Consider the following 57,062-nt stretch of genomic DNA (forward strand, 5'->3'; position numbering starts at 1 on the left):
CGATGGCCGCCTCCGTCACGTCGCTCGGGTGGACCGTCCGGAGTTCGTCGTCGAAGTCGTCGAGCCAGACCTCGTACAGCTCGTGGAACGCGTCGCCCGCCTCCCGCGAGACGTACGGGTTCGCGGTCACGTACACCGTGTCCCCGTACTCGCCGCCGGTGAAGTTCTGCCGAACCCACTCTCGGGTGGTGCTTCCGGCGCTCGTCACGTGTCGGTACTCGTCGTACGCCGACGTGTCGACGCGTTCTTCGAAGAGGTCGACGCGGCAGGCGTCGAGGAGAACGAGCGTGTCCCAGTCCTCGTCCATCACGCGCACGCTGTCGCTCCGGGTGGGAGAGACGTTCGTGTGGAACGGCCCGACGACGTATTCGAAGAACCGCTCGCGCCACCAGAACGTATCGGTGAAATTGCGACGAAGCCCGTCGAGGACGTAGCGGGCTTTATCGAGCACAGCCATGGCTGTGTGCTCTCTGGGGAGAGTATTTATAATCTCTACCTCCGGTCCCGAATCGAGGACGTGACCGCCTCGAAATCACATCTGATAATTTGAGGAGAACAGTTATTACCGGAATGGCGCACCCACCGGTATGCACTCCGTCAACTACATCTACAACAACACGATACGGGAGGCGCTCCCGCGGAAGGTAAGCGAGTTCTCCGGCGTGAAGGTGAAAAAAGAGCGGCTCTTCGACCTGCGAGCCGACCGCCCGAACTACAAGCCGCGGCAGGTGAGCGCGCTGACCGAGCGCGTGGGGGAGACCGACAGCGTCGGAATCATCGGCGGTGGATGGGGCGTCTCGGCGGTCATCGCGGCGGAACACGGTGAGCGCGTGACCGTCTACGAGGCGAGCGACGAGCAGGTCGAACACGTGAAGACGACGCTCGCGCTCAACGGCGCGGACACGAACACGGACGTGGTCCACGGACTCGTCGCAGAGGGACGGAACGTCTACGGCGATAGCTCGGCTGCGGTCGTCTCGCCGGGAGACCTCCCAGCGTTCGACGTGTTGGAGATGGACTGCGAGGGTGCCGAGGTGCCGATTCTCCGCGGTCTGACGTGTCGCCCGCGGGTGTTAATCGTCGAGACTCACCCGAAGTTCGACGCGCCCGACGAGACCGTCTGCGAACTCGTCGAGTCGCTGGGCTACGATATCGCATCCGTGAGGCCCAAAAAAGAGGCGTCCGAGGGAAGCGTCGTCGTCGCGGAGCACTCGCGAGACTGACCGGCGTTCCCGCCCGTGTTCTCAGATGTAGCCGAGCTTCGAGAGCTGGCTCTTCGTCGAATCGGCGAGTTCGCGGTCGGCGCGGGGCGTCCCGACGGTCGCCGAGTCACGGGCGTGTGCGTCGAGTCGCGACCGAGGGTCGACGCCGCCGGGGTCGGCGTACTCGACGAACCCGCTCACGTCCTCGTGACCGTAGTACCCGGCGAACGCGATACCCCGAAGCTTCTCGTCGTACCGCTCGATGTCTTGGGCCGGGAATCCGTTCTCCCGGAGCTGGTCGAACGTGAGCGGGCGGAGCCCGTGGAACTCGGTCATCGCCTCGCGGTCTGACGGGAGGGCGCGCAGGTCGTGGCCCGCCGTCTCCGCGGGGGCGTCCACGTCACAGAGCCCGAGCACGGTCTGGAACACGTCCACGAGACTCGCGGTCTCGCGGACGGTCTCTCGTCCGCCGCGACCGTCCGAGACGACGAGCGGGACGTGGGTCAGCTCGTCGTAGAGCCCGTAGCGGTGGCCGGCGAGGTCGTGTTCGCCGAACAGCTCACCGTGGTCGCTCAGCGTGACGACGACGTCGAACTCGTCGGTGAGTTCGTCGAAGATGTCGCGGTACACCTCCGAGAGGTACCGCGCGCAGTCGTTATACGCCCGCCAGAAGAGCTCGCTGTCGAAGTCGCCGGCGAGCACCTTCTCCGAGTCGGCGTACATGTCCACGCTGCGCGCGTCGGTCGTCGCGTACTCGGGCGGTGCCCAGTACGGCGAGTGGACCTCCATCAGGTTGGCGAAGAGGAACTCGGACTCGCCGAAAGACCACGAGCGGAGCTTCCGCAGGAAGTGCGCCGCGCCGTCGTCCTCGGCGCGGAACATCTCGTACCCGGCTTTCAGCGACTGCAGGGTTCGACTGTCGCCGTCCAGCACCGCGCGAACTACCGACTCTGGGTACCGAAGCGGCCCCGAGAAGAACCCGTCTTTGCTCCAGTTGTACGTCTCCGGAAGCGCGTTCAGGATGTGCCAGCCGTACTCTGTCTCGTCGAAGCCGCGCGTGAACTCGAACAGGTGTGATATCAGCGGGTTCGCGCTGAAACACCGCGTCCTGTAGCCGGCGTCGGAGAGCAGCCCCGCCAGCGTCGGTCGGTCGTCCGGGAGGTACTCGTGCTGCGAGTGAGCACCGACCTCGCTCGGGTACGCGCCCGTGAACAGCGAACCGTGGGCCGGAACCGTGTAGCTCCCGGTCGAGTACGCCTCCTCGTACCGGACGCCGGGAAGCCAGTCGAAGTGCTCGTCGAACACGTCCTTTCGCATCGTGTCGAGGACGATGACTGCAACGTTCATCAGCCTCACAGCGACGGTTATCCGGCATAAGACCGAGGGCCTAGTTATCAGAACTGGTACTCTGGTGTCATCCCGACGAGTGGTCCCGGCGTGACCCGGGTGGGTGTCACTCCCAGTCGCCGGTGATTTCCGCCCGTTCCACCGCGTCGTCGACCACGCGTCGCATGTTCCGCCGGAACGCCTCGACACCGAACCGGTCGGCGAACGCGGATATCTCCTCGGGAGTCCACGAGACGCCCCGCTCCGAGAACTCGGCCACCGCGGCCTTGATGTGCTCGACGCCTCGCTCGTAGACGTACCCGTTGTCGCCCGGCGATATCTGAACTCGCGTGAACCCGTCGTCGACGCCGAGAACGGGCGTCCCGGCGGCCATCGCCTCGATGGGGACGATACCGAAGTTCTCGGACCGCGTGTTCATGAGGAGCGCCCGCGCGTGGCTCATGAGCGCGCGCTTGTCGGACTCCGAAACGCGCCCGGCGAAGACGACGTTCGACGACCCGGCCGCGAGTCGTTCCAGTCGCTCCCTGTCCGGGCCGTCGCCGGCCACCACGAGCGTCTCGTCGAGGTCGGTGAACGCCTCGACGACCTCGTCGATGCGCTTGAGATGGTGGAGCCGCGAGAGGACGAGGTAGAACTCCTCCTCGGGGACGACGGCCGTCCGGTCGGTCTCCGGGGAGAACTCGTCGACCGCGACCGGTGGGTAGACGACGCTGATTCGGTCCGAGTCGACGCCCCAGTGGACGTTCAGTCGGCGCTCCGTGAGTTCCGAGTTGACGACGTAGCGGTCCGGAGTCGGTCGCTGTGTGTAGAGCACCCGGCCGCCGAGCGCGTACGCGAGTCCGGCCGTCGAGTCGATCTCCTCTTGGAACCGGTCGGTCTGCGCCCGCGGCGTCGCGTGGATGTACTGAATCGACACCTGTCGGTCCATCGGGATGTACCACCCGGGCGCGAGGCCGCTGCCGATGATGACGTCGGCGTCGTGGAGCGCCTCGACCCGAGACCAGACGAACGCGTCCGTCACCTCGCTCGGAATCGGCGTTCGCGCGAGCGCCCGAGAGAGGAGCGAGTCGGTGGTGCGAACCGTGTCGATGTCCGAGGGGACGGCGGCGTCCCGGTCGATGTCGGTGACGATGGGCGCGTCGAAACACCGCGCGAGCGCGGTCGTCACGCGGTCCGCACCGCCGCTGTTTCGATACTCGGTCTGGGCGATACGAACGTTCATCTATCGACCGACGGGTCGGCGAAAAAGCGGGAGACGGTCATCATACGTTGGGTGTTACTTCTTCGGTCGATTTATTATAGTTCACCGTTTTCATCGCGCAAATGCGAAGCGTAGTCCTCATCTGTCTCGACACCGTCCGAAAGGACTATTTCGACAGATACGCTCGACGAATTCCCCAGCGGGCAGACGTCTCGTTCGAGGAGTGTCGAGCGGCGAGTTCGTGGTCGGTTCCCAGTCACGCCAGCATCATGCTGGAATCACTCCCCCACCGACACGGGGTCCACGACTACAACCGCGGCTACGACGGCATCGATCCCGACGACACCTTCCTCAGCCGACTACCGGACCACGAGTCGCTCGGGGCCAGCGCGAACGTCTACGCCTCGTCCGCGTTCGGGTTCAACGAGCTCTTCGACGAGTTTCTGGAGGTTTCGCCCGACCGTCGGTACCCGAAGGGGATTCACGTCGGGCGGTTCGGCTACGACTTCGACGGCGACGGGATACGGAAGTACCTCGGTTTCATCCCCGCGGCACTCACGCACGACTACCCGGTACAGAGCTTCCTGAACGGCGCGTCGGTAGGCATCGAGCGGATGGTCGAGAAGCTCCCCGTCCCGACGCCGTTCGACGACGGTGCGAAGATAATCTCCAAGGTCGGAGCCGACGCCGTCGAGCGAACCGACGGTCCGTTCTTCCTGTTTACGAACTTCATGGAGGCGCACGCGCCGCACCGCGCCGCCGCCCACTACGACTCGGAGCTGTACTCCGCGCCGAACACGTGGGACTCCAGCGCGTTCGACAAGTGGGACATCAACCTCGGCGGTGAGGCCGGCCTCGAAGCCAACGAGAAGCACGTCACCTACTACCGCGAGCTGTACGGCGCGGCCATCGAGTACCTCGACCGTCAGGTGTCGGCGTTCATGGACCGGGTCCAGGCGGCCGCCGACCACGAAGTGACGTTCATCGTCACCGGCGACCACGGCGAGAACCTCGGAAAGGAGGAAGACGGCTACCTCCTCGGTCACGACAGCAGCCTCTCCGAAGGGCTCGTCCACGTCCCGTGTTACATCGTGAACCCGCCGGAGGGGTACGACGAATTCGAAGACGAGCTGTTTTCTCATCTCGGTCTCGGCGAACTCATCGTCGGTCTCGCGAACGACGAGACACCCGACGTGTTCGAAGACCGCATCAGCGCCGAGCTGGTCGGCAGCACGAACGCGAGTCCGCCCGAAGACGCCGAGTACTGGACGCGGATGCTCCGAAGCGTCTACCTCGCCCCCGACGAGAAAATCGTCTGGGACTCGCTCGGAACCGGCCTGCGATACGAGCGGCGGGCCGACGGTGACGGCTGGCGTGAGGTCGGCGAAACCGACGAGTTCGAGGCGTTGGACGAGGCGCTGTTCGACGTGCCGATAGCCGAGTACCAGCAATCCGCGGCCGCCGGCGAGCAGTCCGCCGACGTCCATCAGGCCACCCGTGACCGCCTCGAGGAACTCGGTTACCTCTGAATGTCCATCGGAATCGTCACCGAACCGGACTGGGGTCTCGGCGGAATCGGCGTGTTCGGCGAGGAGGTGTGTCCCCGACTCTTGCGCCGCGAGGAGACGGTTCGCATCGAGGTCGACCGAAACGGGGTCCGCTCGCTCCCGTTCCCCTCGGTGCTGACGTACGGGAAGCGCTGGCTGGTCGGCTCGAAGCTCCGCGACCGAATCGCGGCGTCGGATGCGGCGGTCGTCTTCCTGCCGGACCACCGGTACCTGACGTTCGACCCGGGGTCGGTCCCGCAGACGGTGGTCCCGTACGTCCACGACATCCTCCCGGTGACGACGCTGTTTTCCGACGTCCCGTCGACGCTCTTCGCGCGGCTCTACACCCGCCGACTGTCCGCGCTCGACGCCGCGATTTGCGCGAGTCGGTTCACGGCGTCCGACCTCCGACTGCGGACGCCGTTCGACGGCGAGACTCCCGTCGTCTACCAGGGCGTCGACCAGCTCCCGTCGAACCCCGAAGAGACGTTCGAGTACGACCTCGTGTACGTCGGCTCGACCATCGACCGGAAGAACCCCGCGTTCCTGTCCGACTGCTTCGCCGCCGCGGAGGAGGCGGGGTTCAGTTGCGCGGCCGTCACCGACCGCGACGCAGAGCTTCCCGGAGACCGCTTCTCGGAGGTCTCGGCGGAGTCGCTCGGCGCGCTGCTCGCCGGCGCGAGGTTCTACCTGCACCCGTCGAAACAGGAGGGGTTCGGCCGTCCGCCGGTCGAGGCCCAACAGCTCGGGACGCCCGTCGTCGGGCTCCGAACGCCGATAAACGAGGAGGTGCTGGGCGAACCGTCCGAGGCGTGGCTCCCGATAGAGACGCCGACGGACCTCGTCGAAGTGCTGCGCGGCGACGGCGTCGACTACGAGGCGCTGGAAGCGCGCTCGGCCGAGAACGCGGCCCGCTTTTCGTGGGAGACGACCGCGGACGAAATATTCGACGTGCTGAGACGTTACAGATAGTCGTCGAGATCGAAAATCCAACCTATCTGGTGTTCGTTTTATTTCGATTCGAAACGTCTATTGAACAAGTGCGGAAATGACACGCCATGGCCGAGAACGCGCGGGGACTCTCCGTACTCATCCCCACCAAGAACGTCGGGGGGACGCTGCGTCGGTGTCTGGAGAGCGTCGCGGACATCGCCGACGAAATCGTCGTCTTGGACTCCTACAGCGACGACGAGACGCTCGATATCTGCGCCGAGTTCGACACCCGGGTCATCCAAGCCGAGTTCCGCGGGTTCGGTGAGCTTCGAAAGCGCCTCATCGACGAGGCCGAACACGAGTGGATATTCTTCATCGACGCGGACGAGGAGGTCTCCGACGAGTTGGCGCGCGACATCGAGCGCGTGCTTCGAGACGGGCGAGACGGCCTCTACCGCGTCGGCCGGACGAACAAGATGTTCGGGTCGTGGATGAAAGACATCGGCGGCGACCCGCTTCGGCTGGGGCCGAAAGCCGCGTTCGCGGTGCCCGACGACGTCGTCCACGAGGTCGTCGAGCCCGCGCCGGGGTACGAGGTCGTCGAGTGTCTCGGCGTGTTGCGGCACTACACCTACGAGTCGATAAGCGAGTTCTTCCAGAAGTTCGACCAGTACACCTCGCTGGAGGCCCTCGAAATCGTCACCGAGGGGAAGTCACCGTCGCTGTGGCGCTACGCGGCCAAAGGGTTCGCGACCGCCGGCCGGCACCTGATTCTGGAGAAGGGTATCCTTGAGGGCTACGCCGCCATCCTGTTCGCCTCCTTCTCGTTTCAGTACCGGCTCGTCACCTACGGCAAGGTCCGCGAGTTAGAGGCCTTCCGGCGAGAGCACCCGGACGACTGGGAGCAGGCGTGGTTCGAAACGAGATGTAGCCGTTGAACGCCCAGAGATGAGCAAGAGCAAATCACTCAAGATGGGCCGAGAGGTGATTCTCAGCCTCGGCTCGGACGTGGTGATGAGCCTCATCGGGTTCGTCGGTATCGTCGCGTTCGCTCGGCTGCTCGGCGACGTCGGCCTCGGCGAGTACCGTACGGTCGTCGCCGTGGCGATGGTTCTGGGACAGGTGGCCAACGGCACCGGCTGGGCGATTCGCAAGCGCGTCAGCGAAGTCGGCGTCGACCCACGGGACTACCTGAGTACGGGGCTCATCTTCCACGCGGCGTTCACGCTCTGTCTGCTCGTCGCGTTCGCCCTCTTGAACCCGTTCGTCGTCGACTACTTCGGGAGCGTGGAACTCGCCTACGCCGTCGTCCTCCTCGTTGCCGCGCTCGGCGTCTTCGAGATACTCACCCACCTCTACGCCGGCCTCGGCTACCCCGCGAACGCGTCGTGGATAGACGCGGTGCGGAGCGTCCTGACGCTCGGGTTCCAGATACTGTTCATCGTCTGGGGGCTCGGCTCCTTCGGCGTCGTCGCGGGGCTGGCGGTGGCGACGTTCGCGAGCGCGGGGATCACCGCCGTCGTCGCGAGCGTCTACCCGCGGATTCCGACTTGGAGCAGCGTGAGCCGACTGTACGAGTTCGGTAAGTGGAACGTTCCGACCCAGCTACTCCGGTCGTTCGACTCCCAACTCGACGTGCTCATCCTCCGGCTCGCGGTCGGCGCGGGACCGGTCGGCATCTACACCGCGGCCGCGACCGCATCCATGCCGGGCACGATGCTGGGCGGGTCGATAAAAGACGCGCTGTCCGTGAAGTCGAGCGGCGTCTCGTCCAGCGGCGAGCCGATACGGGCGGACCTCGTGAACTCGGTCTCGTACGCGGGGCTGCTCTCGATTCCGATTTTCTTCGGCGCGGCCGCCATCCCGCGGGAGTTGATGGTCACCGTCTTCGGCGGCGACTTCTCGGCCGCCGGGCCGGCGCTCGTCGGCCTCACGTTAGCGCCGGTCGCCGGGGTGTACATCGGGGCGTTCGAGGCGGCGGTCGAGGGAATCGACAGGCCGGAAGTCGCCCTGCGAATCAGGCTCGTCTCCACGGCCGTTCACCTCATCCTGTCGTTCGCGCTCGTCTGGCAGTTCGAACTCCTGGGCGTCATCGCGGCGATGGTGCTGACAAACTGGCTCGTCCTCGCGGCGTACCAGTTTTTCGCCCACCGGCACCTCGGCGGCGTCGCGGTCACCAGACCGATGCTCGCGCAGTTCGCGAGCGGAGCCGTCATGTTCGCCGCCGTCGAGCTCACCACGAGATACGTCGTGACCATCACCAGTTGGGTCTGGCTGTCGGTGGTGCTGGCGGTCGGCGTCGTCACGTACTTCGGGTCGCTGATCGTCGTGAGCCGCCACTTCAGAGAGACGGTCTACGGCTCGCTACAGGACGTGCTGGAGGGGTGAACTACCGGCGTCCGGTCGCGTCGATCCCGCGTTTCGTCCCTGCCTCTCCGGCGCGGGTCGCCGCTCGTTCGGCCGCGAAACCGCGACTAGACGACCGTGAGAACCCACGAACTGTTGGTCTCACCGGGAGATAGCCCGTCTCGGCGATGAAACCGAGTCATAAGGCTTATGCGGGTTTTCCCAGTCCATCGAAGCGATGAGCGCAGACACAGAGCGCATCGAGGACCCCGACTCGAAATCGGTCCTCGACCTCGCTAAGGACTGGTATCACGTCCCCGCCCTCCTCGTGATACTGGTCGCCATGTTGGCCGTCCGTCTTCGGTCGTATAGCAATTTCATCAGGGACGGTGACGTCCTCTTTTCGGGGAACGACGCCTGGTACCACCTCCGTGAGGTGACGTACACCGTCCAAAACTGGCCGTCGACGATGCCGTTCGACCCGTGGACGTACTTCCCGTTCGGGACGAGCGTCGGCCAGTTCGGGACGATTTACGACCAGATTATCGCGACGGTCGCCCTCGTCGTCGGCCTCGGCAGTCCGTCGGCCGACCTCGTCGCCAAGACGCTGCTCGTCGCCCCGGCGGTCTTCGGGGCGCTCGTCGCCATCCCGACGTTCCTCATCGGCCGCCGTCTCGGCGGTCGCCTCGGCGGCATCTTCGGGGTCGTCATCCTCGCGTTGCTCCCCGGGACGTTCCTCCAGCGCGGCCTCGTCGGCTTCGCCGACCACAACGTCGCCGAGCCGTTCTTCCAGGGCTTCGCGGTCGTCGCGGTCATGATCGCCCTCACGGTGGCGAACCGCGAGAAACCCGTCTGGGAACTCGTTGCCGCCCGCGACTTCGACGCCCTCCGTTCCACGCTTATCTGGTCCGCGCTCGCGGGCGTGGGCATGGCGCTCTACATGTGGGCGTGGCCGCCGGGCGTCCTTCTGGTCGGCATCTTCGGCCTGTATCTGGTCCTCCAGATGGTCGCCGACTACGTCGGCGGGCAGTCCCCGGAACACGTCGCGTTCGTCGGTGCGGTCTCGATGCTCGTCACCGGCCTCCTGATGTTCGTCCCGCTGACCGACTTCTCGTTCAGCGTGACGAACTTCAGTCTCCTCCACCCGGTCATCTCCTTCGGCGTCGGCGCGGGCGCGGTCGTCCTCGCCGGTCTGGCCCGCTGGTGGGAGTCCGCCGACGTCGACGACCGCGGCTACCCCGCCGCAGTCGCCGTCCTCGGCCTCGTCGCAATCGGTGCCATTTCGGTCGCTCTCCCGGCTGTGTTCGACAGCCTCGCGGTGAACTTCCTCCGCACCGTCGGCTTCAGCGCCGGTGCGGCGACGCGCACCATCGGTGAGGCACAGCCCTTCATCGCCGCGAACGTCCTCCAGAACACCGGCATGACCGCGACGGAGCGCATCATGTCCGAGTACGGCTTCACGTTCTTCACCGGCCTCGTCGGCGCCATCTGGCTCGTCGGCAAGCCGCTCGTCCGCGACGGTGACACCCGGAAAATCGGCTACGTTGCCGGCAGCCTCGCCGCCTTCGGCGTCATCTTCCTGATTCCGGCCATCCCGGCCGGCGTCGGCGGGCTCCTCGGCCTCGAATCCTCGCTTGTCAGCCTCGCCATCGTGACCGCCCTCATCGTCGGCGCGGTGCTGCAGGCCGACTACGAGAGCGAACACCTGTTCGTCCTCGTCTGGGCGGCCATCATCACCTCGGCCGCCTTCACGCAGGTCCGCTTCAACTACTACCTCGCAGTCGTGGTCGCGGTGATGAACGCGTACCTCCTCCGCGAGGTGCTCTCGCTCGGCATCATCGACCTCGCCGACACCGACCGCCTCGACGACGTGTCGCTCGGAACCGTCGCGGTCGTCGCTATCGCCCTGCTTCTCGTTCTCACGCCGGTGCTCGTGGTACCGATTCAGCTCGGCAACGCCGGCACCAGCAACAACGCCATCGAGTCCGCCCGGACCGGCCCGGGCACGGTGACGCAGTGGCAGGACAGCTTCGAGTGGATGCAGACCAACACGCCCGAAGAGGGAGAGTTCGGTGGCGCATCCAACGGGATGGAGTACTACGGAACCTACGAACGGACGAGCGACTTCGACTACGCCGAGGGAAGCTACGGCGTCATGTCGTGGTGGGACTACGGTCACTGGATAACCGTTCTCGGCGAGCGCATCCCGAACGCTAACCCGTTCCAGCAGGGCGCGACCGAGGCGGCGAACTTCCTCCTCGCACCGAACGAAGCGCAGGCCTCCGACGTCCTCGCCGACATGAGCGAGGAGGGTAACGAGACCCGCTACGTCATGGTCGACTGGCAGATGGCCTCGACCGACTCCAAGTTCGGTGCCCCGACCGTCTTCTACGACGAGTCGAACGTGTCGTCGTCCGACTTCTACGGCCCGATGTACCGACTGCAGGAACAGGACGGACAGACGAGAATCGCCGCCGTGTCGAACCTCAAGGACCAGCGGTACTACGAGAGCCTGATGATTCGGCTCTACGCGTACCACGGCAGCGCCCGTGAGGCGTCGCCCATCGTCGTCGACTGGGAAGAACGAACGTCCGCCGACGGCGAGACCACGTTCAAGGTGACGCCCTCCGACGGACAGCCGGTCAGAGTGTTCGACAACATGACCGCCGCCGAGGAGTACGTCGCGAACGACCCGACCTCGCAGATCGGCGGCATCGGAACGTTCCCCGAAGAGCGCGTCGCCGCCCTCGAACACTACCGCCTCGTGAAGTCCTCGAACAGTTCGGCGCTCCGCTCGGGGTCGTACCAGAACTCGCTCGTCCGCGAGGGGAACACCTACGGCATCCAGCCGCAGGCGCTCGTCCCCGACAACCCGTCGTGGGTGAAGACGTTCGAGCGCGTCCCCGGCGCGACGGTCGAAGGCAGCGGTGCCCCGGCCAACGCGACGGTGACCGCGCGCGTCCAGATGCGCGACCTGACCACGGGAACGAACTTCACCTACACGCAGCAGGCGCAGACCGACGCCGACGGTGAGTTCACGATGACGCTCCCGTACTCCACGACCGGCTACGGCGAGTACGGCCCGGACAACGGCTACACGAACGTTAGCGTCCGCGCGACGAGCGGCTACACGTTCACCGGCCCGACGACGTTCGCCGGGAACAACACCGTCGTCAGCTACCAGGCGCAGAACGTCGCCGTCGAGGAGGGCCTCGTCAACGGTGCCGAAGACGGTGCCGTGGCGGTCACCCTCGAACGGAACGAACAGGAGTTCGACCTGACGGAGAACTCCGCTTCGAACGACTCGCAGACGAACGAGTCGGCGTCGACCTCGTCGTCGGTCGACGCGAGCGCGGTCTCGGTCGCCGCGTAGATTCGGACCGGAACCGGTCCGCGCGCCGTCCGCAGTTTCCACGCACTTTTTTCGCGCGACGGTCCGCAGAGCGGTGGACTGATATCCTTCCCGAGAGAGCATCCGACAACGAAATGTCGAGGAACTCAGACGGGGCGACACCCCGTTTCTCGTTGCTTCTCATCTACCTGAAGGGCATCTGTATGGGTGCCGCCGACGCCGTTCCGGGCGTCTCGGGCGGCACTATCGCACTCATCACGGGCATCTACGAACGGCTCATCAGCGCGGTGACGGCCATCACGCCCGGTCGAATCAAGCGCGCCCTCGGCGTCGTCGTCCCGGGACGCCGGGCCGACGCCGTCGCGGCGATGCGCGAGGTCGACATCGGCTTCCTGTTGGCGCTCGGTGCGGGTATCGCCACCGCCATCGTGACCGTGATGCGCGTACTCCACATCGCGCTCAACGAGGCACCGGTCCCTACCTACGGCTTCTTCTTCGGGCTCATCGCCGCGTCGGCGGTCGTCCTGTACGCGCAGGTCTCGCTCGACGGCCCGCGACAAATCGCGGCCGCCGTCGCCGGGTTCGTCATCGCCTTCGTCGCCTCGGGCGGGGGTGCCGGGGTCGCCGGACACTCGCTTCCCGCGATTGCGTTCGCCGGCGGCATCGCCGTCAGCGCGATGATTCTTCCCGGCGTCTCGGGGTCGCTCCTCCTGTTGATTCTCGGTCAGTACAGGTACATGACCGCGACGCTCAACGCGTTCGTCGACAGCCTCGTCGACGTCGTCGGCGGCGCGCCGCTGTCGGTCGTCATCGAACCGGGGACGGTCGTCATCACGTTCATGCTCGGGGCCGTCGTCGGCCTGTTCAGCATCGCACACGTCGTCCGCTGGGCGCTCGAACACCACCGCCGAGCGACGCTGGCGTTCCTCGTGAGCCTCATCGTCGGGGCGCTCCGCGCGCCGGTCGTAAAGAGCACCGAGGAACTGGTCGACGCGGGGCTGTCGTGGACGACAGAGCTCTACGCCGCGTTCGCCGTGGCCGCGGTCGTCGGCGCAGCGGTTGTCCTACTCGTCGACCGGTACACGGGAATCATCGAGTCCTGAGCGGGGCCGTCGCGGCGGACGGCCGCGGGGTGAGAAGGAAGTCGATTGGCTGTTCGGACGCGATACGCTCACGGACTCGCGCGGGCGATGGCGGCCCTCACTCGCGGGCGACGGCGATGTTCCGAACCGACCCGCCGCAGTCGGGACACTCGGACAGGTGAGACCCACTGACCGTCCGCGTGCGACAGGAGCGACACTCGTAGTACCCCTCTGTCGGGTGATAGTCGTCGATGACTGAGTTATGTAATGCCATGTTATTAGTTGGCACGGTTCTCGTGGTAAGCGTTGTCCTGATATTCAACAAATTACTCTAGTATGTTAATGTTTACAACCGCATTAGTTCGGGAGGTGTAACTATATTCACCACATAGCACCTCAGATTACAATTCTTGTGAGAAAATATCCCATCTGCCCTGTCGGTCGCGTCAGCGCCGGGCGACGCAGACGAACGTCTCGCGGCGCGTCTCACCGTGGGAAACGGTGAAGCCGACCGATTCGAGCGCGTCGGTCGCGTCGCCAAGACCGAAGCGCTCGTCGAGCGGCGGCCCGTCCTCCCCCGACCCGGATGTGGACCAATCGACCACGACCACGGTACCGCCGGGACGGACGACGCGGGCGAGTTCTGCGAGCGCGTCGTCGGTGGCGAACTCGTGGTAGGTCATCGTTGAGAACGCGGCGTCGAGGTGGTCGTCGTCGAACGGAAGCGATGCCACGTCGGCCGTGACGAACTCGACGTTGTCGGGTGCTCCCTTCTCGCGGTAGTAGTCATGCATGACCGCCTGTACGTCCACCGCGTAGAGCGTGCCGACGTATGGGGCGACTTCGTCGGTGTAAAAACCGGTGCCGCTGCCGAGGTCGGCGACGACCCGGTCGGGAGCGACGCCGAGGTGCGAGAGCAGTTCCTCTCGGGAGGCGAATCGGAACCGCGCGGAGTCGTCGAGTTTCGCCGCCCTGTCGGCGTCGAAGGTGTGAAAGCCCATGGATGCATTCCGCGCCCCGGCCCGTAAGTCCCATCGGTTCCGGAAGATGCGTGTTCGGCGCGTACACAACTGTCCCGGTGGGTTCGCTCCGGCGGCGAGCGTCGGGTGCCGAGCGGGCCGACCGCGAAACTGCCGACGGCGATGGGCTTTTTTGCCCGGCAGTCAGTCTCACACGTATGGAACCCCAACTTCGACGACCGACGCGACGCGTCTGCGAGCGCTGCGGTCGGGTGGAACGCTGGGACGACGACGCCGCGACGTGGGTCGTCGCCGAAGAAGACGGCGAGAAACGGGTCGGAAGCCCCTATTGTATCCACGAGTGGGACATCAACGGCCGCTTCGCTCCCTTCGAAGAGCCGGCCTGAGACGCCGACGAACTGCGCGCGCGGTCGTCGTGCTACGCCGCTACGCCGCGTCTTCTTCCCGGAGCGATTCGAGCACCGAGAGCGTGCCGTCCATGTACGACTGTTCGAGCACCGTGTCGGCGGCCTCCCTGGCCACGTCGTCCGCGTTGGCGACGGCGAACGAGCGACCGGCGACGCGGAACGTCGAAGCGTCGTTGACGCTGTCGCCGACGGCGACGAACGCCGCCGGGTCGTAGCCCATCGTCTCGCAGACGCGTTCGAGGCCGACGCCCTTCTCCACCCCCGGAGTCTTGATGTGGTACGCGTAGCCGGTGTCGATGACTTCGAGGTCGAACTCGTCAGCGACCTCTCGGAGGAGCGCCTCGTCGGCGTCGAGGCGGGCGATAATCTCGGTCTCGCGCCAGCGGTTCGCGGTGTCTGCGGCGTCCCACCCGAGGTCGCCGCCGCGCGCGACGAACTCGTCAGCGGCGGCCTGCGCGGCCTCGCGGTCGCCGGTGAACGTCACCTCGCCGTCGGCGAGGACGACCCCACCGTTCTCCGCGATGACCGTCTGCGGGAGGCCGAGGTAGTGACACAGCGAGACCGGATAGGGAAACGCCTTGCCGGTGGCGAGGATGACGGGCGCGTCCCACGTCGGGAGCACCTCGAACGCGCGCGGGTCGAGGCGGCCCTGCGCGTCGGTGAGCGTCCCGTCGATGTCGAGTACGAGCGGCGGAACCATACCCGGAGTTGGGAGACGGGGGAAAAAGATTCAGCGGTCGGGGAGAAGCGCGCCGCAGGACGGCCCGAGCGGGTCGTCGCTCTCGCAGGTCGCGGGGGGCGCGCAGGTCGCCACCTCCCACGGCTCAGCGCTCGGCGTCGTCCAGCCCGCGGAACGCCAGCGTCGAGAAGTTCGGGACGGGGCGCGTCGCCGGCCGGCCCGGCCCGTCGGTGGAGTCGCCGTCGGAGACGCGGCGGACGATGCCGAGGTCCGAAAGTTCGTAGAGGACGCGTCGGATGGTCGCGGGCGACAGCGACACGCGCGGCGACGCGGCGACGTTCTCGGTCGCCGTCGAGACGGAGGCCGTCTCTTCGTCGTCGAGCGCGACGAACGCCCGGAGGACGCGACGGCGGCTCTCGGGGAGCGCGAACACGCGCCCGAGCGAACAGCCGTCGTCGGGGACGGCGTCGATGCCGGCGCAGACGTACTCGGTGTCGAGGGCGTCCGCGCCGTCGGCGGCGGCCAGCGTCGCCGCCCCGTAGAGCGCCGAGAGCGCGTCGTGGGCGTCGCCGTCGGCCCACTCGGCCACCTCGCGCGTCGCCTCGTGCGAGAGCGCGTTTCGGGTGACGCCGTCCGAGGCGCGCGCGACGAGGATATCTACGAGGCTGTGGCGCTCGTAGGCCGGCACCGCGATGGACGCCGCGTCGGTGGCGTCGATGGCGTCAGTCGTTCCGTCCCCGTCGTCGCGCTCGCTCGCGTCGCTTCGAGGGTCGCGGCCGACGGTGAGCACCGAGAGGTGCGGCGACACCGACGAGAGCGTCTCGACCGCCGTCGCCGCGGGGTAGGTCTCCGGTTCGTCGACGTGGTCGACGGCGACGACCGCGTGTTCGTCGTGGGCGACCCGGTCTGTGAGCCGCTCGCGGAGTGCCTCGACCCCGACGCCCTGCGACGGCACCGGTTCCTCGCAGAGCGCGTCGAGCGCCGCGTGGAGGAGCGCGAACTCGGTCGAGGCGTCGCGGGAGTCGACGTAGGCGAAAGAGGTCGTCGGCGTGGCGGCGGTGCGCGTGGCGGTGTGGATGACCGACCGCTGGGAGGGGAGCGCGCTGGAGAGGTGCTCGAAAAGCGTCTCGACGACCGCCGACTTCCCGGCTCCTTTCGGCCCGTGGACGTGGGCGTCGAGCGGCAGATCGCCGTCGAACACCGGGTCGAGGTGGTCGAGGATGCGTTCGAGCGTCGGCCCGCGGCCGGTCGGCTCGTCGGGGTGGGCCGTCGGGTCGAGCGCGTTCAGGTCCCGGACGAGCCGCCGTCCCGTCCCGCCGCGGCGGCGTCGTCTGGTGATTCTGTCTTCGAGGCGCATAGCGTGGAACGTTCCGTGCTGACGGTATCCAGCGCACGCGTAAAAATCGACCACTACCGACATCTTCCCTGTCAAGTGAGAACATGAAACATGGAAATCGGCCGTTCGGAGCGCTTCAAAGCCAGTTGAGAGGTTCGTTGTCGGCGAGGTTTCCATACCGGACGTAACTAATAAGAACAATAATTTTGAATTATTGTCGTCGTTTCGAATAGGCGTAGAAACGCCGAGCTACGGTATTCTACGGGCAGTACGATGGCAATCGGGTCGCCGAAGTGGTTCGTTCCGTGAGACGAACGGGGCGTGAGACGAGTGAAGGTAAAATAAAGTGCCGTCGGTCCTACCTCACGAAAGACAGATGAAAAAATCGCCGAGCGTCCTCGTCATTGGCGGGGGGTCGACCGGCACGGGCATCGCGCGCGACCTCGCGATGCGCGGGCTGGACGTGACCCTCGTCGAGAAGGGGAACCTCACACACGGGACGACGGGGCGGATGCACGGACTCCTCCACAGCGGGGGCCGGTACGCGGTGTCGGACCAGCCGTCCGCCAAGGAGTGTATCGAGGAAAACCGGGTCCTGCGGCGAATCGCGGGCCACTGCGTCGAGATGACGGGCGGGCTGTTCGTCCAGCGCCCCGAGGACTCCGACGAGTACTTCGAGAAGAAGCTGGAGGGCTGTCGCGAGTGCGGCATCCCCGCCGAAGTGCTGTCCGCCGAGGAAGCGCGCGAGATAGAGCCGTACCTCGCGAAGGACATCAAGCGCGCCATCAAGGTTCCGGACGGCGCGGTCGACCCGTTCCGCCTCTGCGTGGCGAACGCCGCGAGCGCCGTCGAACACGGCGCGCGCATCGAGACGCACTCAGAGGTCACCGACGTACTCGTCGAGAGCGGCGAGGTCGTCGGCGTCGAAGTCACTCACCAGACCGGGACCGGCCCATACGTCCACGGTGAACCCGGGGAAGTCGAGGAAATCCGCGCCGACTACGTCGTCAACGCGACGGGCGCGTGGGCCGGCCAAATCGGCGACCTCGCCGGCGTCGACGTGGAAGTCCGCCCGTCGAAGGGCGTCATGACCATCATGAACACCCGTCAGGTCGACACGGTCGTCAACCGCTGTCGGCCGAAGGGCGACGCCGACATCATCGTCCCGCACGAGACGACGTGCATCCTCGGGACGACCGACGAGGAAGTCGAGGACCCGGAGGACTACCCCGAAGAGGGCTGGGAAGTCGACCTGATGATAGAGACGCTGTCGGAGCTCGTTCCCATGCTGGCCGAGGCGCGGACGATTCGCTCCTTCTGGGGCGTCCGCCCGCTGTACGAGCCGCCAGGAACCGGCACGGAAGACCCGACGGACATCACCCGCGAGTTCTTCCTGCTCGACCACGACGACCGCGACGACCTGCCGGGCATGACGAGTATCGTCGGCGGCAAGCTCACGACCTATCGGATGATGGCCGAGCAGATTTCGGACCACGTCTGCGAGAAGCTCGACGTGGAAGCCGAGTGCCGCACCGCCGACGTGCCGCTCCCGGGCAGCGAGGACTTCACCGTCCTCCGCGACTACATGGACGACTTCGGCCTGCGGTCGCCCATCGGCCGCCGGTCGGCCCAGCGGCTCGGCTCGCGCACCGACGAGGTGCTCAACAGCGTCGACCCCAACCCGGTCGTCTGCGAGTGCGAGGCCGTCACCCGCGCCGAGATTCAGGACTCTCTCGACACCGCGGGCACGGAGCTCAACTCCGTGCGCATCCAGACGCGCGCCTCGATGGGCAACTGTCAGGGCGCGATCTGCTGTCACCGGATGGCGAACGAACTCGCGCCCGAGTACGACGAGGAGACCATTCGCGCGTCCCTCGACGACCTCTATCAGGAGCGCTGGAAGGGCGAGCGCCACGCCATGTGGGGCACACAGCTCTCACAGACCGCGCTGAAGCACATGCTCCACGCGACGACGATGAACCGCGACGAGGACCCCGCCGCGGCCGACGCCGACATCGACTTCGCCGCCTTCGACGACGGCGGTGCCTCGGAGGACGACGCCTCGGGTGTCGCGTCCGGCGGCGCGGTCGCGGACGGCGGTCGACTCGACGACCGCACGAGTGACGACGCGCTCGGAGGTGCCGATGGCGATAACTGACGACGTGCTCGTCATCGGCGGCGGTATCGCCGCCTGCACGGCGGCTCTCTCGGCCGCGGAGACGGGCGCTCGCGTGCGCCTGCTCGCCCACAAGAAGAGCACGCTCCGGCAGGCCAGCGGCCTCGTCGACGTGCTCGGCTACGCCGGCGGCGACGGTCCCCTCTCGGACCCCTACGCCGGTCTCGACGCGCTCCCGGAGGGCCACCCCTACCACATCGTCGGCGAGGACGGCGTTCGCGCCGGCCTCCGCATCTTCGAAGAGGCGGTCGGCGACGCCTACCGAGGCGGTCACACGGACTCGAACGCGCTCGTGACGACCCACGGCGGCGCGGTGAAACCGACCGCTCGGTACCCCGAGTCGGTCGCGCCCGGTCTCGTCAGCACCTCAGGCGACATGCTTTTGGTCGGCCTCGCGGGCCTCACGGACTTCGACGCGCCCGTCGCGGCCGACCACCTGGCGGCCGCCGGCGTGCCGTTTTCGGCCCGCGGCGTCACCGTCGAGTTCCCCAAGCGATTCCGCGCCGATGCGAAGGTGACGCGGTTCGCCAAGGCGCTCGACCGCGACGAGGACGTCGACGGCGGCACGGTCCGTTCCGTCCTCGCCGACACCGTCGCCGAGGAACTGGACGGCGAGTCGCGCGTCGGTTTCCCGGCGATGCTCGGCGACGACCACGACGAGGAGGTCCGCGCGGAGCTTTCGGACCGCCTCGGCGTCCCCGTCTTCGAGGTGCCGACCGGCCCGCCGAGCCTGCTCGGACTCAAGCTCGAAGACATGCTGTTCGACGCGCTCGACGAGGCGGGCGTCCGCATCTCGGCGGGCAACCCGGCGGTTGACTTCGAGGCCGACGACGGCCGCGTCGAGACCGTCATCGTCGACCAGAAGAGCCGACCGACGCCCTACTCGGCCGACCAAGTCGTCCTCGCGACGGGCGGCCTCGTTGGCAAGGGCCTCGACTCCGACCGAGAATCGGTCACAGAGCCCGTCTTCGGCTGTCACGTCCCGCATCCCGAGGACCGCTACGACTGGTCCGAGCCCGAGGCGTTCGGCGACCACGCGTTCGCGCGCTTCGGCGTCGTCCCCGACGACGAACTCCGGCCGACCGACGAAGACGGCGAACCGCACTTCGAGAACCTGCGCGCCGCGGGCGGCGTTGTCGGCGGTGCCGACGTGGCGCGCGAGAAATCCGCGAGCGGCGTCTCCTTGGCGACGGGTGCCGTCGCCGGCCGACTCGCGGGCGAGGAGGCAACCAGATGAGTGACGCAGAATCCCCAGGCAACCCGACTTTGACCCCCGACGCACAGACAGACGACTTCGAGGCCGTCGAGGTGTTCCCCGACAGCACCGACATGGACCTCCGTCCCGGTGCGGACAACTGTTACAAGTGCACCGCCTGCGACGTGTCCTGCCCGGTCGCGGAAGTCGACGACGAGTTCCCCGGGCCGAAGTTCCAAGGGCCGGAGCAGTGGCGGCTCAAGCGCAAGGAAGACGAGGCCGTCGACGACTCAATCATGTCGTGTTCGAACTGCATGCGCTGTGACGACGCCTGTCCCTCGGGCGTCCCGCTCAGCCAGATGCACAACACGGCCCGCGGCGAGTACGTCGACGAGGAGATGGACAAGCTCTCACGGGAGTACATCCGCAACCGCATCCTCGCCAACTACGGCACGCTCGCGCAGTTGGGCAGCATGTTCCCGCGGCTGGCGAACGCCGTCATGGGCAACTCGGTCGTCCAGCGGATAAACGAGAAGGTGCTCGGCATCACGGCCGAGCGCGACTTCCCCGAGTTCGCCACGCAGACGTTCCGCGAGTGGTGGAACGAACGCGGCGGCCCGCAGGTCCGCTCCGAGGAGAAACGCGTCGCGTACTTCCACGGCTGTTACTCCAACTACAACACGCCCGAGGTGGGCAAGGCGATGGTCCGCCTCTTCGAGTCGTTCGGCTACGAGGTCGTCGTCCCCAAACAGCGCTGTTCGGGGACGCCGATGTTCGCAAACGGCATGCTCGACGACGCAAAGCGCGCCGCCGGCATCAACGTCGAGAACTTCGCGGGGCTCATCCCCGAGGGCTACGACATCATCGCGTCGTGTACCTCCTGTTCGATGTCGCTCCGTCAGGAGTACCCCGAACTGTTCGATATCGACGGCATCGAGGACCTCTCGGCGCACACCTACGAGGCGCTGGAGTACCTCCGCATCCACGAGGACCTCGAAAGCGCGGTTCGCGAGGCCTCGGTCGAGGACCAATCGTTCGCGTACCACGCGCCGTGCCACGGTCGCAATCAGGGGCTCGACCGACAGGCGGTCGAGCTGTTCCGCCAGCTCGACGGCGTCGAAATCGAGGACGTTGGCGATTCTTGTTCCGGTATCTCCGGCACCTACGGCTGGAAAGAAGAGAAGTACGACAAGTCGATGCAGATCGGCGCGGACATGTTCGACCACATGGAGCACGCCCAGGGGAACGTCGGCATGACCGAGTGTCCAACCTGCTCGATGCAGATGGAACACGGTACTGGGTACGACATCAAACACCCGCTCCAGCTCCTCGAAGAGGCGCTGGTCTGACGCGCGCACGGCTGACGAACGCCATCATTCGAGCGCCGGACCACTCGAACGGCGTCGCGCTCGGCGCGCGCGCCGATTCGACGGCGACTTCCCGGTGATTGTTTCTCATTAATCGCCGTATTTTGCCGCTATCGGACCGATCGAGATGTTATATCCGACAGTATCTGTCCTTGATTAAAAGTGCCGAAAGAGTGTCCGTGTGAAATAAGAGACCGAGTATTTCGGCATTAGAAGCGCCATAATCCGTAATTGGCTCTCACAATATACGAGGCAGTAGTAAAGAAACATTTATCATATAATTTGTACACGTTTGTAGTGGTAGGACTCTCACACCGAGGGTTCGTATCGAGGTTGGTTAGAAATGTCAGGAGAAACTTACGTCGGTGCCATCGACCAAGGTACCACAGGCACGCGGTTCATGGTGTTCGACCACGACGGCAAGGTGGTCGCCAACGCCTACGAGAAGCACGAACAGATCTACCCAGAGCCCGGTTGGGTCGAACACGACGCAAACGAGATTTGGGAGAACACGAAGGAGGTCATCGACGCGGCGCTCTCGAGCGCCGGCCTCGACGCCGAACAGTTGGAAGCCATCGGTATCACGAACCAGCGCGAGACGACGCTCATCTGGGACCGTGAGACCGGACAGCCGATTCACAACGCAATCGTCTGGCAGGACCGTCGGACGACCGACCGCATCGAGACGCTCGAGGCGGACGGCAAGACCGACGACGTGCGCGCGAAGACGGGCCTCGAACCCGACGCGTACTTCTCCGCGACGAAAGCCGAGTGGCTGCTGGACAACTCCGACCCCATCAAGCTCCAGCGCTCCCGGCCCGAAGACATCCGAGACCGCGCCGCCGACGGCGAACTCGCCTTCGGGACCATCGACACGTGGCTCATCTACAATCTGACGGGGAACCACATCACGGACGTGACGAACGCGTCGCGGACCATGCTGTTCAACATCCACGACATGGAGTGGGACGACGAACTCCTCGACGAGTTCAACGTCCCGCGCGAACTCCTCCCCGAGGTCCGCCCGTCGTCCGACGACGACCACTACGGCGAGACCGACGCGGACGGCTTCCTCGGCGCGGAAGTCCCCGTCGCCGGCGCGCTCGGCGACCAGCAGGCCGCGCTGTTCGGCCAGACCTGTTTCGACGCCGGCGACGCCAAGAACACCTACGGCACCGGCTCGTTCATGCTGATGAACACCGGCGACGAGGCCGTCATGTCCGAACACGGCCTCCTCACCACCGTCGGCTTCCAGCGCACCGGTGAGCCGGTCCAGTACGCCCTCGAAGGCTCCATCTTCATCACCGGCGCGGCAATCGAGTGGCTCGAAGACATGACGCTCATCGACAACGCCGGCGAGTCCGAGAAGCTCGCTCGGTCGGTCGAGTCCACCGACGGCGTCTACTTCGTCCCCGCGTTCACGGGCCTCGGTGCGCCCCACTGGGACCAGCGCGCCCGCGGTACCATCGTCGGCATGACCCGCGGCACCCGCCGCGAGCACATCGTCCGCGCGACGCTCGAATCCATCGCGTTCCAGACGCGCGACGTCGCCGAAGCGATGCAGTCCGACAGCGACATCGACCTCTCCAGTCTCCGCGTCGACGGCGGCGCGGTCAAGAACAACTTCCTCTGTCAGCTCCAGTCGAACATCCTCGACACGGAAATCGTCCGCCCGCAGGTCGACGAGACGACCGCGCTGGGCGCGGCCTACGCCGCCGGCCTCGCCGTCGGCTACTGGGAGACGCTCGACGAACTCCGCGAGAACTGGCAGGTCGACCGCGAGTTCGCCCCGAAAGACCCACAGAACGTCGAAGCACGCTACGGCCGCTGGAAGGAGGCCGTCGACCGTTCGCTCGACTGGGCACGGGAGGAGTAACTCGTGTTCGAAGCATTCGCACTCCAGATTCCGGTCATCGGCGTCAGCGCCGAACGGTTCGTCGTCCTCCTGCTCGCGGCGTTCGCGGGCGGGATGTTCGGTGCGGCCATCGGCGCGCTGCCGTCGTTCATCTTCACCGGCTTCGTCGTGCTGCTCGGCGAGACGGCTGGCATCGTCATCCGACAGTTCGAAGGAGCGGACCTCATCACCGCCGGCGAACTCGGCACGGGCATCACCGGTAGTATCGGGTTCGGCCCCTTCGTCGGCCCGCACATCGCCTTCGCCGGCGGTGTCGCCGCCAGCGCCTACGCGGGCAAGCGGTACGCCGACATGAACCCCAGCGAGGGCGGCTACCACTTCGGTAAGGACATCACGTACGCCTTCGGTACGCAGCCCGATATCCTTGCCGTCGGTGGCCTGTTCGGCGTCCTCGGGCTCCTCATCTCCCGCGTCGCGGGGGGTATCGGCCTCCCGCTCGACAGCGTCGCTCTGTCCGTCATGACGACGGCGTTCATCGCGCGCATCGCCTTCGGCTACCCGCTCATCGGCTCGCCCGCCGGCAGCGGCCTCCTCGACATGTCGCCGTTCGAGAAGGGAACGATGCGCGGCGACGGGAGCGGACGGCCCGCGACCGAACCGTGGCTCCCCCACCAGTACAAGTGGGTCAACATCGTTGTCATCGGCCTCGGAGCCGGTATCCTCGGCGGCTGGACGTGGCTCATTACGGAGAGCTTCTTCCTCGCCTACGGTATCTCCGCGGCCAGCCTGCTGTTCTTGAACCTCGGCGTCGAGAAGATACCCGTCACCCACCACATCACCCTCGGTGGGTCGGCGTTCGGAGCCGTCGCCGCGCCGATGGTCGGCGGGAGCGAACCGCTCATCATCGTCGCCGCCGCGTTCGGTGGACTCATCGGAGCGCTTCTCGGTGAAGTCACCCAGCGTATCGCCTACGCACACTCCGGGACCCACGTGGACCCGCCGGCGATGTCGATTACCATCTACTCGCTGCTCATCGGCGTGCTGTTCCTGCTCGGGGCGATCCCCAACGCGGCGTACCTCGGGCTCTAACCGCCCGAACGCCTCCGGCCCCGCACACGTCGTTCACGATTTTTCTGCGCCGCGTTCCGCAACCGGTAGCGATAACGCTCCGCAGTCGATATCCGACGTATGGAACGCATCGTCGCCGTCGTCCCGAAAGACGGCCTGCACGCTCGTCCCGCCTCCCAGTTCGTCGAGACCGCGAACTCCTTCGACGCCGACATCCAACTCGGCCGCGCCGACGAGGACGACCTCGTCCCCGCCGCCAGCATGCTCGCCGTCACCGGCCTCGGCGTCGGCCACGGCGAGGAGATTCGCCTCGTCGCCGAGGGCGACGACGCGGAGGCCGCGCTCGACGCGCTCGAAGCAGTGCTCTCGACGCCCGAAGCCGACGACGAAGAGTAAAACGAAACAGAACAAAGCAGGAACTGCGGGCCGCCGTGTCGCGCGGCGATCTCTTTTCTGGTCGGATCGATGGCTCGGAAACCGGGTCGACCGCCGACCGGTCAGTTCAGCTTCCGGTAGTCGCGGGCGTCCTCGGCGCGCTCGACGACCGAGTCGAGCGTCGCCTTCTTGCTCGTCGTCTCGACGGCCGCGTTGAGCGTGCCCTCCAGAATCGGTGCGTCCGCGATGACGGCCTCGGAGTCCATCGCCATCTCGATGGCGAGTTCCGCGTTCATCACGGCGCTGCCGAGGTCGACGAGGACGACGACGCCGTCGCCGTCGTCCGCCTCCTCGATGCCCTCTCGGATGCGGTCCGGCGAGGTGCCGATGCCGTCTTCGTCGCCGCCGGCGGGAACGATGCGGGCGTTGCCGCCGCCCATCTGCGCGGCGACCTCAGCGATTCCCTCTGCCGCCTTCGCGCTGTGCGAGACGACGACGAGGCCGATCATTCGTCTCTCCCGACGGCGTCTTCGGCCCGCGCGTCGCGGTCGATCTCACCGTCGAGGTATTCTTCGGCCGTTTCCAGTAGTTCTTCGAGGATGAACAGCGTGCTCGTCGCGCCGGGGTCCTGATGGCCGACAGAGCGCCAGTCGAGGAACGACGCGCGACCCTTCATCGCCTTGATGGGGACGGTGAATGCGACACCCCGCTCGGCCGCGTCGACGGCCTTGGCGAGGGCTTCGAGCGGCGGGAGGTCGTCCTGCTCGACTGACTTCTTGTAGGTGTGGACGGCAGGGACGAGCGCGTCGACCATCGTCTTCGCGCCGACCTGCGCACCGCCGCGGTCCTTGACCTTGTTGAGGTACGCCTCCGCGAACGCCACCGAAGTCTCGGCGGTGATGCCGTCTTCGAGTTCCTGACTGGCGAACATGATAGAGCCGCCGTAGAGGGGCCCGGAAGCCCCGCCGACGTTCGAGATGAGCGTCGTCCCGACGTTCTTGACGACCTCGTTCGGCTCCATCTCGGCGAACTCCTCGCGCTTGTCGGCGGCCTTGCCGAAGCCGCGTTCCATGTTCGCGCCGTGGTCGGCGTCGCCGATGGCGGAGTCGAGGTCCGTGAGATACTCCTTCTCCTCGGCGAGGCGCTCGGCGACGTTGTCGAGCGCGTCCAGCACCGCTTCGCGTTGTGTCTCTGCGTCAGCCATGGCTGTCCTTCGTCGGCCTGTCGTTAATCCCTTGTCCCGCGGGACTGTTCTGCCGCGAAAAATCGGTGGACACGTCGGGAGCCGACCCGAGAGCGCTCGGTGGGCGTCGCCGCTTACTCGGTGACGGTCAGGCCGGGCGTCTCCGCGGGCGCGCCGAGCAGTTCCTTCAGTTCGTCGTCGACGCGGAGCACGGAGACCGAACAGCCCATCATGTCGAGCGAGGTCATGTAGTCGCCGACCCACGCGTCCCACGTCTCGATGCCCCGGTCGCCGAGGATGGACTGGAGCTTGCGGTTGACGATGTACAGCTCCGAAAGCGGCGTGCCGCCCATGCCGTTGACCATCGTCACGACCTCCTCGCCCTCGTCGAGTTCGAGGTCGTCGAGGACGTTCTCGGTCAGGTGTTCGGTTATCTCGTCGGCGCTCATGACGTCGGCGCGCTCGGTGCCCGGCTCGCCGTGGATGCCGATGCCGAGTTCGATTTCGTCCTCGCCGAGGTCGAACGTCGGTTCGCCCTTCTCCGGGGTGACACAGGAGGTGAGCGCCATCCCCATCGTCCGCACGTTGTCGACGACCTTCTCTGCGACCGCTGTGACCTCGCCGAGGTCCCCGCCCGCGGCGGCCTTCGCGCCGGCGCACTTGTGGACGAAGATGGTGCCCGCGACGCCGCGACGGCCCGACGTGTACAGCGAGTCCTCGACGGCCACGTCGTCGTTGACGACGACCTGCTCGACCTCGACGCCTTCCATGGCGGCCATCTCGGCGGCGGTGTCGAAGTTCATCACGTCGCCCTCGTAGTTCTTGACGACGCAGAGGACGCCCTCGCCCGCGTCCGTGGCCTGAATCATCTCGTTCAACTGGTCGGCAGTCGGCGAGGTGAACACCTCACCCGCCGCCGCGCCGTCGAGCATCCCCTCGCCGAGATAGCCCGCGTGCGTCGGCTCGTGACCCGACCCGCCGCCGGAGACAACCGCGACCTTCCCCTCGACCGGCGCGTCGTCGCGGACGAGGACGTTCGTGCCGTCGAGCCGGCGCAGTTCGGGGTGCGCCGCGACCATCCCGTCGAGCATCTCGTCTACGACCGCTCCGGGTTCGTTGATGAGTTTCTTCATGACTCACCGTCCATCACGTTCGATAAGGTCAAAAGTGTTGGTCAGCCGGAAGTCGAAGCCGGCGTCGTCTGCGAAAAATCGGGTCACGTCACCCCCGATTTCACGGGGGTCGATGGCGGCCGAGTATCGGTCGGCGTGCCAACCGACGCGCCGACCAGCGGTTGGGGGGCGCGAGCCGTCTCAGTCGAGTTGCGTGACCGCGATGGTCACCGACACGTCCTCGACGTCCCACGTCTCGACCGTCTCGCCCTCGGCGCTTCCGAGGTCGAACTCGCGGGCGCGGACCTCCTCGGCGATGAGGTCGCTGTTCTCCTCGACGAAGCCGGCGACGCGCTCGTCGTCGACCGCGAGCGACACGTCGATTTCGGCCTCGACGTCGAGGTCGAGTTGTTTGCGCATCTCTTGGATGCGGCGGATGACGTCGCGGGCGTAGCCCTCGGATTCGATGTCGTCGGTGAGTTCGGTGTCGACGTAAACCGTGCCGCCCTCGAAGTCGGCTCCGGTGACGTGTTCCGGCGGTTCCGCACGGTACGAGACCATCTCGTCGGTGAGGTCGTACGTCTCGCCGTCGACTTCGACGCCGGACTCGACTTCGGCGCGCGAGAGGCCTTCGACGGCCTCCATGATTTTCTGGGCGTCAGCGCCGAACTCCGGCCCGATGACGCTCATCTGCGGCTCTGCGGTCTCGACGAGTTCGTCGAAGACCTCGACGACCTGCACGTCGCGGGTGTTCACGCGCTCCGCGAGGAGGTCCGAGAGGGCTTCGACCGCGTCGGCGACCTCGGCGTCTTCGGACTCGACAACGATGCGCGAGACGGGCCAGCGGAGCTTGCGGCCGCCGAGTTGGCGGGCGTGCGCCGCGGCCTCCTCCACGTCGCGGAGGACGGCCATGTTGGCCTCCAGTTCCTCGTCGCGGCGGTCCTCGTCGGCCTCGGGGTACGACAGCATGTGGACGGACGTCTCCGAGCCGTCGAGTCGCTGGTACATCCGCTCGGCCATGTAGGGCGCGTAGGGTGCGATGAGCCGGATGGACTCCGAGAGCACCGTCGAGAGCGTGGCGTACGCGCCGAGCTTCGACGCCGAGTCCTCCTCGTCCCACATGCGCTCGCGGATGGCCTTCACGTAGAAGCGCGACACGTCCTTCGTGATGAAGTCGAGAAGGGTGTTGAGCGCGGTGGAGACCTCGTAGTCGTCCCACGCGTCGGCCATCTCGGCCTCGACGGTCTGGAGCCGCGAGAGCACCCACTCGTCGACGACGGTGAGTTCGCCTTCCGAGAGGTCTGCCTCGGCGGGGTCGTAGCCGTCGAGGTCCATGTACGGAAGCGGGAAGCGGAAGACGTTCCAGAAGATGTTGAGCGTCGACTGGGTGTCGGCGAGGCCGTCCCACTCGAACGAGAGGTCGACGCCCTGCTGGTCGTGGCTGAGGAGGTAGGCGCGAAGCGGGTCGCGGCCGGCGCGGTCGATAGCCTCCTCGGGCGTCACGATGTTGCCGACGGACTTCGACATCTTGCGGCCGTCCTTGTCGTTGGCGAAGCCGTGCATGATGACCTCCTTGTACGGCGACTCGCCGGTCGCGGCGGTGCCCATGCCGAGTTGCGACCAGAACCAGCCGCGGGTCTGGTCGTGCGCCTCGATGATGAGGTCGGCGGGCCACAGCTCGTCGTACGCCTCCGTCTCGCCGGGGAAGTCGAGGGTGCCCCACGTGGCGACGGAAGAGTCGATCCACACGTCGAACACGTCGGGGACGCGCTCGTAGGTCACGCCGTCTTCGGTGATGGTGATGGGGTCCACCGAGGGCCGGTGGAGGTCCACCGTCTCGGGGTCGATGTCCTGGTCGGCGCGCTCGGCGAGTTCCTCGCGAGTGCCGACGACAATCATCTCCTGTGCGCCCTCGGCGTCGGCGTCCTGCGGGACCCAGATGGGAAGCGGGATGCCCCAGTAGCGCTGGCGGGAGACGTTCCAGTCGGGCGCGTCGCTCACGAAGTCGCGGAAGCGGTTGTCGCGGGCCCACTGCGGGTGCCACTCGGACTCCTCGATGTTGTCGAGGAGCTGTTCTTTCACGTCAGTAACCGTGATGAACCACTGGTCGGTGGCGAGGAAGATGATGTCCGTATCACAGCGCCAACAGTGGCCGTAGCGGTGGTCGTGTTCGCCGGCGTGGAGCAGGTGGCCGAGTTCGTCGAGGTCCTCGATGACTTCCGGGTTGGCGTCGCGGACGAAGGTCCCCGCGTAGTCGCCGCCCTGCTCAGTGAACTCGCCTTTGTCGTCGACGGGGACGAACACGTCTAAGCCGAGTTCCTGCCCGCGGGCGAAGTCTTCCTGACCGTGACCGGGCGCGGAGTGGACGAGGCCCGTGCGGTCGGCCTCGACGTAGTCGGCGGTGTACACCTGTCCCGCGCCCTCGAAGTCGGCGTACTCGGCGACGACGCCGTCGAGCGGGTGGTCGTACTCCCAGCCGACCATCTCCTCGCCCGTGACCTCCGAGAGGACCTCGTAGTCCTCGTAGCGGCCCTTCTTCAGAACCTCCTCGACGCAGGGTTCGGCGAGGTACAGCACTTCGCTCTCGCCGTCCTTCTCGGCGCGGACCTCCTGATACGTCATCTCGCCGTCGACGGCGACGAACGTGTTGGCGGGGATGGTCCACGGCGTCGTCGTCCAGATGACGAGATTGCCCTCGCGTCCCTTCAGCGGGAACTTGACGTAGATAGAGGGCGAGGTGATTTCGTCGTACTCGACCTCGTTGGCCGCGATGGCGGTCTGACAGCGCGGGCAGTAGTTGACGCTCCGCTTGCCCTGTTCGACGAGTCCGTTTTCGGCGACCTTCGAGAAGGCCCACCACGCAGACTCCATGTACTCGGGCGACAGCGTCTGGTAGGGGTTGTCCCAGTCCATCCACGCGCCGATGGACTGGAAGTCCTCGTCCATCGCCTCGCGGTTGCGGACGGCGAACTCCTTGCACTTCTGGATGAACTGCTCCATGCCGAACTCCTCGATGTCGCGCTTCGAGGTGAAGCCGAGTTCCTCCTCGACTTTGACCTCGATGGGGAGACCGTGCATGTCGTAGCCGGGGCGGTCCGTGACCTGATGCCCCGTCATGCGCTTGTGCCGGATGACGGCGTCTTTCAGGGTCTTGTTCCACGCCGTGCCGAGGTGCATCTGGCCGGACGTGTACGGCGGGCCGTCGACGAAGAAGAACGACGGGTCGTCGGCGTGTGCCTCCTTCGTCGCCTCGTACGCGTCGTTCTCGTCCCAGTACTCGCCGACGACGGACTCCACGTCCGACGGCGTGTACTGGTCTGCGATGTCTTCCATACCCCGTCCTTCTCGTGGATATATATCAAAACGGCGGGTCTGGTCCGCGTCGGCGGGACGTGCCGCCGGGTCAGACTCAGACACGGCAGACCCTCCGCTGTCGATTGGCTACTGGTCGCTGTCGATACGCCTGTCGGGTGTGGGTCGTGTGTCGCTCCATGTTGGATTCCGGTGGTCGTGGTCACACCGGACGGGAGACCGCTGTCGCTCGGAAGTCGATACGGGAGGGAGTCGAGGATGAGTGAGATGCGAGGCTACTGCCCCGCAATAATGGGCGACGGGGCGACGACCGAGCGCCGTGACTGGCCGACCGCGGGCGGGCGGCGCGGAGTCCGGTGTCGTCGCATGCTGTTCGAACGAAGTCTCGGAAGCGACATAACGCTTACTCCGACGCCGACTCGCGGCCCGACGCCACCGGCGCCACCGCTGCCGCCGACGCTACCGGTCCGACCAGCGACCGACGCGATGTGTTGCAACGACCGACTCGGAGTCCGACCCGTGCGTGGTCCCGGACTCGTCGTCGCGCTCGAACATCCGGAGCGTGGCGTTCGTCGGCGCGGCGCCTCTCGCCACGTCGAACTTCGAGAGGTGGGTGCAGACGAGCGTGTCGGTCTCGAACGGTTCGAGGTCGGCGGGTGGCGACCGGCGAATCGGGAGCTCGGCGTCGCGCCAGCCGGTCCACGACGGGGACTGCGCGACGTTGTAGAACGCGGCGTCTTCGCGGGGCATCCGGACCTCGAACAGGAGGACGAACGAGTCGCCCTCGGCCCACAGCAGGTCGTTCGAGTACTGGCCCTGCATCGCGCGGTCGGTGAACACGTCCGTCTGGTCGTCCGGCGGGTCGGCGAACAGCCACCCGCGGAAGTCGGCGTCGTCGGGGAACGACCCGTTCACGTACTGCTCGTCTGCCGGGTGGAGTTTCGAGTGGCCGGTGTCGGCGCGGATTCGACCGCTCGCGGTCCGTCGGGCGTCGGCGAGACAGCCCGAGAGACCCGCCAGCGAGAGCACGGCAGCGCTCGAAAGGAGGGCTCGGCGGTGCATACTGTCGTGTGACGTGGGGACGACATAAACGTCCGCCGCCGTGACACGCGTCCCGGCGGATCAGCCGAAGTCGGGCAGGTCGTCGGGCGCTTCGTACTCGGACTCCCAGTCGATGTAGTCGTCTTTGAGCACGTCGCACACGTCCTGTCCGAGTTCGGTGAGGCCGGCGTTGATAGACGACACCTCGCCCCACGAGGTCAGTTCGGGGTGGAGTTGTCGTTCTTTCCAGTCCTCGGGGATGCCCGGCGCGTGGTAGCCGACGCGGTCGGCGAAGTCGTCCCAGAAGAAGTCGAAGTGAGAAAGGAGGTCGAGGTCGAGGACGATTTCCCACTGCGCCTCGGTGACGGGCGTCTCCGCGGCCCACGACTCGAAGGCGTCAGCCCACGCGCCGGCTTCGAGGAACTCCTCCAACTCGGCGCGCTTGAAGTCGGCGTCGGCCGCCACTTGGGCGTCGTCGTACTGATTCGGGTCGACGGTCGGGAGCGACGGCGGGTCCGGGATGGGAACGTCGAGCATGGTCGCCAGTCGGTCGCCGTCCGGGAAAAGGGTTCGGCGCTGGTGCTGGCTCCCTCAGTTCTCCATGCGCTCGATGACGGATTCGAGCTGGTCGGCGCGGGCGGCGACCGCCTCGGCGCGAAGCTCCTCTTCCTCGTCGGTCTCGCAGACGAGTCGGGGGACTGGCGTCGGCTTCCCGTCGTCGTCGAGGGCGACGAACGTCAGGAACGAGGTGGTCGTCTTCCGTAGTTCGTCGGTCTTCGGGTTCTCGGCGTGCACGTCGACTTTCACGTCCACGCTGGTCCGGCCGACGTTGAACACGTACGCCTCCATCACGGCGACTTCGCCGAGGTCGATGGGGCTGATGAAGTCGACGTGGTCCATCGACGCGGTGACGCACTGGCGGTTCGAAAAGCGCATCGCCGCGATGGCCCCGCAGATGTCCATCCAGTGGAGGACCGCGCCACCGAGGGCTCGCCCGAGGTTGTTGGTGTCGTTCGGCAGGAGGAGTTCGGTCATCTCGGTGCGCGACTCGTCGAGCGTCGCGGTGGATTCGCTCATGCGAGCAGGGTCACGCCGAAGGGGCTTGAAATCGTGGGGCGCGGCGGCGACGCCCCCGGTTCACTCGTCGAAGTCGGCGTCGAACGCCTCGGGCGACTGCCCGGCGGCGTCGAGCACCTCGTCGGAGATGAGAATCGGACAGTCAACGCGGATGGCGAGGGCGATGGCGTCGCTCGGACGAGCGTCGAAGACGAACGTCCGCGCCTCACCGTCGTGGTACCGCTCGGCGTCGACCTTGGCGAGGAACGTGCCGTTCGAGAGGTCGTCGATGCGGATGCTGTCGATGGCCCCGCCGAACTCGGTCACCATCTCGACCAGGAGGTCGTGGGTTAGCGGGCGCTCGAACTGCTCGCCGGAGAGGCCGAGTTGGATGGCCTGAGCCTGGTCCGACGTGATGACGATGGGCAGGAACTCGTCGCGGGCTTCGAGGACCACTGCCGGGACGTTCGAGCCGTCTTCGCCGACGCCGACCCCGATACCGCGGACCACGGCACGGTGTTTCATGGTATGCTGTAGTTGGCCGGAGTACGAATAGTTACCCCAGGGGAGTCGCCGACCCGGTCGCCGTCCGCTCCCGCGGAGCCTCAGCGTCGGGCGAACTGAACGGCCGCGATGACGAGCAAGATGACGAGGCCGCCGGCGAAGAAGGCGAGTCCCGGCGGGATTCCCTGCGCCGCCGCGGGCGCGGCCTCCACAGCCATCGTGGAGACCGTCCCGGCGTCGGCGGACTCCGCGGCACCGCCGGCACCGCCGAGGACGCCGAGACCGCGGGACGCGACCCACTGGACGAACGCCGAGAGCAGGGCCAACACGGCGACGCCGCCGAGCAGACTCGACAGCATGGACGCGAGGCCCGTCCGCGTCTCCTCGCCGGCGGCGACGACGACCAGCGGCCTGTCGGCGGGCGCGTACACCTTCATCTCGCGGCCCTTCTCGGAGTAGACGGTGTCGACCACCTCGACGAGGCCCGCGTCGTCGAGCTTTCGGAGATGGTACTGGACGTTCTGGAGCGACGTGTCGACGCGCTCTGCGAGGTCCGCGGCGTTCGTCGGCGTTTCGTGGAGCGCGGCGAGCACGCGGCGGGCCGTCTCCGACGAGAGCGCCGATAGGAGGTCCGACGCCTCGTCGTCGTCGAGTCCGATAACCCGCGGGGAAGATTCGTCCGCGGCGGAGGTGTCGGGAGTGGAGGGCAACAAACCGGCCATAGGGGTGAGTACTCCGCCGGAGGATACAAACCTGTTGTCCGTCGCCCGCGAAACGGTCGGCGCTCAGACGCCCTCGCCGACCACGACGACGCGCAGGTCGTTGACGTTCGTCCCCGTCGCGCCGGATTCGACGAGCGCGCCGGCCTCCCGAAGCACCGGGAGCGCGTCGTTTCTCGCCAGCGCGTCGTGAGCGTCGCCGGCGTCGACGGTCGACGAGTCCACGACCGCGCCCGCGACCTCCGTCCCGCCGTCTTTCCCGTCGCTGTCGATGCTGGCGAGGACGGTCTCGTCGGGGAGTTCCGCGGCGGCCGCGAGACAGAATTCGAGGTTCGGTCCGCCGTCGCCGTCGCCGCGGACCGTCACGGTGCACTCGCCGCCCGAGAGAACCACGGCGGGCGCGGCAATCGGGTTCCCGGTGGCGAGTGACTCCTCCGCGACGGCCACGTGTGTCTTCGCGGCCTCGCGGGCCTCGCCGCGCACGCGAGATGAGAGGACGAGCGGGTCGTAACCGCGTTCGTCGGCCACCTCGCGGGCGGCGTCGAGCGCGGTGAAGGTGTCCGCGAGAACGTGGTTCGTCACCCGGTCGAACACCGAGTCGCCGGGTTTCGGCGTCTCCGGGATGTCTCCCGCGGAGCCGCGGGCGAGGCGCGTGCGAACCGACTTCGGCACGTCGAGATCGAAGCGGTCCAGCACGTCGAGGGCGTCGTCGTAGGTCGTCTCGTCGGGCGCGGTCGGCCCGGAGGCGATGACGCCGAGGTCGTTTCCGACCACGTCCGAGAGGACGAGGCCGACGACCGTCGCGGGCGCGGCGAGGCGCGCGAGACCGCCGCCCTTCAGCGTCGAGACGTGCTTTCTGACCGCGTTGAGGTCGTGAATCTCCGCGCCGCTTTCGAGCAGTCTGTCGGTCGTCTCCTGCAACTCGGCGAGCGAGATGCCTTCGGCGGGAGCCGGGAGGACCGCGCTCGCGCCGCCGGTGATGGCGGCGAGGACGAGCGTGCGGTCGTCGAGGTCGGAAATGAGGTCCACGAGTCGCCGGGTGCTCTCGACGCCGCGCGCGGAGGGAACCGGGTGGTCGCCGGGGAGTCGCTCGATGCGCCCGTCGGGGCTCGGCGTCGGGTCGGGCGTCACCACGACGCCGTCGTCGATGCGGTCGCCGAGGACGGCTTCGAGGGCGTCGGCGACGCCGTCGCCGGCTTTGCCCCCGCCGACGACGAGGATGCGGTCGTAGGCGGTCAGGTCGTACGTCTCGTCCGCGACGGTCAGTGCGTCGCCGTCGAGCGACACGGATTCGCGGACGACGCGGTCGGGAAGGACGGCCTCGACGCCGGCCTGCAGGCAGTCGATGGCCGTCTCGTGGGCGGGCGTCGGGGTTCGCGCGTCGAAATTCTGCATAGTTCGTGGGAGATGCCGACACGGATAAAAACCGTGGGGCGGTAAACCCGGCGATGAACGATTCGTCGCCCGGCGAGGGTCACGTCCGCGTCGTCGGCACGGCCCACGTCTCGGCCGACAGCGTCAGAGAGGTCGAAGAGACCGTCAGGGAAGAACGTCCCGACGTCGTCGCGGTCGAACTCGACGAGGGGCGCTACCGGCAGATGAAGGGCGGAACGCCCGACGACATCGAAGCGCGCGACCTGCTTCGCGGCAACACCGTCTTCCAGTTTATCGCCTACTGGATGCTCTCGTACGTCCAGTCGCGGATGGGAGACAAGTTCGACGTGAAACCCGGTGCGGACATGCTCGCGGCGGTCGAGACCGCCGAAGAGGAAGGCCTCGACGTGGCGCTCGTCGACCGCGACATCCAAGTGACCATCCAGCGCTTCTGGCGGCGGATGGGCACGCTCGAAAAGATGCGCATGGCCGGCGACCTCCTGTTCGGGGTCGCCGACGCCCGCGGAGTCGGCGCGGTGTTGGGCATCGCCGTCGGCGTCTTCCTCGGGCCGCTCGTCGGCCTGTTCGGGGGCGCAGTCGGCGTCACCGACCTCCTGTTGACGCGCACCGCTACCGCCGCGGTCCTCGGGGCCGCAGCCGCGTACATGCTCTACACCGTCGCCTCGTTCTCCCTCGACGGCGACGACGCGGTCCTCGCGGGCCTCGGCGGCGGCGCGGCAATCGGTATCGTCGCCGGCTTCGGCCTCGGACTCGGAACCGGTCTCGTCTCGGGTATCCTCGGGAGCCTCGGCACCGCCATCGTCGGGAGCCTCGTCATCGGCGTCCTCGCGGGCGTCATTGTGGGCGTCACCGCCGGCGCGGTCCTGAACGCCTTCGGTCTGTTCGCGCCCGCCGAGGGCGACACCGACTACGAGGAGTTCGACATGGCCGAACTGACCGACGGCGACGTGGTCTCGGCCATGATGGAGGAGTTCCGCCGGTTCAGCCCCGGCGGCGCTGAGGCGCTCATCGACGAGCGCGACGCCTACATCGCCCACCAGCTCGTCGCGCTCCGGCAGTCCGGTCGGCACGTCGTCGCCATCGTCGGCGCGGGCCACCGCGAGGGCATCGAGAACTACCTCGAACACCCCGAGACGCTCCCGCCGATGGAGTCGCTCGTCGGCGTCGCCGAAAAAGACGGCTTCCCGTGGGGCAAACTGCTCGGCTTCGGCGTCACCGCCGTATTCATCGCCTTCTTCGTCCTCCTCGCGATGGCCGGCGTCGGCAACGAACGACTCCTGACCATCTTCGGCGCGTGGTTCCTCATCAACGGCGTGTTCGCCGCCGCGCTCGCCAAGGTCGCCGGCGCGCGGTGGACTTCCGCCCTCGTCGGCGGCCTCGTCGCGTGGATGACCTCCATCAACCCGCTCCTCGCGCCCGGCTGGTTCACCGGCTACGTCGAACTCCGGCACACGCCGGTCAACGTCGGCGACATCAGCAAACTGAATGAACTGCTCTCCGACGAGGAGACGCCCATCGTCGAACTCGTCGGCCAGATGTTCGACGTACCGCTGTTCAAGCTCATCATGGTCGTCGCCATGACGAACATCGGGAGCATCATCGCCAGCTTCCTCTTCGTCACGTACGTGATCCCCGTCATCGCTTCCGACCTCGGGGGCGTCGCGGGCGTGGCGAACCTGATGTTCGAGGGCGCGCGCAACAGCGCCGACCTCATCTGGAGGTCCCTGACGTGAACGTCTCCTTTTCCTCGCGCGAACTCCGCGACCTGCTCGTCGCGTGGGTCGCGCTCGGCCTCGCCTTCGCCATCTTCTTCGCCGGCGGCGGCAACCGGACGCTTCAACTCCTGACGAGCGGGTCGTTCGGCCTCGCGCTCGTCGTGAGCCTCCTGACGGCCGGTGTGGGCTTTCTCCTCCACGAGGTCGCTCACAAGGTCGTCGCCGTCAGGTTCAATCAGGTCGCCGAGTTCCGCGCCGACTACGGCATGCTCGCGGTTGCCATCATGAGCGCGCTCGTCGGGTTCATCTTCGCCGCGCCCGGCGCGGTCTACCACCGCGGCGTGCTCACCGAGCGCGAACACGGCCTCATCGCCCTCGCGGGCCCGGTGACGAACCTGTTGCTCCTCGTCGCGTTCGCGCCGGTGCTCGTCGTCGGCGTCCTCGTCGGCTCCGACGTGGTCCAACTCGTCGGCTCGCGCGGGCTTATCATCAACGCCTTCCTCGCGGCGTTCAACATGCTCCCGTTCGGCTCCTTGGACGGCAAGACGGTCAAGGCGTGGAGCACGCCGGTGTTTGCCGGCGTCCTCGTCCTGTCGATTCTCCTCACCGTCGGCCTGTTCCTGTTCGTCGGGTTCTGACCCGACCGGTGGGGGTTTCGGAGACCCCAATCGCGCTATTGCTGGCTCGTCTCATTCTCGAAGTCGCGAGCGACCGCTGAATCAGAGACGCGGGACGGGGTGCACTCGGAGGGCGCGGGATACACAGGCGGTACTCGGTGCGCGACAGGGACGAATGGGAGGAGAAGGGGACCGCACGAGTGCGGCGAGGACCGATCGTCGTCGAGGTCGGGATTCGGGAGCAGGTTGCGGCTGTGGAGTGCAGTTCGGGACGCGAGGTTGGGTTGGGCTGTGTCGGGTGTGGGTGGGCAGAGGTTAGCTGAGGTCGGTCGGGTTGGAGTCGGGCTAAGTTGGTGTTCGGGTTGGAGTCGATGTCAGGTGGGCTGGTTTGCGGACGGTTCGCGGTCGGGCAGGGGCAGACGCGCGCCGTGGGAGGGGGAAAGCGCCGGCGGGGAACCGAGACGAATCCGGGTTGCTCGTACGCGTCGGGGACCGTGTTACTGCTGGCCGTGGTCGCGCCCGAGGACGAGCGCGATGGCGTGGAAGGCGATGAGCCCGGCGAAGAGGGGGAGTTCGCCGGCTGAGAGACCGCCGCTGAGGACGGGCAGGTACGCGAGGGGCAGCGCGACTGCCGACCAGAACGCGACGGTTTCGAGGGGGGCGTACGCGAGGCGGCTGATGGTCGATGCGAAGTCGAGCGCGATCGAGTCGGTCGTGGAGGGGATTCCGGACATCGTCATTCCTGCATACGACGGGGACCATCATATAAGGGGTCGAGCGTTACCGTGAATTCGCTTCTTTTTCGACTGTTCAGACCCGGCTTAGGACGAACATTCTTCTTTCGTAACGTTTTATGAGGCCACCAAAACCGCCGAGAAATTTTATACTGCTCTCTGGGGCTTTTTCGCAAATATTGCAATAAATATAGATTATTCAACACAACCGGCTCGGAGATCGGCCGATTAGGAGGCTCGTAGTCGGTTCGTAGCGGGGTGGTCGGAGAGCGTGCGCGACCGGCAGGACGTGCGTAACCGGAAGGGGGACGACGACACGACCGACGACCGAACGGCAGCGAACGCTCACCTATGCGAGAACGTGTATGATTCGTACCCTGTGATTTTATATTTCGGCCTATCTCGTACACGAACATGACGAACGACGACTCCGAAGGGATGACCTACGCCGACGCGGGCGTCGACATCGAGGCGAGCGAGGCCGCGACCGCCGCGCTCGTCGCACAGGTCGGCGGCGGGTCGGGCGACTACGCCGGCCTGCTCGACATCGGGGACCGCTACCTCGGACTCGCCACCGACGGCGTCGGCACCAAACTGCTCGTCGCCGAGGCGCTCGGCGACTACTCGACGGTCGGTATCGACTGCATCGCGATGAACGCCAACGACCTCGTCGCGGCCGGCGTCCGGCCCGTCGCGTTCGTGGACTACCTCGCGGTCGACGCTCCCGACGAGACGTTCGCCGAGCAGGTCGGACAGGGCCTCGCCGCGGGCGCCGAGGAAGCTGACATCGAACTCGTCGGCGGTGAGACGGCGGTCATGCCCGAGGTCATCAACGGCCTCGACCTCGCCGGCACCTGCGCCGGACTGGCGAAGAAGGACGCCATCTTCCCCGGCGAGGCCGAGGAGGGCGACGCACTCGTCGGTTTCCCGTCGTCCGGCATCCACTCGAACGGACTCACGCTCGCCCGCAAGGCCGCCACGGCCGACGGCGACTACGACGACGACTGGGACGGCGACGACTACGACACCGTCGGCGAGGCCCTCCTCGAACCGACGCGGCTCTACACCTACCTGCTCGACGACCTGCGCGCCGCCGAGGCGAACGCCGCGGCCCACGTCACCGGCGGCGGCTGGACCAACCTCGAACGCATGGGCGAGTTCCGCTACGTCGTCGACGACGCCTTCGACCCCCAGCAGGTGTTCGAGTTCGTTCAGGAACGCGGCGGCGTCTCCGACGAGGAGATGCACACGACGTTCAACATGGGCACCGGCTTCGTCGCGGCCGTCCCCGAGGAGAACGCCGAGGCGCTGGTCGAGGCGACCGACGGCCGCGTCATCGGCCGCGTCGAATCGGGCGAGAGCGTCTCGATTCGCGGCCTCGACCTCTGAACGCGGTCAGTTTGCCTAACCGAACTGTTCGATTAGAAGCACTATTTTACCGATGTTCGCCATAGTGGAGGTGTGACTTCACCGCCACCGACACCGAGCGGCCTCCCGCTCGTGGGCCACACCGTCGGCTTCGCGGCCGACCCGTTCGGCTTCGTCGCCGACCTCCTCGCGGACCACGGCGTCGAGGACGCGGTTGGACTCGACGTGGTGGGGATGGACGACCTGTACGTCCTCGCTCACCCCGACCACTTCGAGCGGGCGTTCGTGACCGACCCCGATACCATCGTCAAAGGCGGCGAGTTCGAGGCCGCCTTCGGCGACGCCGTCATCGCCGCCGAAGGAGAGGAGTGGCGGCGACAGCGCGACGAGTTAGAGCCGTTCTTCCGCTGGGAGCGGGTCGACGAGTACGCGTCCGTGATGCGCCGACAGGTCGAGCGCCGCCTGCAGACGTGGCCCGACTCGGGGACGCTGTCGCTCGAAGCCGAGATGAAGGCCGTCACGCTGGACACCATCTTCGCCACCATCCTCGGACGGGAACTCGACCTCGACGGCGATGACCGCGTTCGCTCGGCCGCCGACGGCCTCAACGGCCGCTTCGCGCCCGCCTCGTGGGCCCTTCCGTCGTGGGTGCCGACGCCGAGCAGACGCCGGTTCAACCGGGCCGACCGCGTCCTCCGCGAGGAGGTCCGACAACTGGTCGAGACCGCCGACGAGGGGAGTCTGACGCGTCGACTTGCCGACGCACTCGGAACTGACGCCGGCTACCCGGAGACCGTCGAGTCGCTGGAGAACCAACTCGTGGGCATGATTTTCGCCGGCCACGAGACGACCGCGCTCGCGCTCACCTACGCGCTGTACCTGCTTGCGACGCACCCCGAGACCCGCGAGCGCGCCGCCGCCGAGGTCGACCGCGTCGTCGGCGACGGCCCCGTGACCGCCGACGCGACCGGGGAACTCCTGGTGCTCGAACGCGTCATCAAAGAGACCCTCAGAATCTATCCCCCGGTCCACACGCTCCCGCGGGAGACGGCGAAGCCGTTTCCGACCGGCGACCGGGTCATTCCGGCGGGCACGGACATCCACCTCTCTATCATCCGCATCCACCGCGACGAGCGGTGGTACGACGACCCGCTCGCGTTCCGCCCAGAGCGGTGGGACCGCGAGAGCGACCGGCCTGCCTACGCCTATCTCCCCTTCGGGGCCGGGCCGCGGAGCTGTCTCGGGCGGGCGTTCGCGCTCACGGAGGCGAAAATCGTGCTCGCGACCGTCCTCCGCGACTTCGACCTCGACTGGGGCGGCGACGGGGAGTTAGCAATCACGCCCGAGATGACGACACAACCGAAGGGCGAGACGCCGCTCGTCGTCCGCCGGCGCTGAGTCCGTCGCGTGGGAGTGTCGGAGTTTCGGACGGCGGACCGCCGATTGTCGTTGCCGGTCGCCGGACTCGACCTCAGATGTGGGCCGCGATGTCGGCCTCGGTGATGATGCCGACCGTCTCGCCGCCCTCGACGACGATGATCGCCGAGTTGTGGTCGAGATAGACGCCGATTTCGTCCAGCGTCGTCTCGGGTTCGACGGTCGTAACGCCCTCGGACATGACCTCGTTGACGGGGCGGTCGGTAACGTCGTCCTCCTGGACGTGGCGGATGTCGGCGTTCGAGATGATGCCGAGCGGGCGGCCGTTCTCGATGACGGGCAACTGCGAGAACCCGGCGTCGAGCATGATGTCGCGCGCCTCGCGGACGGAGTTGTCGGGGGCGACGCTCCGGACGGTCGTGTTCATGATGTCCTCCGCGCGCACGATTCGCCCCTCGGCCTCGTCCAACGCCTCGACGATACGACGGAGCGTCGAGAGGCGCGGGTCGACGTCGCCGCCTTCGATGCGGGCGATGAGCGGCTGGGAGACCCCGGCCATGTCGGCGAGTTTGCTCTGCGTCAACTCCAGGGAGTTCCGCCGTTCCCTGAGGTCCTGCGGCGTGGGGAGTTCCATGCCGGAGTGATAACCCGTAGTTATGAAAAAGTGTTCCGGTCGCTCGCCCTGGTGGTCGCCCCGGTTGCGCCGGACGACGCAGCGCGGCGCGATACGCGGCCGGACCCGACGACGCGGCGTTACTGGTCTTCGTCGGAGTCGAACTCGCGGATGTCGATGACGTCGAGGGGGACGTCGCGGAGCGCGCCGCCGACCTCGCTTTTCGCGATGCGGGAGGCGTGCTTCTCGCCGTCCGCGTTGAAAATCTTGATTTCGAGGAGCAGGCCGACGAGCGCGGTGTTGGCCGCGATGAACGCGGAGTCGAACGGTTCGCCACAGGCGGGACAGGGCGTCGCGCCGACTTCGACCTCGACGTACTCCTTGTCCTTCTGGTTGAGTCGCTTGCCGGCCTCGCTGACCGCGACGCCGATGGCGTCGTCGATGTCTTCTACGTCCCGGACCAACCAGGCCGCCTCCATCGCGACGAGATAGTTGCTCATACACACGTTACGCGCCGGTGGGGTTTCGTGTCTTGTGGTTCGAGCGCCGGGGCGCGTGGGATTCACACACCCGGGCCGCGAATCGACCGCGACGCATCCGAACTCGCGACGCTCTCGTCGCCCGACCGGAGCGCGCACGACTCGCGCATGCCACGAGGATTATCGCTATAACTTATGGAAAAGCGCTCCGCGGGTCACGCGCGTCTCACGCCGAATAGTCGGTTCAGTTGGAGTAGAGACAAGTGCGCTTTAATCGATAGACAGCGTCGGGGTGTCGTGCAACCGGCTGAGAGAAGGTTTATATACTGACACCTCCCGAGCCTCGACTGAGGACACGGTGATGATTCCCCGCCTAACGAAGTACGTCCTGTTCGCCGCCTACCAGCTATCGGTCGCGATGGGCATCGCGCTGCTCCCCGTCGCGCTCGCCGCTCGCCGGATGGGTGTGACCCTCCCGATTCGCCGGCTCGTGGAAACGACCGGAACCGCCTACGAACGCGCCGCGGCTCGCTAACGCGACTCGCGCGCCTCCCTCCTCCGACGAAACTTGCCGCGAGCGACCGCACCGCGCGGCCGCCGCCGACGCGCGTCTGACGCTTTGGCACCGGCAACGGCGAGGTGAAGGGTTGCATTTATCAGCGCCGAAGTGCAATCGCTGACAATGCGTACCCCGACTCACGACGAGTTCTCCGGCCGTCTCGACTCGCTGAACGGCGACCGCTCGAACGTGTTCGGCCCCGAACTCGGCGAGTTCCCGCACGCCGAGCGTCGCGCCGACTCGCTCGGAGACAAAGAGACGAAGACCGGAACGACCACCGTCGGTATCAAGACCGAAGACGGCGTCGTCCTCGCGACCGACATGCGCGCGAGCATGGGCTACATGGTCTCCTCGAAGGACGTCCAGAAGGTCGAAGAGATTCACCCGACGGGCGCGCTGACCATCGCCGGCTCCGTCTCGGCCGCTCAGTCGCTCATCAGCTCCCTCCGCGCCGAGGTCCGCCTGTACGAGGCCCGCCGCGGCGAGGACATGAGCATGCAGGCGCTGTCGACGCTCGTCGGCAACTTCCTCCGCTCGGGCGGGTTCTACGTCGTCCAGCCCATCCTCGGCGGCGTCGACGAGACTGGCCCCCACATCTACAGCATCGACCCCGCGGGCTCCATCCTCGAAGAGGAGTACACCGTCACCGGCTCCGGCAGCCAGTACGCCCTCGGTGTGCTCGAACAGGAGTTCGAAGACGGCCTCAGCATCGAGGAGGCGAAGCAGGTCGCCACGAAGGCCATCCGCTCGGCGGTCGAGCGCGACCTCGCCTCGGGTAACGGCATCAACATCGCCGTCGTCACCGACGAGGGCGTCGACATCCAGCGCCACCAGAACTTCGAAGGCCTCGAGTAAGTCGCCCGCAGTCGGCGGTTTCTCTTTGGGTTAGGGATTCGCGACCGGCGGGACTGGCCGGATTCCCGCGGTGGAACTCCCGTGGTTGGGCTCCCGCGACGGAACCCCCGCGACCGCACTTCTACTCAGTCGTCACTCGGAAGCGGCCGCAAGAGCCCGTACCACGTCCGGTAGACGACCACGCCGAGGACGCGTCCGAAGCCGAAGCTGTACGTGAACGACTCGGTTCGGGGGAGCAGTCGGCGCTGGACCGCGATACCGACGAGGCTGACGGCCATCCCGCGACGTCGGTTCGTCCGGACCTTCCAGCAATCGCGGTCGTACGCCCACACCTGCCCGGCTCCCCACGCCCCGCCGACGGCGATGCCGCCCGGTGACAGCGGGGTCGGTTCGTGCGACTCGTCGTCGCTGGAACGGAGCAGACGGCGAATCGACATCATCCAGAGCGCGGTGAGAAGCGCGATACCGAGTTGGGCGACCGCTTTCGTCCGACGGGAGACCATACACCGTGTTCGCGGGACGCGATAATAGTTATTTCTCCGACAAGAATGGGTGGCACGCGCGAGAATCAGCGGTCGCCGAGGACAGGCGGGAGGTCGCCGCGGACGCCCGCACCGAGTCAGAACCAGTCCGCGAACGCGCCTTCGAGCAGCGAGTCGGACTGCCGCTCGACGTACTCGCGTTGCATCTCGTGGAGCGCCGCCTCGAAGTCGGCGCCGTCGTCGAGGGCGTCGCGGACGCGGGCGCGCTTCCAGTCGGCCGGCGTGACGCCCGTCTCGACGCGCTTGCGCAGGGGTTCGAGGTAGTAGTTGGCCTCCTCCTCGGAACAGCCCGCGAGCCGGAGCCCGTCGCGGGCGTGGACGAGCAGGTCCTCGTAGAGGTCCACGCCGGTCACGTCGTTGCCGTCGACGTCTATCCAGCGTAGGTCACCGTGCGGGCCCTCGCGCATCGCGGTGTAGAAGTTCTCCTCCGCAGTCTCCCAGTCGAGGTCGATGACGGGGTGGTCCAGTCGGGGGAGTCGCTCCATGAGGCCCGCGAAGGCGGCCTGGAACGCCACGGAGTCGCGGACGGTCGGCTGGCCCGCAATGGGGCGGAACTCGATGCGGGCGTTGGCCGACGAGCGGGACGCGCCGTCGAACACCGGACGGACCCACCGCCAGTAGGTGCCGTGCTTCCGGCGGAGCGTAGCGAAGTCGTCGTCGAACCGGTCGCCGCGCTCGACCGACATGGGGACCATCGTGGAGTCCTCGACGACGCGGTCGACCGCGTCCTCGACGGTGTCGAGGTCGCCGGGGAAGGCGACCTTCTCGTGGTCGCCGGAGTTGAGCACCGACTCGAACACCGCGATGCGGTTCTCGTCCCAACCGTCGCCGAGAATCTCGTCGGCCGTCGCGTCCTCGTCGTAGAGGTCTGCGGGGAAGAACGGCGAGTTGACGCCGAGCGCGAGCAGCGGCCCGGCGACCCGCAGCGCGTAGTTGAAGTGGTACGGCAGGTCGTCGGCGTGCGGGACCTGATAGTGCGGCTGGATCGACGTGATGAGCGCCTCGGGCATCACGGTGTCCGCTTCGAGCGAGACGTGCGGCGCGTCGAGCGTGAACGACGCTGGGGCGGTCGGCCCGTTGGCCATCGCGTGGTACCGCACGGAGTTGCTCATGTTCGTCGCGAGGCGGACCCCCCCGTCGGTGACGGAGTCGGTCAGGTACTCGCGGGCGCTCTCGCCGGCCGGCGGGATGCTCCACATCCCGTCGGAGACGAGGCGCATCCCCTCCGCGGCGGCGCAGTCGAGCGCGGCGTCGAGTCGGGCGCGGACCTCGGACTCCTGCGCGCGGAGGCCGTGGGGGTTCAGCGGCTGGGGGCTCGTGGTCATCTCGGCGTTGTGGAGCCCCAGTTCCTTCTCAAAGCCCATGAGGCCGAGCAGTCGGCGTGGGACCCGCATGAGCGCGTGCACGTCGTCTTCGCTCGCGGACCAGCGACCGTCGGAGACGGCGTAGAACTCGTACTCCAAGCCGACGATTGACTGGTGGTTGTCGAAGGTCCCCTCACGCAGTTCGCGCTTGAGTACCTCGGCGTCGGCTCTCGCTTGCGCTTCGAACTCGGCCGCGTCGACCGCGAGCACGTCTTCGACGCGCTCTGCGAGGTCGTCGCTCATACCCGGCGTTCCGGCGTCGAACGCCTTCAACTTCCCGGCACTGTGGTCGTTCGGGAGCGAATCACACCCCCGACGACTGTCGAGACGCTTTTGCCGCGCGCGGCGATACCCACGGACGATGCAGTTCGCCGAGTTCGCCGCCCGCGCCGCCGAGATAGAAGCCGAGCCAGCGGACCTCGCGGTCGTCTCGCTCCTCTCAGACCTCTTTTCCGACGCCGGCGACGACCTCCCGACGGTCGCCCGGTTCGTCCAAGGTCGCGTCTTCCCGGCGTGGGACTCGACCACGCTCGACATCGGCCCGCGGCTCTGCCACGAGGCCATCGCCCGCGCGGCCGGCCCGAACGTCTCGGCCGACGACGTGGAAGACCGCCTCGCTGACCGCGGCGAAATCGGTGCGGTCGCCGCGAGCTACGACTTCGGCGGCCAGCGCGGCCTCGCCGCCTTCGGCTCGGGCGGACAGGACGGCCTGACCGTCGCCGAAGTCGATTCGGAACTCCGCGCCCTCGCGGCCGCCTCCGGCTCGGGGAGCGAAGAAACGAAGCTCAAGACACTCTACGGCCTGTTCAACCGGACCGACCCCGACGAGGCGCGCTTCCTCGCGCGCCTCGTCCTCTCCGAGATGCGCATCGGCGTCGGCGAGGGGATCGTCCGCGACGCCGTCGCCGAGGCGTTCCTGGTCGACCCCGCGGACGCCGCCGCCATCCGCGACGACGACGCCGACGCGGAGACCGAAGACGCCGCCCGAGCGCGACGGAACGAGGCCATCGCCGCCGTCGCCCGCGCCTTGCAGGTGTCGAACGACTACGGCATGGTCGCCGAACTCGCCCGCGACGAGGGCGAAGCCGGCCTCGCCGGCGTCCGCCTCGAAGTCGGCCGCCCCGTGCAGGCGATGCTGGCGCAGGCCGGCACCGCCGCCGACGCGCTCGACGAGTGGGACACCGCCGCGGTCGAGACCAAGTTCGACGGCGCGCGCGTGCAGGTCCACCGCGACGCCGATGGCGAGGTCTCGCTGTTCTCGCGCAACATGGAGGACGTGACCGGCGCGCTCCCCGAGGTGGTCGAGTTCGTCGCGGACGCGGTCGACGAGCCGATCATCCTCGACGGCGAGGTCGTGGCGATGGACGACGACGGCGAACCCCTCCCGTTTCAGGAGATTCTCCGGCGCTTCCGCCGCAAGCACGACGTGGGCCGGATGCGCGAGGAGGTCCGCGTCGAACTCCGGGCGTTCGACTGCCTGCACGCCGGCGGCGACGACCTCCTGACAGACCCGCTTTCCACCCGCCACGACCGACTGGCCACGGTCCTCGGCGACGAGTCGGCGGCCGTCTCGGACCTCCTCCTCTCGGACGACCCCGACGAAATCGCCGCCTACGAGGCCGACGCCCTCGACGCCGGCCACGAGGGCATCATGCTGAAGAACCCCGACGCGCCGTACTCGCCGGGCGACCGCGGGAAGAACTGGCTGAAGCGCAAGCCCGACGTGGAGACGCTCGACCTCGTCGTCACCGGCGCCGAGTGGGGCGAGGGCCGCCGCGCGGAGTTCCTCGGGACGTTCCTGCTTTCGGCCCGCGTCGAAGGCGAGTCCGGCGACGACGCCTTCGAGACCATCGGTAAGGTGGCCACGGGCATCACCGACGAGGAGTTGGCCGAGTTGACGGACCTCCTCGAACCCGAAATCGAACGCGAGGCGGGCAAGGAAGTTGACATCCGCCCGTCGGTCGTCTTCGAGGTCGGCTACGAGGAGATACAGGCGTCGCCGACGTACTCCTCGGGCTACGCGCTTCGGTTCCCGCGGTTCGTCACCGTTCGCGAGGACAAGACCGCCGAAACGGCCGACTCGCTGGCGCGCGTCGAGCGACTGGCCGAGTCGCAGTGACCGTCGCTCGCCGCGGGTCGCCCAAAGAGATCTAGTATCTGTGCGTCGACAGCTTCGGACGGTGGTTCCCCATGAATCTTGACGCCCTCTGGAAGCCGGTCGTCCTCTATACGGGTCTCTCCGGTCTGCTCACGGTCGGCGGGGTGTATTTCGCCACGCACTCAGGCCTCCACATACTCGCTTTGACGGGATTCGGCGTGCTACTCGTCGTGCTCGGCGGCGGCGCCGCGGGGCAGATGGGCCCCAGCAACGTCGAACACGCGGGCGAGAAAGGCGGGACGAACAGAGTCGTCTCGAACGCGGGACTGTGGTCCCCCGTGGAGACGGACACCTCGCTCCGCGTCACCCTCCTGTTCTACGGGGCCGGGTTGTTCCTGTGGAGCCTCGTCGTGTTCGGCGTCCTGCGCGATACGCTCGTCTGAGTCAGGCGCCGTGCATCCGCCACTCGTCGCGCATCCGCCACCCGTTGCCCGTCCGAACCGGCCGACTCGCCCCGAGAGCCGCGCTTTTTACCCCTCGGTTCGAGGTGTCGCGTATGACCATCAAACACGACGGCCTCGACGTGTCGTGGCTCGGCTACGCGACCGTCAGAATCGAGTCGCCCGACGGCTTCGTCGTCTACTTCGACCCCGGCCGCTACGGCGTCCTCGACGACTACTACGCCCGCGACGGCGACCTGATTTTAGTCACGCACAACCACCACTACGACTCCGACGCCATCGAGCAGGTCGCCGACGCCGACGCGACCGTCGTCGCCTTCGAGGGCGTCGACGCCGCGACCATCGACCGCAACGTGGTTCCGGTCGAGGAACTCCCCTACGAGACGGTCCGCGTCGGCGAGGAGGACCACCTCACCGTCGGCGAGGTCGACGTGTGGTCGCTCCCGGCGTTCAACGACCCCGACGGCCCTCACCTCCGCGACGGCGATATCGTCCACCCGCAGGGATTCGGCTGCGGCTACCACATCTCAATCGCCGACCGGACCGTCTTCTGGCCCGGCGACTCCGACGTACTCGAAGGCCACAAACATCTCGAAGTGTCGCTGTTTCTCGCCAACATCGGCGGTTCGGTCGTGATGGACCGCCACGAGGCCGCCGACCTCGCGGAGACGCTCGACCCCGACCTCGTGCTCCCGATTCACTACAACACGATTCCGCTGCTCGAAACCGACCCGGACGCCTTCGTCGTGGACGTGGCGAACCGCGGTATCCCGGTCGTCCTCGACGACCCCGACCAAGTCTGAGCGGCGACAGCCGGGCGGACAGCCGAACGGACTGACAAACGGACAGAACGATTTTGCCGCGCCGGGCCGTCCGTTCGCGTATGGACCTCGACTACGGCATGCTCGGCGGCCGGCGGCCCTACTACCGCTTCGGCGACGCCGACGCCGACCCGCTCGTGGTGCTTCCCGGCCTCTCCGACGCCTTCCAGCGCATCGACCCGAACCGCGCGACTGCGGCGGCGCTCGCCGGACTGTTCCGCGAGTTCGACGACCGCGACGTGTGGGTGGTCGGCCGGCCGCGACACCTCCCGGTCGGGTCGACCACGCGCGACATGGCCGCGGGCTACGCGGGCGTCATCGACGAACAGGACCTCTGGCCGGCGGACGTTATCGGCGTCTCGATGGGCGGTCTCGTCGCCCAGTATCTCGCCGCCGACTACGGCGACTACGTGGACTCGCTGGCCGTCGTCTCCGCCGGGACGCGACTCGGCGGCCACGGCGAGAACGTCGTGACGCGCTGGCGCTCGCTGGCGGGCAAGGGGCGCTGGGCCGAGGTCGTTGCCGACGCGGAGCGGGAGGCGGCGACGGGCCTCGAAGCGACCGTCGCCCCCGCGCTCATCGAGGCGGCCGGCCGAGTCGTCGACTTCCGGCCCGCCGTCCCCGCCGACGCCGTCGTCTCCTGTACGGCCTGTCTCGAACACGACTCCCGGGAGATTCTCGGTGACATCGACGCGCCGACGCTCGTCGCCGCCGGGAAGTCCGACCGACTCTTCCCCGAACCGCGGGTTCGAGAACTCAAAGACGGCGTCGCGGACGCGACGCTCGCGCTGTTCTCCGGGGCGGGTCACAACCTCGTGACGAGCGAGCCGCGAACGCTGAACGGCGTCGTCAGGCGCTACTTCGACGGGTTCCGCGGCGACGGGCTGTATCCGTAAGCGCGAACCGCGAGCGGCGAGGGCCTCGAACCCTCCCCGCGGCAACAGGCTCATACGCCGGGCGGCCGTCGAACCGCCATGCGCGACGCCCTCCGGTCGAGCCCGCTTTTCAGCGTCCGTCGGCTCCTCGTCTGTCTCGTCGTCACGCTCGCCGTTGTGACGACCGACGCGCTGTTCTTCCACGTCGAACCCGTCCGAACCGCCGCCGAGTTCGGAACCGAAGTGACGATCCACACCCTCGGCTTCTACGGTGGGTACACTATCGTGGCGCTGTTCAATCGGTCCGGGACGGAGCGCTAGAAAAGCGACGACCGGGGCGTCCGGCTTAGATGACGCCCATCTCGTCGAGGCGCGTCGGCAGGTACTCGTCGGTCACGAAGTCGAGACCGCGGGAGGCGAGCGCCTGCTGTTCGGCCTTCTTGCCGATGTCGAGTTGGAGTTCTATCTGTTCGGTCCAGTAGTCGCCCATGAACCGCGGGTCCTCCAGTTCGGACTGGAGCGCGTTGATGTCGGAGTCCGCGAGCGGGTCGGTCGGGAGGTCGTAGTCCACGATGTCCTGCGGCTGGATGCCGACGAACCGGGCCTCCGGCGTCGCGAGGTGCTCCGACAGGTGCGCGGACTTGATGGAGCCGTAGGCGACGGAGCCGAAGATGCGGTAGGACCACGGGTCGCCGTCAGTGAAGACCACGACCGGCAGGTCGAGTTCGTTGTGCAGGCGCTTCGTGATGCGCCGGGTCGCCCGCGCGGGCTGACCCTTCAGGTGGACGATGAGCACGTTGTACTCGTCGTCGAAGCCGTTTTCGACGAGGCGGTCGCGCATACCACCGGTCTCCACGCAGAGGACGAAGTCGATGTCATGGTCGAGGAACTCGATGGTGTCGGGGTTGTTCGGAATCTGGTAGCCGCCCTCGCCCACGTCGAGTTGGCAGTGGATGTCGCGCTCGCCGCGGCGGGTCTGCTCGCGGAGTTCGAGCGGGCCCATGAGGGTCGCACCCGACTCCTCGGGCCGCATGTGGAAGTCCTCGCGGGTGACCTCGGAGACGATTTCGAGGTCCTCGATGAGCTGGTTCGACTCGTCTTGGTCGGAGAAGTGCGCCTCTTCTGCGTCCCACGACTCGGAGATGTAGTACAGCTCACGAAGGGTGGACGAGCGGCCCTCCTCTAACTGCCGCGCGAGGAACTCGATGGTGTATGAGGCCTTCAGGAGCTTTCTCGCCCCCCGGACGCTGTTCGCAGAGCGCGTCGAGGTCCGGTCGCCGTACACCCAGACGTTCGAGTTCTCGTCGTACTCGATGTTGCTTTTCGTCCGCGTCGGGAGCGTCATGTGCGGAATCTCCCCCGCGTCGAACTGGTCGTAGAACTCAGCCGCGAGGTCGATGAGACGCTCGCGGGCGCGTTCCTCGGATGTCTTCCGTTCGGATGCCATTATACGTTCACCGTGAGTTTCTCCGTCTCGACGCCGTCGACGTTGATGTCGAACGACGCGTCCTGTGCGACCGAGTACGTGAGTGTCGCCGTCTCACCGGACGACACCTCGGGGTTCCACTTGACGAACCACTCCCCGTCGAGGTCGACCACCGTCGCCTCGCCGTCAAGGCCGCCCGGCTCCGCCGAGACGATGTCCGTGATGTCCGGCGACTCGTTCGTGTTGGAGTAGTTCTTCACCGTGAGCGTTACCTCGCCGTCGTCGACGGCTCGCTCGACGGTCAGGTTGTTCATGATGCGGCCGAGCGCGCCGTCGATGTTGGGCTCGGGTCGGCCGGTGACCTCCGAGAGCTTCGTCGCCATCTGCGGGAGGATGCGGCCGAGTACGTCCTGTTTCTTGCGGCGCTTCTGGAGCGACCGCCGCTTCGAGAGGTAGGACTTGAGCTCGCGGGCCGCCTCGCGGATAGCGAGTTCGACCTCGTCTTGAATCGCCGGCACGTCCGCGAGCGCGTCTTTCGACTCGCTCGTGAAGGGGACGTTCGTAGAGGCGACGTGGACCATGAGGACCGCGGGGCCGTTCGGCATGCCGCTACCGCCCGGTTGGTCGAGGCCGTAGTTCCGCCAGCCGATGTCCTTGACGACGTGGGTGATGGTACACGCGCCCTGTTGGTAGACGAGCGGGACGCGGTTGGCGAAGCGGAGCAGGTCGATTTTCCCCTCGGACTTCAGTTCGCCGCCGTAGGCGATGCCGGCCTCGACGATGAACGGGTCGCCGCCGTGGACCTCGGCGTCGCGGGTCGCCGCGGCGTAGAAGTCGGCGTCGAACTCCTTTTTCAGGCCGGCTTCCACGAGGTCGGCGGAGATGGGAGAGAGACAGTCCGTCGGCGGCGCGAGGATGTCCGTCTCGCGCATCGCGTCGAGCAGGTCGCGGGCCACGTCGCGGTCGTCGGCGACCTCACGGACCTTCGGCACCTCGTCGGAGACGGTGCGCATCCGCGACCAGATGGCGTCGGCGATGTTCTCCTGTGCCGTCTCGCCGTAGGTCTCGTCCTCGCGTTCTTTGGTTCGCTCGGCGGCCCACGCGACGAACTCGGCCACGTCGTCGCGGGTGGCGCGGTCGGCCGGGCCGGTCGTCTCGGCGAACTGCGTGGCGATAGAGCGCGCCATCGACACCTTGCCGGCGTCGTCTTTCTGCGTGGTCGTCACGTCGTCGATGATAGCGTACACGTCGCCCTCGCGGTCGTCGGTGAGGACGGGCCACAGCGCCTCGACGACGTTCTCGCGGACCGTCTCGCCGAACGAGGTGTCGGTCTCCTCACCGACCGTCTCGGCGACGTTGCCGACGATGGTGACGAGTTCACCGTGGGCGATGCGGTCCTTACCGACGACGATATCCACCAGTTCGGACGCGAACGCCGCGGTCGCCTCCTTGCCCTTGTTGGCGACGGCGTCCTCGACGACGGCGACGAGTTCGTCCGCCTCAGTCGCGTCGGGCGTCCGCCACGTCATCTCGCGGCCGAAGTGTCGGTCGCGGAAGGCGTCGTGAACCTTGTCGGAGGTCTTCGCGCCGACGCGGGTGAACTCCTCTTGGAGGAAGCCGGAGACGGAGTACGACTCGGTCGCCGCGAGCATCTTCAGGAGCGTCCCGAGTTCGACGCCGTGGGGATGGGGACGAATCTCCTTCGTCTGTTTCGGAAGCTGGTCGGTCGCCCGCTCGAACTTCATCGGCTCGTCGAGGCCGGGTTCCCGGAGTTCGATGCGGGCGTGGGGGTTGACGACCGCCGTGTGGAGGATGTAGTCGTGGAGCTGTTGGCGGGCGCGCATGTTGGCTTCCATCTCCAACTCGATGCGCGTGCCGTGAGGGCGGTCCCACGAGGTGGTTTTCTCTGTCCGAATCTCGGGTTCGTTCTGGTCCGTGTTGATGACGAGTTCGAAGTACTCGGCGTCCTCCGAGCCCTGCGTCCGACTCGTCACCTTGGCGGGTTTCCCGCTCGTCAACTGCGAGTAGAGGACCGCCGCGGAGATACCGATACCCTGCTGGCCGCGGGACTGTTCGCGCGCGTGGAAGCGAGAGCCGTAGAGGAGCTTCCCGAACACTTTGGGCACCTGCTCTTTCGTGATGCCCGGCCCGTTGTCCTCGATGACGAGGCGGTAGTAGTCGCCCGCCTCGGCGATTTCCACGTAGATGTCGGGCTGGATGCCCGCCTCCTCCGTGGCGTCGAGCGCGTTGTCCACCGCCTCCTTGACGGCGGTGACCAACCCGCGGGCTCCGCTGTCGAAGCCCAACATGTGCTTGTTCTTCTCGAAGAACTCGGCGATGGAGATCTCCCGCTGGCCCTTCGCCAGCTCCTCTGCGATCCCCGGCTCGTCACCGAGTGTCGACTGGAACGAGGTCATTTCCTGATGCGCATCTACCCAGTCCCGCGTTAAGTACTCACCGGCAACGGAGTGAAAGTGAAATTTCGGCGTTGACGCGCTTCGCGGGCTGTCCACAATGGAACGACGAATTATGTTACACAGAGTCACCCACGACGTTCGCGCCGGGCAGTCGAAATCGCCGGACGCGAAAACCGCTACGCGGGACTCCAGTAAGTAGTACGCGCCCGCGCGTGCGAGCCTTTAAGGGACGGGCTATCCTAGGCCAGTTCAGATGTCACAGGATAACGAGTACGGGGCCGGACAGATTCAGGTCCTCGAAGGGCTCGAAGCCGTTCGAAAGCGTCCGGCGATGTACATCGGGTCCACCGATTCTCGCGGACTCCACCACCTCGTCTACGAAGTCGTCGACAACTCCATCGACGAGGCGCTTGCGGGCCACTGCGACGCCATCGAGGTCGCCCTCCACGAGGACGGCTCTGTCAGTGTCACCGACAACGGCCGCGGGATTCCGGTAGATACGCACGAACAGTACGACCGACCCGCGCTGGAGGTCATCATGACCGTCCTCCACGCCGGCGGGAAGTTCGACAACAAGTCCTACCAGGTCTCCGGCGGCCTCCACGGCGTCGGCGTCTCCGTCGTCAACGCGCTGTCGAGCGAACTCGAAGTCGAGGTCAAACGCGACGGTGCGGTGTGGACACACCGCTTCGAGTTCGGCGAACCGCAGGTCGACGAGTTCGAGCGCGTGCGCGACCTCGAACCCGACGAGGACACCGGGACGACCATCCGGTTTTGGCCGGACGACGGTATCTTCGAGACGACCGAGTTCGACTTCAAGACGCTCGAAAACCGTCTGCGCGAGCTCGCGTTCCTCAACTCCGGCGTCGAGATTTCGCTCGCCGACGAGCGGACCGACGAGTCGAGCACGTTCCTCTTCGAGGGCGGCATCCGCGAGTTCGTCGAGTACCTCAACGAGACCAAGACGGCCCTCCACGACGACATCATCTACTACGACGACGAGTCGGAGGGCATCGAGGTCGAAATCGCCATGCAGGCGACCGACGAACTGCAGGGCTCGATTCACGCCTTCGCCAACAACATCAACACCCGCGAGGGTGGCACGCACCTGACCGGGTTCAAGACGGCGCTCACCCGCGTCGTCAACGACTACGCGAACACCCACGACATGCTGGACGACCTCGACGGCGACAACCTCCGCGGCGAGGACGTCCGCGAGGGGCTCACCGCCGTCATCTCAATCAAACACCCTGACCCGCAGTTCGAGGGCCAGACGAAGACGAAGCTCGGGAACTCCGAGGTGCGCGGTATCGTCGAGAGCGTCACCCACCAGCAGCTCGGGACGTTCTTCGAGGAGAACCCGGACACGACGACGGCCATCATCTCGAAGGCCGTCGAGGCCGCCCGCGCCCGCAAGGCCGCAAAGCAGGCCGAGGAGCTCACCCGCCGCAAATCCGCGCTCGAATCCACCTCGCTGCCGGGGAAGCTCGCGGACTGCCAGAGCCGCGACCCCTCGAAGTCCGAACTGTTCGTCGTGGAGGGCGACTCCGCGGGCGGCTCGGCCAAGCAGGGCCGCGACCGCAAGTTCCAGGCGATTTTGCCCCTCAAGGGGAAGATTCTGAACGTCGAGAAACACCGCCTCGACCGCATCCTCGAAAACGACGAAATTCGGGCGCTCATCACCGCTATCGGCGGCGGCGTCGGCGACGAGTTCGACATCGAAAAGGCGCGCTACCAGCGGCTCATCCTGATGACCGACGCCGACGTTGACGGCGCGCACATCCGGACGCTGCTGCTCACGCTCCTGTACCGCCACATGCGGCCGCTTATCGAGGCCGGCTACGTGTATGCGGCCCAACCGCCGCTGTACCGCGTTCGCTACCGCGGCAACACCTACGACGCGATGGACGAGGCCGAGCGGGACCGTATCATCGAAGAAGAGTGCAACGGCAACCCCACGCAGGTCCAGCGGTTCAAGGGACTCGGCGAGATGAACCCCGACCAGCTGTGGGACACGACGATGAACCCCGAAAACCGCGTCCTCAAGCGCATCACCGTCGAGGACGCCGCCGCCGCCGACCGGATGTTCAACATCCTGATGGGCGACGCCGTCGGGCCGCGAAAGCAGTTCATCAAGGACCACGCGAACGACGCCGAATGGGTAGACATCTAATATGAGTTCTGACGCACCAGATTCCTTCGAACCGGGCGCGGGTATCGCGGCCGAAGTCAAGAACGCGCGCATCGAAGACGAGATGGAGCAGTCGTACATCGACTACGCGATGTCGGTCATCGCGGGGCGGGCGCTGCCCGACGTGCGCGACGGCCTCAAGCCGGTCCACCGGCGCATCCTGTATGCGATGCATCAGGCCGGCGTGACCTCCAACTCGTCGCACCGCAAGTCCTCGTCCATCGTGGGCGAGACGATGGGTGACTACCACCCCCACGGCGACTCCGCCATCTACGACACCCTCGCGCGCATGGCGCAGGACTTCTCCATGCGCTACCCGCTCGTCGACGGCCAGGGTAACTTCGGCTCCGTCGACGGCGACCCGCCGGCCGCGATGCGCTATACGGAGGCGCGGATGTCCCCCATCGCCGAGGAGCTCCTCGACGACATCGACAAGGACACCGTCGACTTCCAGTCGAACTACGACGACCGCAAGCAGGAGCCGACGGTCCTCCCGTCGTCGTTCCCGAACCTGCTCGTCAACGGGTCGTCCGGCATCGCGGTCGGGATGTCCACGAACATCCCGCCGCACAACCTCGGCGAGGTCGTCGACGCCACCGTCGAACTCATCGAGAACCCCGACGCGACCATCCCGGACCTGATGGAACACATCAAGGGCCCGGACTTCCCGACCGGCGCGAACATCGTCGGCCGCAACGCGGTCCACAAGGCGTACAAGACGGGTCGCGGCCGCGTCCGCGTCCGCGCCGACTACGACGTGTTCGAGGAGGAAGGCCGCATCGTCATCAACGAACTCCCGTATCAGGAGAACAAGGCCCGCCTCATCGAGCGCATCGCCGACGACGTGAACGAGGGGAAAATCGAGGGCATCCGCGACATCCGCGACGAGTCCGACCGCGACGGCATCCGCGTCGTCATCGAACTCAAGCGCGGCGCGATGGCCGAGGTCGTCAAGAACCAGCTGCTCGACAACCACCTCGAATCCACGTTCGGCGTCATCAACCTCGCGCTCGTCGACGGTCAGCCGCAGGTGCTGACGCTCAAGGAGACGCTCGAACACTACCTCGACCACCGCCGCGACGTAGTCCGCCGGCGCTCCGAGTACGAACTCGCCGAGGCCGAAGACCGCGCGCACATCCTCGAAGGCCGCCTGAAGGCCCTCGACAACATCGACGACGTGGTCGAGACCATCCGAAACTCCGAGAGCCGCGACGACGCGAAGGCCGCGCTCCGCGGCGAGGTCGAAGTCGAAGTCGACGGCGAACCCCTGCCGACGTTCGACTTCTCCGAGGAGCAGGCGAACCACATCGTCTCGATGCAACTCGGTTCGCTCACCTCGATGGAGGCGGCCGAAATCGAAGACGAGTACGAGGACGTCCAGGCAACCATCGAACGCCTCGAAACCATCCTCGGCGACCAGTCGGAACTCGACGCGGTCATCGAGTCCGAACTGCTCGACATCAAAGACGAGTACGCCGACGACCGGCGGACCTCGTTCGTCGCCAACACCGGCGAGGTCACCCGCGCCGACCTCATCCCCGAGGAGGACGTGGTCGTCGTCGTCAGCGAGGACGACTACATCAAGCGCATGCCGGTCTCCCGGTTCCGCGCCCAGCACCGCGGTGGCAAGGGCATCATCGGCACCGACCTCAAGGAGGGCGACAACGTCTCGTCGGTGTTCGTCACGAACACCCACGACGACCTGCTCTGTTTCACCAACCACGGACAGGTCTACCAACTGAAGGCCTACCAGGTGCCCGAGATGTCGCGGACCGCCCGC

General features: G+C 66.9%; 51 protein-coding genes (2 of these 51 cut by a window edge). 27 read left to right on the top strand and 24 right to left on the bottom strand.

The window, feature by feature from the left end; genetic code table 11:
• Positions 1 to 457: the 5' portion of a hypothetical protein gene (locus tag AM590_RS09795; protein WP_058827319.1), read on the bottom strand. The gene continues 509 nt to the left of window position 1, outside the view; only the first 457 of its 966 coding nucleotides appear in the window; it begins with the start codon at positions 455 to 457; its stop codon lies off the left edge, out of view.
• A 130-nt stretch (positions 458 to 587) separates the two neighbouring features.
• Here AM590_RS09795 and AM590_RS09800 point away from each other — a divergent pair, with 130 nt between their 5' ends.
• Positions 588 to 1,223: an FkbM family methyltransferase gene (locus tag AM590_RS09800; RefSeq protein WP_058827320.1), complete on the top strand. Its 636-nt coding sequence runs from the start codon at positions 588 to 590 to the stop codon at positions 1,221 to 1,223.
• A gap of 21 nt (positions 1,224 to 1,244) precedes the next feature.
• On the opposite strand, the gene AM590_RS09805 is transcribed toward AM590_RS09800, so the two are convergent.
• Positions 1,245 to 2,549: a sulfatase-like hydrolase/transferase gene (locus tag AM590_RS09805; RefSeq protein ID WP_058827321.1), complete on the bottom strand. Its 1,305-nt coding sequence runs from the start codon at positions 2,547 to 2,549 to the stop codon at positions 1,245 to 1,247.
• 106 nt (positions 2,550 to 2,655) lie between these two features.
• On the bottom strand, positions 2,656 to 3,771 hold the full coding sequence (locus AM590_RS09810) for a glycosyltransferase (RefSeq protein WP_058827322.1): 1,116 nt from the start codon (positions 3,769 to 3,771) through the stop codon (positions 2,656 to 2,658).
• A 101-nt stretch (positions 3,772 to 3,872) separates the two neighbouring features.
• On the opposite strand from AM590_RS09810, the gene AM590_RS09815 reads away from it, so the two are divergent.
• The 6 genes from AM590_RS09815 (at position 3,873) to AM590_RS09840 (ending at position 13,031) form a co-directional block, all read left to right on the top strand.
• A complete protein-coding gene (locus tag AM590_RS09815; protein ID WP_058827323.1) occupies positions 3,873 to 5,279 on the top strand; it encodes a sulfatase-like hydrolase/transferase in 1,407 nt (468 codons plus the stop codon).
• Positions 5,280 to 6,269 carry a glycosyltransferase gene (locus AM590_RS09820; RefSeq protein WP_058827324.1) on the top strand — a complete coding sequence of 330 codons (990 nt, stop codon included), beginning with the start codon at positions 5,280 to 5,282 and terminating at the stop codon, positions 6,267 to 6,269.
• Between the two features lie 86 nt (positions 6,270 to 6,355).
• The gene (locus tag AM590_RS09825) at positions 6,356 to 7,168 is read left to right on the top strand and encodes a glycosyltransferase family 2 protein (protein WP_058827325.1); all 813 of its coding nucleotides are present in this window, start codon (positions 6,356 to 6,358) and stop codon (positions 7,166 to 7,168) included.
• A gap of 10 nt (positions 7,169 to 7,178) precedes the next feature.
• Positions 7,179 to 8,618, top strand: a complete 1,440-nt coding sequence (locus tag AM590_RS09830) for an oligosaccharide flippase family protein (protein WP_082677706.1) — start codon at positions 7,179 to 7,181, stop codon at positions 8,616 to 8,618.
• Between the two features lie 196 nt (positions 8,619 to 8,814).
• Complete coding sequence (locus AM590_RS09835; protein WP_058827327.1) at positions 8,815 to 11,949, top strand: oligosaccharyl transferase, archaeosortase A system-associated; 3,135 nt, start codon at positions 8,815 to 8,817, stop codon at positions 11,947 to 11,949.
• 113 nt (positions 11,950 to 12,062) lie between these two features.
• Positions 12,063 to 13,031 (top strand): DUF368 domain-containing protein, encoded by a 969-nt coding sequence (locus tag AM590_RS09840; RefSeq protein ID WP_058827328.1) that lies wholly within the window; start codon positions 12,063 to 12,065, stop codon positions 13,029 to 13,031.
• Between the two features lie 97 nt (positions 13,032 to 13,128).
• Here the strand turns inward: AM590_RS09840 and AM590_RS20465 are convergent, their stop codons facing one another.
• Complete coding sequence (locus tag AM590_RS20465) at positions 13,129 to 13,284, bottom strand: rubrerythrin-like domain-containing protein (RefSeq protein ID WP_115883465.1); 156 nt, start codon at positions 13,282 to 13,284, stop codon at positions 13,129 to 13,131.
• Between the two features lie 172 nt (positions 13,285 to 13,456).
• Positions 13,457 to 14,011, bottom strand: a complete 555-nt coding sequence (locus AM590_RS09845; protein WP_058827329.1) for a class I SAM-dependent methyltransferase — start codon at positions 14,009 to 14,011, stop codon at positions 13,457 to 13,459.
• Between the two features lie 176 nt (positions 14,012 to 14,187).
• Here AM590_RS09845 and AM590_RS09850 point away from each other — a divergent pair, with 176 nt between their 5' ends.
• A complete protein-coding gene (locus AM590_RS09850) occupies positions 14,188 to 14,376 on the top strand; it encodes an HEWD family protein (protein WP_049905201.1) in 189 nt (62 codons plus the stop codon).
• Between the two features lie 40 nt (positions 14,377 to 14,416).
• On the opposite strand, the gene AM590_RS09855 is transcribed toward AM590_RS09850, so the two are convergent.
• Positions 14,417 to 15,097 (bottom strand): phosphoglycolate phosphatase, encoded by a 681-nt coding sequence (locus tag AM590_RS09855; protein ID WP_058827330.1) that lies wholly within the window; start codon positions 15,095 to 15,097, stop codon positions 14,417 to 14,419.
• A 124-nt stretch (positions 15,098 to 15,221) separates the two neighbouring features.
• Positions 15,222 to 16,433, bottom strand: coding sequence for a Cdc6/Cdc18 family protein (locus AM590_RS09860; protein ID WP_058827331.1), 1,212 nt, complete (start codon positions 16,431 to 16,433; stop codon positions 15,222 to 15,224).
• Between the two features lie 355 nt (positions 16,434 to 16,788).
• Here AM590_RS09860 and glpA point away from each other — a divergent pair, with 355 nt between their 5' ends.
• From glpA to ptsH1, 6 genes are all read left to right on the top strand, one after another.
• Positions 16,789 to 18,570: an anaerobic glycerol-3-phosphate dehydrogenase subunit GlpA gene (gene glpA / locus AM590_RS09865; RefSeq protein ID WP_058827332.1), complete on the top strand. Its 1,782-nt coding sequence runs from the start codon at positions 16,789 to 16,791 to the stop codon at positions 18,568 to 18,570.
• Positions 18,557 to 19,825 (top strand): glycerol-3-phosphate dehydrogenase subunit GlpB, encoded by a 1,269-nt coding sequence (glpB, locus tag AM590_RS09870; protein ID WP_058827385.1) that lies wholly within the window; start codon positions 18,557 to 18,559, stop codon positions 19,823 to 19,825. Before glpA ends, glpB begins: the two co-directional genes overlap by 14 nt.
• Positions 19,822 to 21,132, top strand: a complete 1,311-nt coding sequence (locus AM590_RS09875) for an anaerobic glycerol-3-phosphate dehydrogenase subunit C (protein WP_058827333.1) — start codon at positions 19,822 to 19,824, stop codon at positions 21,130 to 21,132. Before glpB ends, AM590_RS09875 begins: the two co-directional genes overlap by 4 nt.
• 361 nt (positions 21,133 to 21,493) lie before the next feature.
• The gene (glpK, locus tag AM590_RS09880; protein WP_058827334.1) at positions 21,494 to 23,026 is read left to right on the top strand and encodes a glycerol kinase GlpK; all 1,533 of its coding nucleotides are present in this window, start codon (positions 21,494 to 21,496) and stop codon (positions 23,024 to 23,026) included.
• A gap of 3 nt (positions 23,027 to 23,029) precedes the next feature.
• A complete protein-coding gene (locus AM590_RS09885; protein WP_058827335.1) occupies positions 23,030 to 24,094 on the top strand; it encodes a hypothetical protein in 1,065 nt (354 codons plus the stop codon).
• Between the two features lie 99 nt (positions 24,095 to 24,193).
• On the top strand, positions 24,194 to 24,469 hold the full coding sequence (gene ptsH1 / locus AM590_RS09890; RefSeq protein ID WP_058827336.1) for a phosphocarrier protein HPr: 276 nt from the start codon (positions 24,194 to 24,196) through the stop codon (positions 24,467 to 24,469).
• A gap of 101 nt (positions 24,470 to 24,570) precedes the next feature.
• Here ptsH1 and dhaM read toward each other — a convergent pair whose 3' ends face one another.
• The 10 genes from dhaM to AM590_RS09940 form a co-directional block, all read right to left on the bottom strand.
• Positions 24,571 to 24,957, bottom strand: coding sequence for a dihydroxyacetone kinase phosphoryl donor subunit DhaM (gene dhaM / locus AM590_RS09895; RefSeq protein WP_058827337.1), 387 nt, complete (start codon positions 24,955 to 24,957; stop codon positions 24,571 to 24,573).
• On the bottom strand, positions 24,954 to 25,652 hold the full coding sequence (dhaL, locus tag AM590_RS09900; RefSeq protein ID WP_058827338.1) for a dihydroxyacetone kinase subunit DhaL: 699 nt from the start codon (positions 25,650 to 25,652) through the stop codon (positions 24,954 to 24,956). The genes dhaM and dhaL overlap by 4 nt, the downstream gene beginning before the upstream one ends.
• Before the next feature lie 113 nt (positions 25,653 to 25,765).
• Positions 25,766 to 26,764 (bottom strand): dihydroxyacetone kinase subunit DhaK, encoded by a 999-nt coding sequence (gene dhaK / locus AM590_RS09905; protein ID WP_058827339.1) that lies wholly within the window; start codon positions 26,762 to 26,764, stop codon positions 25,766 to 25,768.
• A gap of 180 nt (positions 26,765 to 26,944) precedes the next feature.
• Entirely contained in the window at positions 26,945 to 30,076 is a 3,132-nt protein-coding gene (ileS, locus tag AM590_RS09910; protein WP_058827340.1) for an isoleucine--tRNA ligase, read from the bottom strand.
• A gap of 438 nt (positions 30,077 to 30,514) precedes the next feature.
• Positions 30,515 to 31,117 (bottom strand): hypothetical protein, encoded by a 603-nt coding sequence (locus tag AM590_RS09915; RefSeq protein ID WP_058827341.1) that lies wholly within the window; start codon positions 31,115 to 31,117, stop codon positions 30,515 to 30,517.
• Positions 31,118 to 31,177: 60 nt separating this feature from the next.
• Positions 31,178 to 31,633, bottom strand: coding sequence for a hypothetical protein (locus AM590_RS09920; protein ID WP_058827342.1), 456 nt, complete (start codon positions 31,631 to 31,633; stop codon positions 31,178 to 31,180).
• A 54-nt stretch (positions 31,634 to 31,687) separates the two neighbouring features.
• Entirely contained in the window at positions 31,688 to 32,173 is a 486-nt protein-coding gene (locus AM590_RS09925) for an acyl-CoA thioesterase (protein WP_058567578.1), read from the bottom strand.
• 60 nt (positions 32,174 to 32,233) lie between these two features.
• Positions 32,234 to 32,677, bottom strand: coding sequence for a bifunctional nuclease family protein (locus AM590_RS09930; protein WP_008093446.1), 444 nt, complete (start codon positions 32,675 to 32,677; stop codon positions 32,234 to 32,236).
• 80 nt (positions 32,678 to 32,757) lie between these two features.
• Positions 32,758 to 33,378 carry a winged helix-turn-helix domain-containing protein gene (locus AM590_RS09935; protein ID WP_058827343.1) on the bottom strand — a complete coding sequence of 207 codons (621 nt, stop codon included), beginning with the start codon at positions 33,376 to 33,378 and terminating at the stop codon, positions 32,758 to 32,760.
• A 63-nt stretch (positions 33,379 to 33,441) separates the two neighbouring features.
• Entirely contained in the window at positions 33,442 to 34,770 is a 1,329-nt protein-coding gene (locus AM590_RS09940; protein ID WP_058827344.1) for a glycerate kinase, read from the bottom strand.
• 53 nt (positions 34,771 to 34,823) lie between these two features.
• Between AM590_RS09940 and AM590_RS09945 the strand changes: the two genes are divergently transcribed.
• Positions 34,824 to 36,503: a TraB/GumN family protein gene (locus AM590_RS09945; RefSeq protein ID WP_058827345.1), complete on the top strand. Its 1,680-nt coding sequence runs from the start codon at positions 34,824 to 34,826 to the stop codon at positions 36,501 to 36,503.
• Entirely contained in the window at positions 36,500 to 37,123 is a 624-nt protein-coding gene (locus AM590_RS09950; RefSeq protein WP_058827346.1) for a Zn-dependent protease, read from the top strand. Before AM590_RS09945 ends, AM590_RS09950 begins: the two co-directional genes overlap by 4 nt.
• A gap of 476 nt (positions 37,124 to 37,599) precedes the next feature.
• Here the strand turns inward: AM590_RS09950 and AM590_RS09955 are convergent, their stop codons facing one another.
• The gene (locus AM590_RS09955) at positions 37,600 to 37,836 is read right to left on the bottom strand and encodes a hypothetical protein (RefSeq protein ID WP_082677708.1); all 237 of its coding nucleotides are present in this window, start codon (positions 37,834 to 37,836) and stop codon (positions 37,600 to 37,602) included.
• Positions 37,837 to 38,250: 414 nt separating this feature from the next.
• On the opposite strand from AM590_RS09955, the gene purM reads away from it, so the two are divergent.
• The gene (purM, locus tag AM590_RS09960; RefSeq protein ID WP_058827348.1) at positions 38,251 to 39,225 is read left to right on the top strand and encodes a phosphoribosylformylglycinamidine cyclo-ligase; all 975 of its coding nucleotides are present in this window, start codon (positions 38,251 to 38,253) and stop codon (positions 39,223 to 39,225) included.
• 72 nt (positions 39,226 to 39,297) lie between these two features.
• The gene (locus tag AM590_RS09965; protein ID WP_082677707.1) at positions 39,298 to 40,602 is read left to right on the top strand and encodes a cytochrome P450; all 1,305 of its coding nucleotides are present in this window, start codon (positions 39,298 to 39,300) and stop codon (positions 40,600 to 40,602) included.
• 73 nt (positions 40,603 to 40,675) lie between these two features.
• Here AM590_RS09965 and AM590_RS09970 read toward each other — a convergent pair whose 3' ends face one another.
• Together AM590_RS09970 and AM590_RS09975 are read right to left on the bottom strand one after the other, a co-directional pair.
• On the bottom strand, positions 40,676 to 41,215 hold the full coding sequence (locus AM590_RS09970) for a CBS domain-containing protein (RefSeq protein ID WP_004976886.1): 540 nt from the start codon (positions 41,213 to 41,215) through the stop codon (positions 40,676 to 40,678).
• Between the two features lie 119 nt (positions 41,216 to 41,334).
• Positions 41,335 to 41,694, bottom strand: a complete 360-nt coding sequence (locus AM590_RS09975; protein ID WP_004970698.1) for a DUF555 domain-containing protein — start codon at positions 41,692 to 41,694, stop codon at positions 41,335 to 41,337.
• A gap of 340 nt (positions 41,695 to 42,034) precedes the next feature.
• Between AM590_RS09975 and AM590_RS20845 the strand changes: the two genes are divergently transcribed.
• Both AM590_RS20845 and psmB read left to right on the top strand, forming a co-directional pair.
• On the top strand, positions 42,035 to 42,208 hold the full coding sequence (locus AM590_RS20845; protein ID WP_004063248.1) for a hypothetical protein: 174 nt from the start codon (positions 42,035 to 42,037) through the stop codon (positions 42,206 to 42,208).
• A 147-nt stretch (positions 42,209 to 42,355) separates the two neighbouring features.
• The gene (psmB, locus tag AM590_RS09980; protein ID WP_058827350.1) at positions 42,356 to 43,087 is read left to right on the top strand and encodes a proteasome endopeptidase complex subunit beta; all 732 of its coding nucleotides are present in this window, start codon (positions 42,356 to 42,358) and stop codon (positions 43,085 to 43,087) included.
• Positions 43,088 to 43,212: 125 nt separating this feature from the next.
• Here psmB and AM590_RS09985 read toward each other — a convergent pair whose 3' ends face one another.
• Entirely contained in the window at positions 43,213 to 43,590 is a 378-nt protein-coding gene (locus tag AM590_RS09985) for a hypothetical protein (protein WP_058827351.1), read from the bottom strand.
• A gap of 116 nt (positions 43,591 to 43,706) precedes the next feature.
• Positions 43,707 to 45,236, bottom strand: coding sequence for a hypothetical protein (locus AM590_RS09990; protein ID WP_058827352.1), 1,530 nt, complete (start codon positions 45,234 to 45,236; stop codon positions 43,707 to 43,709).
• A gap of 118 nt (positions 45,237 to 45,354) precedes the next feature.
• Here AM590_RS09990 and ligA point away from each other — a divergent pair, with 118 nt between their 5' ends.
• The 5 genes from ligA to AM590_RS10015 all read left to right on the top strand — a co-directional run bounded on the left by ligA (position 45,355) and on the right by AM590_RS10015 (position 49,569).
• Positions 45,355 to 47,112 carry an ATP-dependent DNA ligase LigA gene (ligA, locus tag AM590_RS09995; protein ID WP_058827353.1) on the top strand — a complete coding sequence of 586 codons (1,758 nt, stop codon included), beginning with the start codon at positions 45,355 to 45,357 and terminating at the stop codon, positions 47,110 to 47,112.
• Between the two features lie 71 nt (positions 47,113 to 47,183).
• Entirely contained in the window at positions 47,184 to 47,534 is a 351-nt protein-coding gene (locus AM590_RS10000; protein ID WP_058827354.1) for a hypothetical protein, read from the top strand.
• A gap of 113 nt (positions 47,535 to 47,647) precedes the next feature.
• Positions 47,648 to 48,355 carry an MBL fold metallo-hydrolase gene (locus AM590_RS10005; protein WP_058827355.1) on the top strand — a complete coding sequence of 236 codons (708 nt, stop codon included), beginning with the start codon at positions 47,648 to 47,650 and terminating at the stop codon, positions 48,353 to 48,355.
• Positions 48,356 to 48,435: 80 nt separating this feature from the next.
• Entirely contained in the window at positions 48,436 to 49,269 is an 834-nt protein-coding gene (locus tag AM590_RS10010; RefSeq protein WP_058827356.1) for an alpha/beta fold hydrolase, read from the top strand.
• Positions 49,270 to 49,347: 78 nt separating this feature from the next.
• Positions 49,348 to 49,569, top strand: a complete 222-nt coding sequence (locus AM590_RS10015) for a hypothetical protein (protein WP_058827357.1) — start codon at positions 49,348 to 49,350, stop codon at positions 49,567 to 49,569.
• A gap of 25 nt (positions 49,570 to 49,594) precedes the next feature.
• On the opposite strand, the gene AM590_RS10020 is transcribed toward AM590_RS10015, so the two are convergent.
• Positions 49,595 to 50,695, bottom strand: coding sequence for a DNA topoisomerase IV subunit A (locus AM590_RS10020; RefSeq protein WP_058827358.1), 1,101 nt, complete (start codon positions 50,693 to 50,695; stop codon positions 49,595 to 49,597).
• Positions 50,695 to 53,091: a DNA topoisomerase VI subunit B gene (locus AM590_RS10025; protein WP_058827359.1), complete on the bottom strand. Its 2,397-nt coding sequence runs from the start codon at positions 53,089 to 53,091 to the stop codon at positions 50,695 to 50,697. The genes AM590_RS10020 and AM590_RS10025 overlap by 1 nt, the downstream gene beginning before the upstream one ends.
• 253 nt (positions 53,092 to 53,344) lie before the next feature.
• On the opposite strand from AM590_RS10025, the gene gyrB reads away from it, so the two are divergent.
• Positions 53,345 to 55,264, top strand: a complete 1,920-nt coding sequence (gene gyrB / locus AM590_RS10030; RefSeq protein ID WP_058827360.1) for a DNA topoisomerase (ATP-hydrolyzing) subunit B — start codon at positions 53,345 to 53,347, stop codon at positions 55,262 to 55,264.
• A 1-nt stretch (position 55,265) separates the two neighbouring features.
• Positions 55,266 to 57,062 carry the 5' portion of a DNA gyrase subunit A gene (gene gyrA / locus AM590_RS10035; protein ID WP_058827361.1) on the top strand. Its footprint extends 759 nt past the window's final position, so only the first 1,797 of its 2,556 coding nucleotides appear in the window; its start codon is at positions 55,266 to 55,268; the stop codon falls past the right edge of the window.

Source organism: Haloferax sp. Q22 (assembly GCF_001482285.1).
GTDB lineage: Archaea > Halobacteriota > Halobacteria > Halobacteriales > Haloferacaceae > Haloferax.

What these genes read in the sequence shown, in the direction of transcription:
- AM590_RS09800 (WP_058827320.1), top strand. Translation starts at nt 588, where the DNA reads ATGCACTCCGTCAACTACATCTACAACAACACGATACGGGAGGCGCTC.
- AM590_RS09805 (WP_058827321.1), bottom strand. Translation starts at nt 2,549, where the DNA reads ATGAACGTTGCAGTCATCGTCCTCGACACGATGCGAAAGGACGTGTTC.
- AM590_RS09810 (WP_058827322.1), bottom strand. Translation starts at nt 3,771, where the DNA reads ATGAACGTTCGTATCGCCCAGACCGAGTATCGAAACAGCGGCGGTGCG.
- AM590_RS09815 (WP_058827323.1), top strand. Translation starts at nt 3,873, where the DNA reads ATGCGAAGCGTAGTCCTCATCTGTCTCGACACCGTCCGAAAGGACTAT.
- AM590_RS09820 (WP_058827324.1), top strand. Translation starts at nt 5,280, where the DNA reads ATGTCCATCGGAATCGTCACCGAACCGGACTGGGGTCTCGGCGGAATC.
- AM590_RS09825 (WP_058827325.1), top strand. Translation starts at nt 6,356, where the DNA reads ATGGCCGAGAACGCGCGGGGACTCTCCGTACTCATCCCCACCAAGAAC.
- AM590_RS09830 (WP_082677706.1), top strand. Translation starts at nt 7,179, where the DNA reads ATGAGCAAGAGCAAATCACTCAAGATGGGCCGAGAGGTGATTCTCAGC.
- AM590_RS09835 (WP_058827327.1), top strand. Translation starts at nt 8,815, where the DNA reads ATGAGCGCAGACACAGAGCGCATCGAGGACCCCGACTCGAAATCGGTC.
- AM590_RS09840 (WP_058827328.1), top strand. Translation starts at nt 12,063, where the DNA reads ATGTCGAGGAACTCAGACGGGGCGACACCCCGTTTCTCGTTGCTTCTC.
- AM590_RS20465 (WP_115883465.1), bottom strand. Translation starts at nt 13,284, where the DNA reads ATGGCATTACATAACTCAGTCATCGACGACTATCACCCGACAGAGGGG.
- AM590_RS09845 (WP_058827329.1), bottom strand. Translation starts at nt 14,011, where the DNA reads ATGGGCTTTCACACCTTCGACGCCGACAGGGCGGCGAAACTCGACGAC.
- AM590_RS09850 (WP_049905201.1), top strand. Translation starts at nt 14,188, where the DNA reads ATGGAACCCCAACTTCGACGACCGACGCGACGCGTCTGCGAGCGCTGC.
- AM590_RS09855 (WP_058827330.1), bottom strand. Translation starts at nt 15,097, where the DNA reads ATGGTTCCGCCGCTCGTACTCGACATCGACGGGACGCTCACCGACGCG.
- AM590_RS09860 (WP_058827331.1), bottom strand. Translation starts at nt 16,433, where the DNA reads ATGCGCCTCGAAGACAGAATCACCAGACGACGCCGCCGCGGCGGGACG.
- glpA (WP_058827332.1), top strand. Translation starts at nt 16,789, where the DNA reads ATGAAAAAATCGCCGAGCGTCCTCGTCATTGGCGGGGGGTCGACCGGC.
- glpB (WP_058827385.1), top strand. Translation starts at nt 18,557, where the DNA reads ATGGCGATAACTGACGACGTGCTCGTCATCGGCGGCGGTATCGCCGCC.
- AM590_RS09875 (WP_058827333.1), top strand. Translation starts at nt 19,822, where the DNA reads ATGAGTGACGCAGAATCCCCAGGCAACCCGACTTTGACCCCCGACGCA.
- glpK (WP_058827334.1), top strand. Translation starts at nt 21,494, where the DNA reads ATGTCAGGAGAAACTTACGTCGGTGCCATCGACCAAGGTACCACAGGC.
- ptsH1 (WP_058827336.1), top strand. Translation starts at nt 24,194, where the DNA reads ATGGAACGCATCGTCGCCGTCGTCCCGAAAGACGGCCTGCACGCTCGT.
- dhaM (WP_058827337.1), bottom strand. Translation starts at nt 24,957, where the DNA reads ATGATCGGCCTCGTCGTCGTCTCGCACAGCGCGAAGGCGGCAGAGGGA.
- dhaL (WP_058827338.1), bottom strand. Translation starts at nt 25,652, where the DNA reads ATGGCTGACGCAGAGACACAACGCGAAGCGGTGCTGGACGCGCTCGAC.
- dhaK (WP_058827339.1), bottom strand. Translation starts at nt 26,764, where the DNA reads ATGAAGAAACTCATCAACGAACCCGGAGCGGTCGTAGACGAGATGCTC.
- ileS (WP_058827340.1), bottom strand. Translation starts at nt 30,076, where the DNA reads ATGGAAGACATCGCAGACCAGTACACGCCGTCGGACGTGGAGTCCGTC.
- AM590_RS09915 (WP_058827341.1), bottom strand. Translation starts at nt 31,117, where the DNA reads ATGCACCGCCGAGCCCTCCTTTCGAGCGCTGCCGTGCTCTCGCTGGCG.
- AM590_RS09920 (WP_058827342.1), bottom strand. Translation starts at nt 31,633, where the DNA reads ATGCTCGACGTTCCCATCCCGGACCCGCCGTCGCTCCCGACCGTCGAC.
- AM590_RS09925 (WP_058567578.1), bottom strand. Translation starts at nt 32,173, where the DNA reads ATGAGCGAATCCACCGCGACGCTCGACGAGTCGCGCACCGAGATGACC.
- AM590_RS09930 (WP_008093446.1), bottom strand. Translation starts at nt 32,677, where the DNA reads ATGAAACACCGTGCCGTGGTCCGCGGTATCGGGGTCGGCGTCGGCGAA.
- AM590_RS09935 (WP_058827343.1), bottom strand. Translation starts at nt 33,378, where the DNA reads ATGGCCGGTTTGTTGCCCTCCACTCCCGACACCTCCGCCGCGGACGAA.
- AM590_RS09940 (WP_058827344.1), bottom strand. Translation starts at nt 34,770, where the DNA reads ATGCAGAATTTCGACGCGCGAACCCCGACGCCCGCCCACGAGACGGCC.
- AM590_RS09945 (WP_058827345.1), top strand. Translation starts at nt 34,824, where the DNA reads ATGAACGATTCGTCGCCCGGCGAGGGTCACGTCCGCGTCGTCGGCACG.
- AM590_RS09955 (WP_082677708.1), bottom strand. Translation starts at nt 37,836, where the DNA reads ATGTCCGGAATCCCCTCCACGACCGACTCGATCGCGCTCGACTTCGCA.
- purM (WP_058827348.1), top strand. Translation starts at nt 38,251, where the DNA reads ATGACGAACGACGACTCCGAAGGGATGACCTACGCCGACGCGGGCGTC.
- AM590_RS09970 (WP_004976886.1), bottom strand. Translation starts at nt 41,215, where the DNA reads ATGGAACTCCCCACGCCGCAGGACCTCAGGGAACGGCGGAACTCCCTG.
- AM590_RS09975 (WP_004970698.1), bottom strand. Translation starts at nt 41,694, where the DNA reads ATGAGCAACTATCTCGTCGCGATGGAGGCGGCCTGGTTGGTCCGGGAC.
- AM590_RS20845 (WP_004063248.1), top strand. Translation starts at nt 42,035, where the DNA reads ATGATTCCCCGCCTAACGAAGTACGTCCTGTTCGCCGCCTACCAGCTA.
- psmB (WP_058827350.1), top strand. Translation starts at nt 42,356, where the DNA reads ATGCGTACCCCGACTCACGACGAGTTCTCCGGCCGTCTCGACTCGCTG.
- AM590_RS09985 (WP_058827351.1), bottom strand. Translation starts at nt 43,590, where the DNA reads ATGGTCTCCCGTCGGACGAAAGCGGTCGCCCAACTCGGTATCGCGCTT.
- AM590_RS09990 (WP_058827352.1), bottom strand. Translation starts at nt 45,236, where the DNA reads ATGAGCGACGACCTCGCAGAGCGCGTCGAAGACGTGCTCGCGGTCGAC.
- ligA (WP_058827353.1), top strand. Translation starts at nt 45,355, where the DNA reads ATGCAGTTCGCCGAGTTCGCCGCCCGCGCCGCCGAGATAGAAGCCGAG.
- AM590_RS10000 (WP_058827354.1), top strand. Translation starts at nt 47,184, where the DNA reads ATGAATCTTGACGCCCTCTGGAAGCCGGTCGTCCTCTATACGGGTCTC.
- AM590_RS10005 (WP_058827355.1), top strand. Translation starts at nt 47,648, where the DNA reads ATGACCATCAAACACGACGGCCTCGACGTGTCGTGGCTCGGCTACGCG.
- AM590_RS10010 (WP_058827356.1), top strand. Translation starts at nt 48,436, where the DNA reads ATGGACCTCGACTACGGCATGCTCGGCGGCCGGCGGCCCTACTACCGC.
- AM590_RS10015 (WP_058827357.1), top strand. Translation starts at nt 49,348, where the DNA reads ATGCGCGACGCCCTCCGGTCGAGCCCGCTTTTCAGCGTCCGTCGGCTC.
- AM590_RS10020 (WP_058827358.1), bottom strand. Translation starts at nt 50,695, where the DNA reads ATGGCATCCGAACGGAAGACATCCGAGGAACGCGCCCGCGAGCGTCTC.
- AM590_RS10025 (WP_058827359.1), bottom strand. Translation starts at nt 53,091, where the DNA reads ATGACCTCGTTCCAGTCGACACTCGGTGACGAGCCGGGGATCGCAGAG.
- gyrB (WP_058827360.1), top strand. Translation starts at nt 53,345, where the DNA reads ATGTCACAGGATAACGAGTACGGGGCCGGACAGATTCAGGTCCTCGAA.